Genomic DNA, 53,231 nt, shown 5'->3' on the forward strand with positions numbered 1-53,231 from the left:
GCACAGCCTGATCCGGTTGGTGCCCGCGACCGCGCTGATGGCGGCCGCGCTGTGGGGGATCGAGCCGTTCGTGACGCCGATGGCCAGCGCGGGGCTTTCGGGCCGTATCCTCGGTCTCGGCCTGCTGATCGGGGCCGGCGTGATAATCTATTTCACCCTCGGCGCGGCCTTCGGGGCTTTCCGCCTGAAGGAGCTGGCGCGGCAGGTCCGCCGCCGGGGCCGCGCGCCGGCCAATCCCACCGCCGAAATCGCGCCCGTCCCTCCATCCGCTTGACCTTCCGCGCCGGCCGCGACAGGACCACGCGCCATGACCAGCGCCGCCACCCCCCGCACCGTTTCCGGCATCCAGCCGACGGGCAATCTGCACCTCGGCAATTATCTGGGGGCCATCCGCAACTGGGTGCGGATGCAGGACGAGATGGCCTGCCTGTTCTTCCTGGCCGATCTCCACGCCATCACGGTCTATAACGATCCCGCCGAGCTGGCCGCCAACATCCGCGAGATGGCCGCGACCCTCGTCGCCAGCGGCATCGATCCGCAGAAGGCCGTGCTGTTCCGCCAGGCCGCCGTGCCGGCCCACGCCGAATTGTGCTGGCTGCTCAACGGCACGGCGCGGATCGGCTGGCTCAACCGCATGACCCAGTTCAAGGAAAAATCGGGCAAGAACCGCGAGGGCGCCTCGATCGGCCTGTTCACCTATCCGGTGCTGCAAGCCGCCGACGTGCTGCTCTATCGCGCGACGCATGTGCCCGTCGGCGAGGACCAGAAGCAGCATCTGGAGCTGGCGCGCGACATCGCGACCAAGTTCAACACCGATTACAATGTCGATCTGTTCGTGGAGCCCGATCCGATCATCGGCGGCCCGGCGGCGCGGGTGATGTCGCTGCGCGATGGCGGCGCCAAGATGTCCAAGTCCGATCCGTCGGACATGAGCCGCATCAACCTGATCGACGATGCCGACCTGATCGTCCAGAAGATCAAGAAGGCCAAGACCGATCCCGAGCCGCTGCCGAGCGAGGTCGAGGGACTGGAGGGCCGCGCCGAGGCCCGCAACCTCGTCGGCATCGCCGCCGCGCTGACCGATCGCACGCCGGCGCAGGTGCTGGCCGAGCATGGCGGCAAGGGCTTCGGCCAGTTCAAGCCGATCCTCGCCGAGCTGGTGGTGGAGACGGTGGCGCCGATCGCCCAGCGGCTGGTGCAGCTGCGCACCGACCCGGAAGAGCTGGACCATATTCTGGCGCAGGGCGCCGCCCGGGCGCGCGAGATGGCCGCGCCGACCTTGGCGGGCGCGTACAGGGCGCTGGGACTGTAATTCCTCCCGGCACAGGGCGGAATGGGCGAACCGTTTCGCCTGCGGAAAAAAGAGCAACCGGAAGCGCGTTCAATACGTTAAAACCCCATTCAGCCGTGATGATCCACGAAGGCGGGTCACTCGGTTCGTCGGCCCGGCGCATCCTGCCCGGTCCGTTGGGAAGGTTCGCGTACCATGAACACGTCCACCGCTTCGCGCCGCCGCCTCGCCCGGGCAGCGGCGATTCTCGCGCCTGCGCTGCTCCTCTCGCTCGGCGGTTGCGCCACCGGCTTCAGCGCCGATGTCGCGCGCTTCCAGCAGATGCCCCCCGCGCAGGGGCAGACCTTTTCCATCCAGTCGCGCGATCCGCGGATGCAGGGTGGGCTGGAATTCCGCCAATATGCCGATCTGGTCAGCGCGCGCCTCCGCTCGCTCGGCTATCAGCCCGCCGCCGGCGACGGCGGCGCGCAGCTCGTCGTCGATCTCGATTACGGGGTCGATAACGGGCAGGAGAAGGTCGTGAGCGAGCCGAGCTTCGGCTATGGCTACGGCCCGGGCTGGGGATACGGCCCCGGCTGGGGCTGGGGCGGGCGCGGCCGCTTCGCCGGCGCCTGGGGCTGGGGCTGGAACGATCCCTTCCTCTACGGCGGCTTCGGCGGCCCGCAGGTGCGCAGCTATCGCTATTACACCAGCTTCATCGACATGACGATCACGCGCGCCAGCGGCGAGCGCGTTTTCGAGGGCAAGGCCAAGGCCCGCTCGCTCGACGACAGCCTGCCGCGCCTCGTGCCGAACCTGATCGACGCGATGTTCACCGGCTTCCCCGGCCGATCGGGCGAGGAAATGCGCATCACCATCCCGCCGCCCAAGCGCGGCTGATACATTTCGTTACGCAACGGATGTGAACGCCGGTTGCATCGGGTGGCGGCATGGGCCAGCGAAGGCGCCATGCCGCCCCCCGCGACCGATCCGCCCGAACCCTTGCCCGATCGCGCCACGAGCTGGCGCACGGAAACCGCCACCCGCGCCACCGTGATCGTCGATGCCGACGAATATTTCGCCGCCGCGCGATCCGCCATGCTGAAGGCGAAGCATCGCATCCTGCTGATCGGCTGGGATTTCGATGCGCGGATCGATCTGGGCACCAGTGCGGAGGCGCCGCGCGCGCCGCGCCGGGTCGGCCGCTTCATCCTGTGGCTGGTGAAGCGCAACCCCGATCTCCAGGTCTATCTGCTGCGATGGGACATGGGCGCGCTGAAATCGCTGTTCCGCGGCACCACCTTCATCACCGTCGCGCGCTGGATGCTGCACAAGCGCATCCGCACCAAGCTGGACGGCGCGCATCCGACCGGCGCCTCGCACCATCAGAAGATCGTCATCATCGACGATTGCGTGGCCTTCTGCGGCGGCATCGACATGACCGGCGAGCGCTGGGACACGCGCTGCCACCGCGACGAGGAGCCGCGCCGCCGCACGCCGTGGAACCAGCCCTACAAGCCGTGGCACGACGCGACGACGGCGGTGGAGGGGCCCGTCGCCCGCGCGCTGGGCGATCTGTTCCGCGATCGCTGGAAGCGGGCGACCGGCGGCGAGGTGCTGGCCCCATCGCCGCCCTCCGGCGATTGCTGGCCGCACCAGCTCGACGCGGATTTCACCGGCCAGCCGATCGCCATCTCGCGCACCGTGCCGCACATGCCCGACCAGACCGAGCGGCGAGAGATCGAGGCGATGACGATCGAGCTGATCGGCCGCGCGCGCCGCCACATCTATGCCGAGAGCCAGTATTTCGCCTCGCGCAAGGTGGCCGAGGCGATCGCCCGGCGGATCGACGAGCCGGACGGGCCGGAAATCATCCTCATCAATCCTCTGGCGGCGCAGGGCTGGCTGGAGCCGATCGCGATGGATACCGCGCGCGCCCGGCTGATCGAGGCGCTGCGCCGCCGTCCGGGCGCGGCGGATCGCTTCCGCGTCTATCACCCCTACACGGCGGGCGGACATCCGATCTACGTCCACGCCAAGATATTGATCGTGGACGATCAGGTGATCCGGGTAGGATCGTCCAACTTCAACAACCGGTCGATGGCGCTCGATACCGAATGCGACCTGACGCTGGATGCGGGTCTCTCGGACGATCCGGCGCGGGCCCGCGCGCGCATCGTGGCGATCCGCGACGATCTGATCGCCGAGCATCTCGGCTGCGACGCCGACGAGATCGGCGCGGCGATCGACGCGGCGGGGTCGATCGGCGTGGCGATCGAGCGGCTGCGCGACCGGCCGGGACGGACGCTGCGGCCCTATGAGACGCCCGACCTCACCGAGATCGAGAAATGGCTGGCGGACAACGAACTGCTCGACCCGGAATCCCCCGACGAGATGTTCGAGAGCCTGGCCAAACGCGACCTGCTGAAGCATCTGCGCTGGCGGTGATCCCATCCCGATCCTCCCCCGCCGGGGGGAGGATTGATGGGAGGCCTCACGCCTCCAGTTCGACGTCCCAATAGAGCCAGTCGCGCCAGCTCTGGTGCAGATAGTTCGGCGGAAACGCCCGGCCGTTTTCCTGAAGCTGCCAGCTCGTCGGGCGGAACGGCTCCTCGCTCAGCGCCATATGCGCCTGGCGCGGGGTGCGGCCGCCTTTCTTGAGGTTGCAGGGCGCGCAGGCGGTGGACACATTCTCCCACGTCGTCCGCCCGCCTTGCGCGCGCGGCACGACATGATCGAAGGTCAGATCGTGCGGGCTACCGCAATATTGGCAGGCGAAGCGATCGCGCAGGAACAGGTTGAAGCGGGTGAAGGCGGGATGTTGCGAGGGCTTCACATATTGGCGCAGCGCGATGACCGAGGGCAGGCGGATCGTGTGCGTCGGGCTGCGCACCTCGCGATCGTACAGATCGACGACATCGACCCGTTCGAGGAACACCGCCTTCACCGCCGTCTGCCACGGCCACAGGCTCAGCGGATAATAGCTCAGCGGCGTGTAATCGGCGTTGAGGACCAGCGTGGGGCAGCTATCGGGGTGACGGATAACATCGGGATGGTACATCGAACGCGCCTAGCCTCCGTTGTCACGGAGACCCGTTCCCGCCCGTCCATCCGGCCCGTCGCACTCGGAAGCCCGGAAGCCCGTGTCGGCTCCGATCCCCGTCGTCCCGCCCCTAGGGTCGAAGCGTGACGGGGGCATGACAGCATGAGGCGGGACTCGCGGTCAAGCGCCGATTCGCTGCACGCGCGAAAGGGTGGGGGCGCATGACGATCACGACCCGCTTCGCGCCGAGCCCGACCGGCCCGCTGCACCTCGGCCATGCCGCCTCGGCGATGCTGGCGCATGATGCCGCGCGGGCGGCGGGCGGACGCTTCCTGCTGCGGATCGAGGATATCGATCCGGGCCGGGCGCGGCAGGGCTTCGTCACCGGGATCGAAGATGATCTGCGCTGGCTGGGGCTCGATTGGGATGGGCCGGTGGTGCGGCAATCGGCGCGGCTGCCGCTCTATGCCGACGCGCTCGATCGGCTGAAGGCAATGGGCCTCGTCTATCCCTGTTTCTGCACCCGCGCCGAGATCGCGGCGAGCGCGTCGGCGCCGCATGGGCCGGAGGGCGCGATCTATCCGGGCACCTGTCGCGCTTTGTCTGATGCGGTCCGCGCCGAGCGGATGATGCGTGAGCCGCATTGCTGGCGGCTCGACATGGCCCCAGCCGTCGCGCGCGCCGGGCCGCTCGACTGGCACGATCGGGTCGCGGGGCGGATCGCCGCGATCCCTGACGCACAGGGTGACGTCGTGCTGGCGCGCAAGGACGCGCCGGTCTCCTATCATCTCGCCGTCACGCTGGACGATGCGGCGCAAGGCGTAACCCTTGTGGTGCGCGGCGCGGATCTGTTCGCGGCGACCCACATCCACCGGCTGCTTCAGGCGCTGCTCGGCCTGCCGACGCCGGATTATTGGCACCACCCGCTGCTCACCGGGCCGGACGGGCGGCGGCTGGCCAAGCGCGACGGAGCGAAGAGTCTGGCGGAATTGCGGGCCGGGGGCGCCGACCCTAAAGCGCTGCTCGCGGGCCTGCGCGCGCAACTTGGCTTATCCCCTGCGCGGGCGTAGAAGGCGGCATGGCTACCACCCTCCTCGTCATCCTGATCGTCCTGCTCGCGATCGGCGCGCTCGTCTCGCTGGTTCGCGGCGTGATCCTGTTCATGCAGCAACAGCGCGAGGATGTGCTGAACGGCACCGAGGTGAACGTGTCCGGCCTGCGCCAGAACAGGATGATGTGGCGGCGCATCCAGTTCCAGGCGGCGGCCGTGCTCGCCGCCGCGCTGCTGCTGTTCATCAGCCGCAGCTGAGGCGGCCCGGCCCCGGCCGATGGTGAAGCTCACCAAAATCTACACCCGCACCGGCGACAAGGGGACGACGGGCCTCGTCGATGGCAGCCGCGTCGCCAAGAGCGAGCCGCGCATGGACGCGATCGGCACGGTCGACGAGGTCAACAGCCTGATCGGCGTGGCCCTGCAGCACATCGAGGATGGTGAGGCGCGGGCGATGCTCGGCCGCATCCAGAACGAATTGTTCGATCTCGGCGCCGATCTGGCGACCCCGGGCGAGGATTTCACGCCGTCCGAGATGGTGCTGCGTATCACGGCCGCGCAGGTGAAGCGGCTCGAAGCCGAGATCGACGCGATGAACGCCGGTCTGGCGCCGCTGCGCAGCTTCATCCTGCCCGGCGGCAGCGCCGGCGCCGCGCACATCCACGTCGCCCGCGCCACCGCCCGCCGGGCGGAACGGGCGATGGTCGCGGCGGGCGGCGCGGTGCCGCTCAACCCGCAGGCGCTGGCCTATGTGAACCGCCTGTCGGATCATCTGTTCGTGCTGGCCCGCCACCTGAACGCGGGCGCCGATCCGCTCTGGACCCCCGGCGCGACGCGGTAGACCGTTAACCGTCATCGCGAGCGAAGCGCGGCGATCCAGCGCCGCACTGGATTGCTTCGCTGCGCTCGCAATGACGAACGAGCCTTTTTGATTCGCCCCTGAAACCTCTCCCCATTCGCCTGCGTTGTTGGCCGGTGAGGGGTTTGCGATGCTGATGACGACCGCCGGGGCGCAGCGCCTCTCGACGACCTTGGCCGATGATTTTGCCGGGACGCGCGCCTTGTCCTGCGCCATCGCCGCGCAGTTGTCCGATGCCGACGCCACCGTCCAGCCGATGCCCGATGCCTCGCCCGCCAAATGGCATCTGGCGCACACCACCTGGTTCTTCGAGACGTTCGTGCTGCGCGATCATGTCGCCGGCCACGCGCCGTTCGACCCGCGCTTCGCCTTCCTTTTCAACAGCTATTACGAGGCCGAGGGCGCCCGCCACGCGCGCGACCGGCGCGGTATGCTGAGCCGGCCGAGCCTGTCCGACATTCTCGACTGGCGCGCCCATGTCGATGCCGCGATCGCCAGCGCCTTGCCCGATCTGTCGCCCGCCGCGCGCGACCTGATCGAACTCGGCATCCATCACGAGCAGCAGCATCAGGAATTGATGCTGACCGACATGCTGGCGACCTTCCACGCCAATCCCCTGCTGCCGGCGGTGTGGGATCATCCCCGCCCGACACCGGCGCCCGTGCCCGGCGCGATCGGCTGGATCGAAGGGATCGAGGGCATCGCCACCATCGGCCATGCCGGCCCCGGCTTCGCCTTCGATTGCGAGGGGCCGCGCCACACGGTGCTGCTCCACCCCCACGCGCTGGCCGACCGGCTGGTGACCAACGCCGAATGGCAGGCCTTCATCGCCGACGGCGGCTATCGCGACGCTGCCCTGTGGCTGTCCGACGGCTGGGCCTGGGTGAAGCGCGAGGCGGTGGAAGCGCCGCTCTACTGGCAGCGCGAGGGCGCGGCGGACTGGCGGGCGTTCGCGCTCGACGGGCTGCACCCGCTCCACCCCGCCGCCCCCGTTACCCACGTCTCCTTCTACGAGGCCGACGCCTACGCCCGCTGGGCCGGCGCGCGCCTGCCGACCGAGGCGGAATGGGAAGTGGCGGCGCAGGCGCACGATCCGGCTGGCGGCAACCAGCTCGACACGGCCGGCCCTGTCCGCCCGCGCGCGGCGGCGCGCTCCTCCTCGCCGCACCAGATGTTCGGCGACGTGTGGCAATGGACCGGCAGCGCCTATCTGCCCTACCCCGGCTTCACCCCCGCCGAGGGCGCGGTGGGCGAATATAACGGCAAGTTCATGTCCGGGCAGGCGGTGCTGAAGGGCGCCAGCTGCGCTACGCCGCGCGGCCATTCGCGCGCCTCCTACCGCAATTTCTTCTACCCCCACCAGCGCTGGCAATTCACCGGCGTGCGGCTCGCCAAGGATCTGTGACCATGCTGCTCGAGCTTGATCGCGACACGCTTTCCACGCCCGTCGATCCGGCGTTTCGCGCCGATGTGCTGGCCGGCCTCTCCGCCTGGCCGCGCGCCATCCCCGCGCGCTGGCTCTACGACCGCGCCGGATCGGAACTGTTCGAGGCGATCACCGATCTGCCCGAATATTATCCCACCCGCACCGAAACCGCGCTGCTGAAGAACCATGCAGCCGATTTCGCCGAGGCGATCGGCCCCGGCCGGGCGGTGATCGAATTCGGCTCGGGCTCGTCCGCCAAGACGCCGCTGCTGCTCGGCGGGATCGATCCGTCGGCCTATGTGCCGATCGATATTTCGGGCGAATTCCTGCGCGAAGCCGCGCGCGGGCTGGCGCAGCGCTTTCCGGGTCTCGACGTGCTGCCGGTCGAGGGGGACTTCACCAAGCGGGTGCGCCTGCCCGGCAAGGTGCTGAACAGCCCCAAGCTGGGCTTCTTCCCCGGCTCCACCATCGGCAACATGGGGCCTCGTGCCGCGACCGAATTGCTGCGCCGTATGGCCGAGACGCTGGGCGACGGCGCGCTGCTGCTGATCGGCATGGATCGGGTCAAGCCGGTCGAGGTGCTGGAGCCCGCCTATGACGACGCCGCCGGCGTCACCGCCGAGTTCAACCTCAACCTGCTGCGGCGGATCAACCGCGAGCTGGCGGGCACCATCCCGGTCGACGCCTTCGCCCACCGCGCCATCTGGAACGATGCCGAGGCGCGGATCGAAATGCATCTGGAGGCGCGCCGCCCGGTCGATTTCACCGTTGCCGGCCGCCGTTTCACGATGGGCGCGCGCGAGACGATCCACACCGAGAACAGCCACAAATACGACCCCCGCGCGGCCCGCCTGCTGCTGGCCACCGGCGGCTGGACGGTGCGGCGCGAATGGACCGACGACAAGGGCTGGTTCTCGCTGATCCTGGCCGAAGCGCGGGCCGAGCCGGCCGCGCCCTGACCAGCCCATCTCCCCGTTAGAAGTACCGGGGGTTCAATCCGGCACCATCACCGCCGCCTGCCGCGCCCCGCGCAGGCTGTCGATCGCATAGATCGCGCAGCCCGCCCAGATCAGCACGAAGGCGATCAGGTGGGACAGATGCAGCGCTTCGCCCAAAATCAGCGCCACGCCGAATTGCAGGGTGGGCGCGATATATTGGAGCAGGCCGAGCGCCGAATACGTCATCCGCCGCGCCGCGCCCGCGAACAGCAGCAGCGGCACGGTGGTGATCGGCCCGGCGAACAGCAGCAGGATACTGAGCGACATTTCGTGCCCGAAGGCGCCCGTGCCGCGCGATTCGCTGGCCAGCATCAAGAGCAAAGCGGGCGGCATCAGGATCAGCGTCTCGATCAGCAGGCCGCCCAGTGCGTCGATCGCCACCACCTTGCGGAGCAGACCATAAGCCCCGAAGCTCAGCGCCAGCACCAGCGACAGCCAGATCGCGCCGCCGCCCGAAATCGCCATCACCAGCACGCCGCCCGCCGCGATCGCCACGGCGGCCCATTGCAGCCGCCGCACCCGCTCGCCGAGCAGCACCACGCCCAGCGCCACGTTCACCATCGGGTTGATGAAATAGCCGAGGCTCGCCTCCAGCACATGGGCGTTCTGCACCGCCCAGATATAGGCCAGCCAGTTGGTCGCGATCGCCAGCGCGCTGCCGATCAGGAACAGCAAGGTGCGCCCGCGCGCCGCCTTCACGATCGGCACGAAGCGGCCCATCGCCATGGTGAGGCCGATCAGCAGCATCGCCGACCAGACGACCCGGTTGGCGACCACCTCCAGCGCCGGCACGCCGACCAGCATGTGCATGTAGAGCGGCAGCAGGCCCCAGATGCCATAGGCGCCCACGGCCAGCAGGATGCCGGTATTCGGCCGTTCGGCGGGGGCGAGGGGCGCGGTCATGCCCGCATCTCTCCCGCCTCATGCCCCGCGCCACAAGTCTGTTCGGCTTGTGGCGCGGATAGCTGGTGTTAGCGGCAGACCCGGACGCGCCCGTAGCGGCCCCATTCGGTCCAGCAGCGGCCGGGCGCGCGATAGGCGTAGCGGTTGCGATAGCCGGGGCGGTAGCCCCAGGCGCGATGGCCGCGATCCCAACGATGGTTGCGATCCCAGCGGTTGCCGTGCCAGCGTCCGTTATCGTGATGGCGGCCGTGCCAGCCGGCGCGCTGCGCCTCGGCGGGGGTGGCGGTGACGCCAAGGGTCGCGACGGCGAGGCCCGCGGCGGTCATGAAAGCGGTGATCTTCATGGTCGATCTCCTCGATCCTGTCCTTCGATGACTCGATCGATAGGCCTGCCCGCACAAATCGGCGCTGAACGCGTCCGTCAGCTTGCAGACAGGATTGCGCCACCCGGCAGCACGACCCGATCGAGCCCGAGCCAGCCCGCCATCGTCGCCAGTTCGGCCTCCAGGGCGGGCATCGCCTCGGCCGGCGCGTCGGGCTCCAGATGGAGCGATGGGACGAGCAGGCGGCGGCCCTGCCGATCCGCCTTGAGATCGACCCGCGCCACCAGCCGGTCGCCCAGCAGAAAGGGCAGGACATAATAGCCATGCGCGCGCTTGTCGGCCGGCACATAGATTTCGATGCGATAGCGGAAGCCGAACAGTCGCTCGGTGCGGTCGCGCTCCCAGATCAGCGGATCGAACGGGGCGAGCAACGCCCGCGCGTCGATCCGGCGCGGGCGGCGCGCCTCGCGGTGGAGATAATAAGGCCCGCGCAGGCCCTCGACCGATACGGGGCGCACCACGCCCTCTTCGGCCAGAGTGGCGACGGCGGCGCGCGCGTCGGCGGGCGACAGGCGGAAATAGTCGCGCAGCTCGGTTTCGGTCGCGACACCCAGCGCGCGGGCGGCGCGCTCGGTCAGCGCGCGATGCGCCTCGGTCTCGGGCGGGGTCGGCAGCGCCAGGATCGCGGGCGGGATCACCCGTTCGGGCAGATCGTAGACCCGCTCGAAACTGCCGCGCCGGGTCGCGGTGGTGACGTGGCCCGCCCAGAACAGCCATTCCAGCGCGCGCTTGGTCTCGCCCCATTCCCACCAGCCGCTGCGGCTGCGCCCCTCCTCGAAATCGGAGGCGGCGTGTGGACCGTCGGCGCGGATGCGGGCCAGCACGGCATCGGCGACGGCGCGATGCTCGGTGGCGAAGGGGCGCAGGCCCGTCCACCCTGTCTCGCCGCGATCCGCCCGCGCCATCCGCCAGCGCAGCAGGGGATGCAGGTCGAGCGGCAGCAGCGAGGCTTCGTGCGCCCAATATTCCCACAATCGCCGCGCGCGCTTCGGCCCCCAGGCGTCGGTGTCGAGCAGGGTCCGGTCGTAGGCGCCCAGCCGCGAGAAGGCCGGCAGATAATGGGCGCGCGCGACGACGTTGACGCTGTCGATCTGGTGCAGCCCCAGCCGCTCGACCGTGCGCCGCAGATCGCGGACGCCCGGCACCGCCGGCCGCGCGACGCCGAAGCCCTGCGCCGCCAGCGCGATCCGCCGCGCCGCCGCCCGCGACAGCGTCTCGATCAGTCGTCGTCCTCCAGCCGCGATGCGGTGCGCTCATATTCCTCGGCGGCGCGCAGCTGTTCGGGATCCTTGAACACCTTGGCGGCGGGCGGCGCCTCGTCGAGCGCGTACAGCAGCACCCACAAGGCGAATCGCCGGCCGGGGTCGCCCTCGATCGCCAGCGCCATCGTCACCCGCTCGATCCCCGCCTTGATCTCGGCATCGTCGAGAGTCTCGGGTTCGGGCGTGCCGAAATAGGTCTGGAGAAGAAGGTCGAGGTCCATCACGCCGCGATGCCCCGCCAGAGCGGGCGGCGCAAGCGGGTGTGGACGGATGGGAAGGGTGGCAGGATGAAAATGGTCGGGGAGAGAGGATTCGAACCTCCGGCCCCTGCCTCCCGAAGGCAGTGCTCTACCAGGCTGAGCTACTCCCCGACGGAGCCCGGATCGATCTGTCATGCGAGCCTCGGGGGCCGATCGATCCGCTCTAGGCGGGGGCCTGTAGCCGGGCGTTCGGGCGGGCGCAAGGGGGTTGTCGGTGGTGTCGCCATACCGTTACAAATCGGCGGACGGATGCGCCTTTCGCAATCGGGCGATTCCCCCGCACGCGATTTGCCTCTAGGCATGGGCATCGTGAGCCCGCTCGAAATCATCGCCGTGTGCCTCGGCCTGGCCAATATCGCGCTGCTGATCCGGCGCAGCATCTGGAACTATCCGTTCGGGCTGGCGATGGTGGCGCTGTATGGCGTGATCTTCTTCACCGCTCGTCTCTACAGCGATGCCCTGTTGCAAATCTTTTTCTTTGTGCTTCAACTCTATGGCTGGTGGGCGTGGGGCCAGGCCGAGGGGGACGAGGACGGCAACGTGCGGGTCGAGCGGCTCACGGCCGCGCAATGGGGTATGTATCTCGGCGGCGCGGCTTGTGCGGCGGCGGCGTGGGGCACCCTGATGCACCGCTTCACCGATGCCGCCGCCCCCTGGTGGGATGCCACGATCGCGATGCTCAGCATCACCGCGCAGATCATGCTGGCGCGCCGCTATCTCGAAAACTGGATGCTGTGGATCGCGGTCGATGTGATCGCCATCCCGCTCTACTGGAGCCGGGGGCTGCCGCTGACCGCCGGGCTCTACGGGCTGTTCCTCGTGATGTCGGCGATCGGCCTGCGCGCTTGGTGGCGGATGCGGCCGGGCACGGCGGCGGTGGCGGCATGAGGCGCGGGATCGTCGTCGGCCGCTTCCTGCCGCCGCACGCCGGCCATGTCCTGTTGTGCGAGACGGCGACACGGCTGATCGACCGGCTGACGATCCTGATCCACGGCCGGCCGGACGACACCATCCCGCTCGCCACCCGCGCCGCGTGGATGACCGAGTTGTTCCCCGCCGCCCGCGTGATCGCCCATCAGGAGGCCACGGCACGCCCCGACTGGCCCGCGATCGTCGCGCGCCACCATCCCGAGCCGGTCGACGCGGTTTTCGCCGCCGATGCGGGTGGCGAGCGGCTGGCAAAGGCGCTAGGGGCACGGCCCGTGACCATCGATCCCAAGCGGCAGGCGATCCCCGCCCGCTCCGCCGACATCCGTGCCGATCCGCTGGCCCACTGGCACCATCTGCCGGCGCCGGTGCGCGCGCATCATGCCCGCACCATCTGCCTCCACGGCCCCGAAAGCACCGGCAAGTCCACCGTCGCCCCCCGGCTGGCGGCGCGGTTCGACACGATCGTTGTGCCCGAATATGGCCGCACCTATTGCGAGCAGCACGGGCTCGATCTGTCGATGGACGATCTGGTCGCCATCGGCAAAGGCCATCAGGCGATGACCGAGGCGGCGCTGCGCCAGTGCGGCGGCCGGCTGATCCTGGATACCGATCCGCTGATGACGGCCGCCTGGGCCGACATGCTGTTCGGCCGCCGCGACCCCTGGTTCGACGCCTTCACCGCGACGGCCGATCTCTATCTGCTGTTCGACATCGACATGCCGTGGGTGGACGACGGCACCCGCTTCTTCGGCGAACCCTCCCAGCGCCAGCGCTTCTTCGACATTTCGCGCGCCGAACTCGACCGGCGCGGCCTGCCCTATGCCGTGATCGGCGGCCCGGCCGAGGGACGGTACGACAAGGCCGTCGCCGCGATCGAGGCGGCGGGGCTGGGCTGACTTGGCGTTGGTGTCGCCAATCGTCGCCGACTTTCTCGCCGGGCTCGACCCGACGACGCGAAACACGATCGACACGGTTCGCGGGCTGGTCCTCACGGCCGCCGACAATCTGGTCGAGGAGATCAAGTGGAACGCGCCCAGCTATCGCCATGGCGACGCCCACAGGGTGACGCTCGGGCTGGAGCGGAAAGGCGGAATACGGATTGTTCTCCATCGCGGCGCCAAAGTGAAGGATGCGCGCGGCTTCGCCTTCGCCGATCCGGTAGGGATAGCCCGCTGGCCAACGCCCGACCGGGGCGTGATCCTCGTCGCCGATGCCGAGGACGCGACCGCAAAAGGCGCCGCGATCCGCGATATCGTCGGCCGCTGGATCGCGGCGACGGCGTGATGCGCACCGGCCAGCACGATATGCCGGCCTCTTCGCATCCCCGCCGCCCCCTGCTAGGGCGCGCGGCATGACTCCACTCGACCGCATCCGCAATTTCTCGATCATCGCCCATATCGATCATGGCAAGTCGACGCTCGCCGATCGCCTGATCCAGCGCACCGGCGGCCTCACCGATCGCGAGATGTCGGCGCAGGTGCTCGACAATATGGATATCGAGAAGGAGCGTGGCATCACCATCAAGGCGCAGACCGTGCGCCTGAACTACAAGGCCAAGGACGGGCTCGATTACGAGCTGAGCCTGATGGACACGCCCGGCCACGTCGATTTCGCCTATGAGGTGTCGCGCAGCCTGGCCGCGTGCGAGGGCGCGCTGCTGGTGGTGGATGCCGCGCAGGGCGTCGAGGCGCAGACGCTCGCCAACGTCTACCAGTCGATCGAGCACGACCATGAGATCGTGCCCGTCATCAACAAGATCGACCTGCCCGCCGCCGAGCCCGAGAAGGTGAAGAAGGAGATCGAGGACATCATCGGCATCTCGGCCGAGGATGCGGTGCTGGCCTCGGCCAAATCGGGCATCGGCATCGACGAGGTGCTGGAGGCGATCGTCACCCGCATCCCGCCGCCCAGGGGCGACCGCGACGCGCCGCTGAAGGCGATGCTCGTCGACAGCTGGTACGACCCGTATCTCGGCGTCGTCATCCTCGTCCGCGTGGTCGAGGGGGTGCTGAAGAAGGGCCAGCAGATCAAGTTCATGCAGCATGGCACGCTGCACCTCGTCGATCGGGTCGGCTGCATGCGCCCCAAGATCGAGCAGCTGACCGAACTGGCGGCGGGCGAGATCGGCTTCATCACCGCGCAGATCAAGGAAGTCAGCCAGACGGCGGTCGGCGACACGATCACCGATGCGAAAAAGCCCACCGCCGAGCCGCTGCCGGGCTTCAAGGAAGTGCAGCCGGTGGTGTTCTGCGGCCTCTTCCCGGTCGACGCCGCCGATTTCGAGAAATTGCGCGATTCGCTCTACAAATTGCGCCTCAACGACGCGTCGTTCAGCTTCGAGGCGGAATCGTCGGCGGCCTTGGGCTTCGGCTTCCGCTGCGGCTTCCTGGGGTTGCTCCATCTGGAGATCATCCAGGAGCGGCTGACCCGCGAATATGACCTCGATCTCATCACCACCGCGCCGTCGGTGGTCTATAAGATCCAGCTCGCCCACGGGAAAGGCGAGCTGGAACTGCACAATCCGGCCGACATGCCCGATGTGATGCAGATCGACATGATCGAGGAGCCGTGGATCGAGGCGGTGATCTACGTGCCCGACGAATATCTCGGCTCGCTGCTGAAGCTCTGCCAGGATCGACGCGGCATCCAGAAGAACCTCACTTATGTGGGCGGCCGCGCGCAGATCACCTACGAGCTGCCGCTCAACGAGGTGGTGTTCGATTTCTACGATCGGCTGAAATCGATCAGCCGGGGCTATGCCAGCTTCGATTACCACCAGATCGGCTATCGCGAGGGCGACCTCGTCAAGATGTCGATCATGGTCAATGCCGAGCCGGTCGACGCGCTCAGCATGATCGTCCACCGCGCCAATGCCGAGACGCGCGGGCGCGGCATGTGCGAGCGGCTGAAGGATCTGATCCCGCGCCACCTGTTCAAAATCCCCGTGCAGGCGGCGATCGGCGGCAAGGTGATCGCCCGCGAGACGATCGCGGCGATGCGCAAGGACGTGACCGCCAAATGCTACGGCGGCGACGCCAGCCGCAAGCGCAAGCTCCTCGATAAGCAGAAGGAGGGCAAGAAGCGGATGCGCGAATATGGCAGCGTGCAGATCCCGCAGGAGGCATTCATCGCCGCGCTGAGAATGGGCGAGGAATAGACCCTTTATCCGTCATTGCGAGGTAGACTACCGCCGCCCCGCGAAGAAATCGCGCAGCTGCGTCGCCGCCTCAGCCTCGCCAATGCCGGTATAGACCTCCGGCCGATGGTGGCACGTCGGCTGGGTGAACAGGCGCGGGCCGTTCACCACCGCGCCGCCCTTCGGATCGTCCGCCGCGAAATACAGGCGGGCGATCCGCGACAAGGCGATCGCCCCGGCGCACATCGCGCAGGGCTCCAGCGTCACCCAAAGGTCCAGCCCGTCCAGCCGCGACGATCCGGTCGCTTCGGCCGCGCGGCGGATGGCGACGATCTCGGCGTGGGCGGTCGGATCGTTCGATCCGCGCATCATGTTGGCTGAGGTGGCGATCACGGCGCCGTCGCGGGTGACCACGGCACCCACCGGCACCTCGCCCGCCGCCGCCGCGTCGCGCGACAGATCGAGCGCCAGGCGCATCGCGGGGGGCAAGGGAAAGGCCATCGGCGGGCTGTACCGCGCCGATGGCCCTGAGGCTATGCCGAGGCGCGGCCCCGGAGGAGCGCGGGCGGCAGGATATCCGGCTTCAGGATCACCACCAGCGCGAAGATCATGCCCGGTATCCAGGCGATGATCGTGAGCAGCACGGTAACCCAGAAGGCCGGCCCCAGGCCGCGCGCCAGGAACGTGCCCAGCGGCGGCAGGAAGATCGCGGCGATGATCTGCAAGAGTGTCACGGGCGATCCTCCTGGGCTGTTACGCGCTTAGTTGGGCTTCTTCACGTCGACGGTCGGGACGTCGATCGTCTCCTTCCTGGTGCCCACGGTCGGCACGTCGACGGTGGTCGGCTTCGAGCCGACGTCGACATCGGCGGTCTTCACGTCGAAGGCCGGGGCCTGGCCACCCTGGACGGCGACCTCGGGCAGTTTCGCTTCCTTGGTCTGGCTCACGTCGAGGAAGCCGAAGGCGATCGCCGCGATGACCGCGACGATGGCGACGACGACGATCACGAGGCCGGTACGTGCGGCGCTGGACATTGGCATCTTCCCTATATTGTCTGTTACAGAGGGGCCAAACGCGCCTTTTCCGGTCTGGTTGCACCAGCGCAACGATAAGGCGCGTCGGGATCGGTTGACGAATCGAAGGGCGGCGGCTATCCGCACCGCCTTTCCGGGCAACCGAAATCAGGATTATCAAGCGATGTCGCGTATCTGCGAGCTGACCGGCAAGGGCCGTCAGGTGGGTCACAATGTGTCTCATGCCAACAACAAGACCAAGCGCACTTTTCTGCCGAACTTGCAGAATGTGACGCTGATCTCCGATTCGCTCGGCACCGGCGTGAAGCTGCGCGTTTCGACGCACGGTCTGCGTTCGGTCGAGCATGTCGGCGGTCTCGACAATTGGCTGGTCAAGACCAGCGACGACAAGCTCTCGCTGCGCGTGCGCCGCCTGAAGCGCGAGATCGTCAAGAAGATCGCAGCCTGAGCAACACGCGCTGTCGGCCCTTCGAGGCGGGCGGCTTGTCGGTTCGGTGTTGAAACCCTGATTCCGCATCGGCCGATGGTCGAAGGCGGATCGGGGTTTTCCGCGTTCGTCGCGCCTGTCGCGACTGGGAATGCCTGAACCTCGGATAACGAGGCCATTCAGGCTGGCCTCACGGGACTCGCGGTAGAAACCGGATCAATCGAGGCATCACGCCCCGAGGATCTGGAGTTAGCGCAATGTCCCGCAAGACCTTCACGCTCGCTGCCGCGGCTGTCTTGGCTGCGGTGACTGTCGCCCCCGCCGCCGCCGAGGCGCAATATTATGGTGGCCGGGGCGGCGGCTATTACGCCCAGGGCTATGATGCCCGCTACAATGGCTACGATCGCGGCGGCCGCTATTATGACGGCCGTGGCTATGATCGCGGCGACCGGCGCGATTATCGCCGTGACCGTGGCTATCGTGGCGGCGGCCGGTGCCGCGACAAGGGCACCGGCGGCACGATCATCGGCGCCATCGCCGGCGGCCTGCTCGGCGACGCCGCCGTGGGCCGTCGCGGCGACAGTACGGCCGCCACGATCGCCGGCGCTGGCGTTGGCGCGCTGATCGGGCGCGGCATCGATCGCGATTGCCGCTGAGGGCGATTTTCCCGCGTAGCGTAGCGGGAAGCGGCAAAGGCCGGGGCGGCAACGCTCCGGCCTTTGCTGTATCGGCAACCCCGAAACGTCACCCCGGCGCAGGCCGGGGCCTCAGGCGGCCTGCCACCACGTCGCCCCAAGCCTGCCGAGAGCCGGGATGACGACACATCAAGCGTCGTCGAACAGCGACGCCAGTTGCTCCACCATCGTGCCGCCCAGCTGCTCGGCATCCATGATCGTCACCGCGCGCTGATAATAACGGGTCACGTCATGGCCGATGCCGATCGCGACGAGCTGGACCGGCGACTTGGTCTCGATCCACGCGATCACCTGCCGCAGATGGCGCTCCAGATAGCTGCCCGAATTGACCGATAGCGTCGAATCATCGACCGGCGCACCGTCCGAGATCACCATCAGGATGCGCCGCTCCTCGGGGCGGCCGATCAGGCGGTTGTGCGCCCACAGCAGCGCCTCGCCGTCGATATTCTCCTTGAGCAGCCCCTCGCGCATCATCAGGCCGAGATTCTTGCGGGCGCGGCGCCACGGCTCGTCGGCGCGCTTGTAGACGATGTGGCGCAGATCGTTGAGGCGGCCGGGCGCCGGCGGGCGGCCCGCGCCGAGCCATGCCTCGCGCGAAAGCCCGCCCTTCCACGCGCGCGTCGTGAAGCCGAGGATTTCGGCTTTCACCCCGCACCGCTCCAGGGTGCGCGCCATGATGTCGGCCGAGATCGCCGCGATCGAGATCGGCCGGCCGCGCATCGACCCGGAATTGTCGATCAGCAGCGTCACCACCGTGTCGCGGAAATCGGTCTCGCGCTCGATCTTGTAGCTCAGCGAATGGGTCGGGTTGATGATGACCCGCGCCAGCCGCGCGGGATCGAGCATCCCCTCCTCCTGATCGAAATCCCAGCTGCGCGACTGCTGCGCCATCAGCCGGCGCTGGAGCCGGTTGGCGAGCTTGGTCACCGCGCCCTGCAAGTGGACAAGCTGGCTGTCGAGATAGGCGCGCAGACGGGTGAGTTCCTCCTCGTCGCACAGCTCGGTCGCCTCGATCACCTCGTCATATTGCTGGGTATAGGCCTTGTAATCGAACTGGCCGGACATGTCGGCCGGCGGGCGATTGGGGCGCACGGGCAACATCCCGTCGTCGCCGTCCTGGCCCAGCTCGCCCTCGCCGTCCTGAAGGTCGCCGGGCTCGCTCTGCTCGGATTCGGTTTCCTGATCGCCGGGCTCGCCTTCCTCGCCGCGCGCTTCGGCATCGCTGTCGCTGTCGCCGCCGGACTGGTCGTCCTGATCCTCGCCCTCGCCACCCTCCTGCGAATCGTCGCCATCCTCGTCGCTGGTATCCTCGTCCTGCTGCGGGTCGCTCTCCGCCTCGGCATCGACCAGATCCAGATCGCGCAAGAGGCGCGCGACCAGATCGGCGAAGGCGCCCTGATCGTCGAGCGACAGACCCAGCGAATCCAGCCCCGATCCACCCTTTTCCTCGATCCAGTCGCGCACCATCGCCACGCCGCTGGCGGCGGCGGCGGGCGGGGCCTCGCCGGTCAGCCGCTCGCGCGCGATCAGCTGGATGGCGGTGGAAAGAGGCACCTCCTCACGGGTGCGGGCGCGGGCGATCGGATCGGATCGCATCCGCATTTCCAGCGCATGGGTCAGGTTGGCCTTCACCCCCGCCATCGCGCGCGCGCCGATCGCCTCGACCCGGGCCTGCTCGACCGCGTCGAACACCGCGCGCGCCACCGCTTCGTGCGGCGCGCGGCGGGCGTGGAGGGCGGGATCGTGATGGCGGTTCTTGAGCGCGAAGCCATCGGCGAAGCCGCGCGCCTCGGCCACCTGCGCGGCGGGCAAGGTGCGCGACGGCATCGGCACGCGCAGCTGCTTGAACGACGACGACGGCGCGTCGGCGGTGAAGTTCAGCTCCAGCTCCGGCTCCTGCGCCATCGCGCGCGCCGTGCCGCCCAGCACCTGGCGGAAGGCTTCGAGGGGGGATTGTTCGGCCATTACCAGATCACCTTGCAGCCGAAGTCGATAAACGCCCGATCGCGTGTCACCACAACCATATCCTCAATCAGCGCCTGGGCCGCGATCAGCCGGTCGAACGGGTCGCGATGCTCACCCGGCAGCAGCCCGGCCCGCAACGCGTGGGCTTCGTTCACGCTCAGGCTGTCGAAACCGTTGCGGTCCATCAGCCGGCGGAAGTTCGCGGCCGGATCGCCGATATCGGGCAGCTTGCCGAGCCGGAATTTGTTGGCGATCTCGAGAGCCGAAACCGCGCTGACGGCGATCGGGCAATCCGCTTCGGCCAGCAGCTCCGAGGCTTTCGCGCCAAGGCGCGTCGGATCGCTCCACCACCAGAGGGCCGCGTGGGTATCGAGCAGCAGCCGATCGGTCCCGCTCACCACTCCTCGTGCTTGCCTTTGCCTTCCCACAGATCGAGTTCGTCATCCGGCAGGGGATCGAACCAGACCGAATCCGGGATGGCAGCCAGTTCAGGCCAGCCGCCGGGGGTGCGCTTCTTCTTGGGTTCGGCCGGCAAAGGCACCAGCCGGGCATAAGGCTTGCCCGCCTTGCAGATCACGATCTCCTCGCCGCCATGCGCCCGCTCCAGATATTTGGAGAAATGGGTCTTGGCGTCGTGGACGTTGATGATGTCGATCTTCGACGGTGCGTTCATCCGCGCCTCCTGTGAGTGGACCAACTTAGTCCACTCGGCGGTCGGTCTCAAGCCTTGCCCACCAGGCTTTCGGGCAGATCCTTGCCGAACACGCGCTGATAATATTCCGCCACCAGCGGCCGCTCCGCCTCGTCGCATTTGTTGAGGAAGGACAGGCGGAAGGCGAAGCCGATGTCGCCCAGGATCAACGTGTTCTGCGCCCAGCTGATCACGGTGCGCGGGCTCATCACGGTCGAGATGTCGCCCGCGATGAAGCCGGCGCGGGTGAAATCGGCCACCTTCACCATATTCTCGACGGTCTTCTTGCCCTCGGGCTTGTCATATTCGCCCGACTTGGCGAGCACGATCCGCGCCTCGACCGCCGCCGGCAGATAGTTCAGCGTGACGACGATGTTCCAGCGATCCATCTGCCCCTGATTGATCTGCTGGGTGCCATGATAGAGGCCCGTCGTGTCGCCCAGGCCGACCGTATTGGCGGTGGCGAACAGGCGGAAATAGGGATTGGGGCGGATCACGCGATTCTGATCGAGCAGGGTCAGCTTGCCCTCGGTCTCCAGCACGCGCTGGATCACGAACATCACGTCGGGGCGGCCCGCGTCATATTCGTCGAACACGATCGCGGTCGGCGTCTGGAGCGCCCAGGGCAGCAGCCCTTCGCGGAATTCGGTCACCTGCTGGCCGTCGCGCAGCACGATCGCGTCACGGCCGACCAGATCGACGCGGCTGATGTGCGCGTCGAGGTTGATCCGCACGCACGGCCATTTGAGGCGGGCGGCGACCTGCTCGATATGGGTCGACTTGCCGGTGCCGTGATAACCCTGCACCATCACGCGGCGGTTGAAGGCGAAGCCCGCGCAGATCGCCAAGGTCGTGTCCGGATCGAACACATAGGCCCCGTCCAGATCGGGCACCCGTTCGTCGGCTTCGGAGAAGGCGGGCACCTCCATGTCCGAATCGATGCCGAACAGCTCGCGCACCTTCACCATCCGATCCGGCGCTTCGAGCACCGTCGCGGCGCGGCTGTCGGGCTGGATATTGGGCAGGTCGGTCATCGTCGGTCTGGTCCTGAAGCCACGGAAATGATGCGTCGCAAAAAAGCGGTAATGCCTTGAGCCCGCGCCCGCAACGCCCCGAAGGTGTAATCATCGACACGATTTCGGAAGGCGGGACGGGAGGGCGCGATCAATCGACCGCCTTGCACCGCCGTGCCAGTTGCAGCCCGCGCAGGAAGCCGCGCCGGGCGAGGCCGGCATCCACCGCCGCCTCCAGCCGCCGCTGGGCGGGCGCGGCGCCCGTCGCCTCGCGGACGAGCCCCCGGAAGGGGATGATCGAGTTGATGACGCTCTTGCCGCCGGCCTGGGCGAACTTGCCCGCGCGGTTTTCCTTCTCGGCGATGTTCTGCGGGCGATAATCGGGGCCGAGCGCGCCGTTCAGCTCTTTCAGCCCGGCGGCGATCTGCGCGCAGCTGGCGGTGCCCTTGGGCCCATAAGGCGCGGCGCTGGCGGCGGCGAGGACCGGCGGGATCTGGCGCTTGGCGGCGCCCACGTCATAGGCCGGCTGGGAAGCGATGCGGCCGGCCTGTCCGGCGGCGGTCTGCTTCTGGCCCTGCGCGATGGCGCCACCGGCCGACAGCGCCAGCGCGCCGCCCATCACCAAAGCTCTCGCGATCGATACCGGCACGCCCTGTTCCTCCCTGAATGAGAGGGGCAGAACGCGCCGGTGCCGTCCGGGTTCAGCGGCGACGTTCAGCCGGCCGCGAGGCGCTTGGCGACCTCTTCCAGCTGGCCGGCCACCGTACCCCAGCCGGTCTCGAAACCCATCGCCTCATGCTGCGCCCGGGCCTCTTCGGTCCAGTGGCGCGCGGTGGCGCGATAGGCGGTCTTGTCGCCCTGGGGGATGAACTCCGTGATCGCCGTCATGAAGGCGGTCTGCGGCACCCAGCCGGTCCGGAACGCATCGGTCGTGACGATCAGGCTTTCCGGGACGATTTCGAGAAACACGCCCTCCATCGGCATCACCTCGCCATCGGGACCGTGCATCACCAGCGCGCTGCGGCCGCCGGGGCGCAGATCCCATTCGACGATCTCCACCCGCCACGGCTTCGGGCAGAACCATTCCTCGGTATGTTCGGTATAGGCGCGCCACACCGCCGCGACGGGGGCGTCGATGATCCGGCTTATGCTCAGGTCGAATGTCTCGTCGCTCATCACCGTCCCTCCGCTGCACGTTCCAGAGCGGCGATATCGAGCCGCTTCATCTCCATCATGGCGAGACTCGCCCGCCGTGCCCGATCGGGATCGGGGTCGCTCAGCAGGCGCATCAGGGTGCGCGGCACGATCTGCCACGACAGGCCGAACCTGTCCTTGATCCAGCCGCATTGCTCGGCCTCGGGCACGGCCGACAGCGCATCGTAATAACGATCCACCTCGGCCTGCCCGTCGCAGTCGATCTGGAAGGAGACGGCCTCGGTGAAGCGGAATTGCGGGCCGCCGTTGAGGCCGACGAACTTCTGGCCGGCAATCGTGAACTCGACGACCAGCACCGCGCCCTCGGCCATGCTGGGATTGTCGGAGGGGGCGCGGACGATGTTGTCGATCGTCATGTCGGCGAACACCGTCTGGTAGAATTTGGCCGCGTCCTCGGCATTGCCGTCGAACCACAGGCAGGGGGTGATGGCGGGCATCGATCCTCTCCTTATGGCTTCTTGGGGGCGACGAGGCCGAAGGTGGCGCCTTCGGGATCGAGCGCGATCAGCGTCCAGTCGCCGCCCGGCACCTCGGAGGGGCCGTGCAGGATGCGCCCGCCGCCGGCGACGATCCGCGCCGCGCCCGCGTCGATATCGTCGGCGAGGCGGGTGTAGAACACCCAGCGCGGCGGAATCGGGTTGTTCATCAGGCCGCCGCCGGCCAGATCGTTGATCTCGATGATCTGATATTGGCCCATCGGCCCCATGTCGAACGTGTCGAGCTTCTTCCAGCCGAACAGGCCCGAATAGAAATCGAAGGCGTCTTCCCAGTCGCTGGTGTGCAGCTCGCGCCAGCCGATATGGCCCGGCGTCATCGGCGGCGGCAGGCCGCAATTCTCGCCCGGATCCTGAAGGCTCTTGAAGATCGAGAAGGAGGCGCCCTGCCGATCGACCGCCACCGCGAAGCGGCCGACGGTGGGGATGTCGATCGGCCCGTGAACGATGCGCCCGCCGGCGGCGGTCACCTCGGCGGCCTTGGCGTCCACGTCATCGACCGCGACATGGCCCATCCAGCTGGGCTGCGCGCCGCCGGCCTTCATCTCGGGCGTGAGGCCCATGATCCCGCCCAGGCCGCCGCCCTGGCCTTCCAATATGGTGTAGGGCGGCTCGGAGCCGGGGAAGGGGCTGGTCGTCCAGCCCATCACGCTCGTGTAAAAGGCCTTCGCCGCCTCGGCGTCGTCGGCCATGATCTCGTACCAGACCCACGGATTGCTCGGCATATCCTGTCTCCTGTGTCGGTTGGTTGGCGTTCAGGCGCTCTGGTCGACCATCACGGCGAAGCCGCCATAGACCATGCGCTTGCCGTCGAACGGCATGCCCCCTTCGGGCGGCTTCATGCGCGGATCGGCCATTACCTTGTCATGCGCGGCATCGCGCGCCTCTTTCGAGGGATATTCGATCCACGAGAAGACGATCACCTCGCCCTCCTCGGCCTTTACCCCGCCGTAGAAGTCGGTGGTGTGACCCTTCTTCACATCGTCGCCCCACGTCTCGACGACGCGGGTGGCGCCATGTTCGATGAAGATCGGCGCGGCCATCTCGGCCATGGCGCGATACGCTTCCTTCTTGCCCTCGGGCACGGGGATCACGAAACCTTCGACATAGGACATCGTCTCTCTCCTTCTTATTGATCGGCCTTCTTATCGATTGGAGACCAGCGCCCGCAGGCGCGGATCGCGCAGCCACAGCGCGCCCCACAGCAGCAGCGCGACATAGATGCCGAAAAAGCAGTGGGTGGCCAGCGGGCTGCCGATGCGGACATGGGTGGCGATCGCGCCGCCCAGATAGGCGGTCAGCAGAATCGCCCCGATCAGCGAGGTGCGGCGCCAGGCATAAAGCAGCGTCGCGCCGATCTGGATCACGCCCAGCGTTCGCAGCAGCCCGCTGCCGGTGGGCCACCCCAGCGCCTGCATCGTATCGATCACCGGCTGGAGCGGGGCCAGCTTCATCGCTCCGTCGAGCAGCAGGAAGGCGATGCCGACACCGCCGAGGATGCGCCCGGCCAGCAGGCGGCGGTCCCGCGCCGGCGCGAGGGCTGGATCGAAAGCCAGGGTCGCCATGTCAGGCCTCCACCGTTTCGGGCTGGCCCTGCATCGCGGCGGTGGCGGCCATGTCGATCCAGTTCACCCCCCACAGATGGCCGTCGGGATCCTCGAAGCTGCGGCCGTACATGAAATCATATTCGTCGGGCTCGTTGACGTCGATCCGTCCGCCGGCGGCGCCCGCCCGCGCGACCCGATCGTCCACGTCGGCGCGGCTCGCGGCGGTGATGCACAGCATCACCTCGCTCGAGACCTTGGCGTCGACGATGGCCTTCTTCGGGTTGAAGCCGAGGAAGCGTTCGTGGGTCAGCAGCATCACGGCGATCGTATCGGAAAAGCGCATCATCGCGGCGGTCGGGTCGCTGTATTGCGCGTTCTGGGTGGCGCCCACCGCCGTGTAGAAGGCGATCGCGCGGTCGAGATCGGCCACCGGCAGGTTCACGAAGATCATCATGCTGCTTCTCCTTGCTCGGGCGGAGCGGCCTTGCCGGGCCTGCTTCGCGAATCGGGACTTGCATTGGGTATCGCTGTTGGTTAGATAAAACAACCATGAAGTCACAAAAAGTAACCGAGTCGATTTCTTCAGCCCGGCGATCCTATCAGGATGCGTGCGGGGCCGCGCACGGCCTCGATCTGCTGGGGGAACGCTGGTCGATGCTGGTGGTTCGCGAACTGATGCTGGGGCCGCGCCGTTTCAGCGAATTGCGCGCCGGCCTGCCCGGCATCAGCGCCAACGTGCTGACCCAGCGGCTGGAGGGACTGGAGGAAAGCGGCATCCTCGTCCGCCGTCGCCTGCCGCCGCCCGCCTCGGTGCAGGTCTATGAACTGACGCCGTGGGGCTATGAGGCCGAGCCCTTGTTGCAGGTGATCGGCCGCTGGGCGGCGCGCTCGCCCACGCACGATCCGACGCTGGCGTTCAGCGCGGTTTCGCTGATGCTGTCGATGCGCACGATGCTCGATCCCGCGCGGGCCGGGGGGCTTGTGGCGCGCGTCGGCTTCCGCATCGGCGAAGAGGGGTTCGTCGCCAGGCTGGGCGAGGGCCAGCTGCCGATCGAGCGGGGCGATCCGGCGGGCTGCGACGTGATCTTCGTCGGCCAGCCGCCGCTCATCGCCGCGGCGATCTACGGCGGCGTGCCGCTGGCCGCGCTGGAACAGGCCGGGCAGATCGCGGTGGAAGGCGATCGGCAGTTGGCCGAACGCTATGTCACCCTCTTCCCGATGCCCGCCAAGGTCGGGGCTTTAGTTTGATCCGCCCCTGATCCGGCGAAGCCGGATCAGGCTCCAGGAATCGCCTGTTCGAACTTCTCGATCACCCAATCCTCTTCCTGCGCGCCGGCCAGCCAATCCTGCATGAAGCGGTGGTTGAGCACCGCCTCGGCATAGGCCTCGGCGAAGCGCGGCAGGGGCACCGAATAGGTCACGAAGCGGGTGACGACCGGCGCGAACATGATGTCCGCCGCGCCGAACGCCCCGAACAGGAAGGGCTCGCTCGACCCGCCATAGCGCGAGCGCGCCTCGGCCCAGAGGGTGACGATGCGGGTCACGTCCGCCGTCACCTCGGGCGAAAGCGCGCGTGGCGGATAGATGTGGCGCAGGTTCATCGTGCATTCGCGGCGCAGCGCCTGAAACGACGAGTGCATCTCCGCCGCCATCGATCGCGCCATGGCGCGGGCCGCCTCGTCCTGCGGCCAGAAGATATCGCGCCCGACCTTGTCGGCGAGATATTCGACGATGGCCAGGCTGTCCCACACCACCGCCTCGCCATCCCACAGGATCGGCACCTTGCCGGAGGAGGGCGCGAATTCGTCGCCCTCGCGGCGCTTGTCCCACTCGGCGTCGTAGAGCGGGACGACGATCTCCTCGAACGGCAGCCCCGATTGCTTGAGCGCCAGCCAGCCGCGCAGCGACCAGGAGGAATAGGCCTTGTTGCCGATGAACAGTTTCATGGGAGGTGGGATAGCGGCGGGTGGCGAGAGGGGCAACGGGGCGCCGCCGTGATCGAACGGGCGGATATCAGCGGATGAAGATGTTCAGCGCGCCGATATGGTTCATCCGCCGCCGGCCGCCGGGATCGTTGATGAGCTGGTTCATATAGCCGATCTCGATCGTCGAGCGGCCTTTGACGGCGATCTCGACCCCGCCGAAGCTGCGCAGCTGATCGAAGCCGGAGCGGACGCCCCAATCGGTGTCGTTGAGCGCGATGAAGGCCTCGGCCGAGCCGACCAGCGCCAGCCCCTTGTGGCCCGTCGCGACCTCGTAGCGGACCATTTCGCGCAGCCGCAGCCCCATGTCGTCACCATCGTTGCGCCAGCGCTGCTCGAGGCGGGTGCGGGAGGACAGATCGTGGCGGGCGCTGGTGGCGATCGTCCAGCTGATCTGCTGGAAGCTGCGATTCTCCTTGCGGTCCCGCCCGCCCTCGATCGGTGAGATCACGCGGCCATAGCCCTGATAGAGCGAGACGCTCTGGCTCGCCTTCCAGCCGATCGCCGGGCGCAGCAGCAGCATCTCCAGCCGAGACACGCCGCTGCCGAAGCGCGGCTGGGCCTCGGCGAAATAGATCAGCCGATCCTTGATGCCGCCGAAGATCGTGGCGTTGACCCAGATCTGCTCGTCGTGTTGCGTTTCGGCGAGCGCCGGGGTGAGCCCGAGGGCGGAGACGGCGAGCGCAAGGGCAAGGCGGAGGCTGTGCATCGCCAGCCTATGGGATGTCGCTGCGGCCAGGGCCAAGCGACAAACTATGTCTGACAGGGCGGAGCGGCTGGCGCTGCCCTGTCAGGATCGGCTCAGGCCGCCACGTCGTAGGGCTGGATCTCGCCCGACAGATACAGGTTGCGCGCCTTGGCGCGGCTGAGCTTGCCCGAGCTGGTGCGCGGCAGGGTCTTGGGCGGCACGAGTTCGACCACGCAGTGCATGCCGGTGATCGCGCGGACCTTCTCGCGGATGGCATCCCGGAGCCGGCTGCGCTCTTCCGGGTCGCTGGTGCGGCACTGGACGAGGACGGCGGGGGTTTCCTCGCCGCCCGGCGTGGTGATGGCGAAGGCGGCGATGTCGCCCGCCTTGAAGCCCGGCAATTGCTCCACGGCCCATTCGATATCCTGGGGCCAGTGGTTCTTGCCGTTGATGATGATCATGTCCTTCGCCCGGCCGACGATGTAGACATAGCCGTTCGAGAGATAGCCCATGTCGCCGGTGTCGAGCCAGCCGCCGACCATGCAGGCCTCGGTCGCCGCCTCGTCGCGGAAATAGCCGACCATCACCGAGGAGCCGCGACACCAGACCTTGCCGATCGCGCGCTCGGGCAGGCGCTTGCCGTCCTCCTCGCGGATCTCGACTTCCATGCCGAGGCACGGCTTGCCGCAATTGACGATGGCGCGATAGCGCTGCGGGCGACCGGCCGGGCCGGCATCGCCGCCCGACAATTCGGTTTCCTCGACCAGCTCGACGACGATGCCCTCGCCCGGCGGCATGATCGACACGGCGAGCGTGGCTTCGGCCAGCCCGTAGCTCGGCAGGAAGGCTTCCGCCTTGAAGCCGGCCTCGGCGAAGGCGTCGACGAACGCCTGCATCACGTCGGGGCGGATCATGTCCGCGCCATTGCCCGCCACCCGCCAGCGCGACAGATCGAAGCGATCGGAAGCCCGCGTCTGGCTCGACATGCGCCGCGCGCAGATGTCGTAGCCGAAGGTGGGCGAGTAAGAGAGCGTCGTGCCCTGATTGCGGCTGATGAGATCGAGCCACGCCAGCGGGCGCCGCGCGAAATCCTCGGTCTTGAGGTAATCGGCGGTCACCTGATTGGCGACCGGCGAGAGGAAGCAGCCGACCAGCCCCATGTCGTGATACCAGGGCAGCCACGAGACGCAGCGGTCGCTGTCGACCACCTCCATGCCGATCGAATGGGCGCGCAGGTTGGACAGCAATTGGCGGTGGGTGATGGCCACGCCATGCGGGAAGCGGGTCGAGCCGCTCGAATATTGCAGATAGGCCACATCGTCGGCCTCGGCGCGGGGCAGCACGGCCTCCGGCGCGGCGGACGCGATCAGGTCTTCCCACACCACGCCCTCGACGCCCTTCGCGGCGGCGGCGGCGCCCGCCATCGCCGCGATCTCGCGCGGGAAGAGAAGGAGCTTGGGGTCGCTGCTGGCGAGCTGCACGGCGAGCTGGTCGATATAGGCGTCGCGCCCGCCGAAGCTGGTCGGCAGCGGCAGCGGCACCGGCCAGGCGCCGGCATAGACCGCGCCGAAGAACAGAGCGGCGAAATCCGGGCTGGTTTCGGCGACCAGCGCGACGCGGTCCCGCGGCTTCACGCCCAGCGCGATCAGGCGGCGGGCATGGCCCAGCGCGTCCTGCCGCAATTCGGCATAGCCATAGGCCCGCGCGAGATTGCCCCGTGCGTCATGGAAATTCAGCCCCCGCGCGCCGCTCGCGGCATAATCGAGGGCGTCGCCCAGCGTGGCGAAATCGGCAAATCGGCGGGGCAGGGTGTCCAGCGTCGGCATTCCTGCCGAAACATTCATCTGGCCTGCGGCGTCGGGCGTCACTGGCGAGCGTCTCCAAATCGTCACTGGGTCGTCAACTGGTCGTCACTGGGCGGTCATCTACACATTCACCGCCAAGTCTGCGATGAACGATCTCGGCGTTCAAAATCCGGCGCTACTATGGCACAAAGATGGCGCGTGACACGCTTGCCCCATAACCGCAAGCCCACGGAGGGGCGTCCGCCGCTCGACGCGGCCCGGCTGGAGGCGCTGGCGCTCTCTTATTGCGCCCGCTTCGCGACGACGCGGGCCAAGCTCGCCACCTATCTGCGCCGCAAGGTGCAGGAGCGCGGCTTCGGCGCGGCTGGCGCGGCGGAGGAGGATGCGCGCCCGCCGATCGAGGCCATCGTCGAGAAGATGACCGGCTTCGGCTATATCGACGATGCCGCCTTCGCCGAGGCCAAGGGCCGCTCGCTCACCCGGCGCGGCTATGGCGCGCGGCGGATCGGCGAGGCGCTGAAGGCCGCCGGGGTCGCGCCCGAGGATGCGGCCGAGGCCAATGGCGCGGCGGAGGACGGCAAGTGGGACAGCGCGCTCGCCTTCGCCCGCAAACGCCGATTCGGCCCCTATGCCGCCGAACCGCTCGATCCCGACGCCAAAAGGCGCGCTTTCGCGGCAATGATGCGGGCGGGACATGGGCCGGAGGTGGCGCGGCGCATCCTTCAGGCCACACCCGGCGAGGAAATCGCTGAATAGAGGCTGTACGACTCGCGAAAATCCTCTTTTCCCAAGAAGAAACCATGTTAGCGTCGTCTTCTATGGCAGGGGGGCCAGCACTGTACGACCGGGGGGTTGCACGGAATGAAGCGGAAGCGGTCGCGCCGGATGGCGCGAACGAGCCGGCGCTTCGTGTCCAGGGCAGCGTCAAATGGTTCGACGCGACACGGGGCTTCGGCTTCGGCTTCGTCGTCGGCGATGGGGGCGAGGGGGATATCCTCGTTCACTTCTCGGTCCTGCGCGACCATGGCCGCCGCACCCTGCCCGAAGGCACCAGCGTGGTATGCGAGGCGGTCAAGCGCGATCGCGGCATGCAGGCCCGCGCCATCCTGTCCTTCGATCTGTCCACCGCGACCGGCCCAGACGCCGATCTCGCCAGCCGCCGCGCCGCCGACCATGTCGATCCGGGCGCGCTGATCGCCGATGCCGGCCCGGTCGAGCCGGTCACGGTGAAATGGTTCAACCAGCTCAAGGGCTATGGCTTCGTCGTGCGCGACCATGACGAGCGCGACGTGTTCGTCCACATGGAGACGGTGCGCCGCGCCGGTTTCCTCAAGATCGATCCCGAACAGCGGCTGATGGCCCGCATCGCCGAGGGGCGGAAGGGGCCGCTGGTGGTGTTCCTGTCGGGCGACGGGGACACGGCCGGGGGCTGAGAGATTTCCGCCGTCGTGCCGGCTACCGGCGCGTCAGGAAATCAATCCACCTCGTCCGGGCCGCCCAGCGCCACCTTGGCGTTGGCGGCGGCGACGCGGGTCTTTACCGCGCTGACGTAATCGGCCGACTGGAGATAGGGCAGCGGGTTGACCGCGCGGCCGTCGATGCGGACTTCGTAATGCAGGTGGCTGCCCGTCGAGCGGCCGGTCGAGCCCATCAGCGCGATCAGTTCGCCGCGCTTCACGAAGGTGTTGGGCTTCACGAGGATGCGCGAAAGGTGGCCGAAGCGGGTCTGCACGCCCTTGCCATGATCGATCTCGACGAGATTGCCGTAGCCGCCGGCCCATTCGGCGCGATCGATCACGCCATCGGCGGTGGCGTAGACCGGCGTGCCGACCGGCCCGGCGAGATCGATGCCGGCGTGCATCGCCGCCACCCGGCGGAAAGGATCGGCGCGCACGCCGAAATCGCTGGTGAAGGTGGCGCTTTCGACCGGCTTGGTCGAGGGGATCGAGATGGCGCCCTGCGAGAGCGCGTCGAGCTTCTTCCAGGATTGGAACAGCGCGTTGAATTCGGGGTCGCCCGCCTTGCTGGCCGAGGCGGCGACGACCTTGCCGGTCTCGCCCTCGTCGAGGCTGTCGAGCGCGGCGGCGTGCTGCGCCTCGCGGACGGTGAGGCTTTCCTTGGCGAGGCTGCTCGCCGCGATCGCGGGGGCCGCCATCACCGCCAGCGCGGTTACCGGGTAGAGGATGGCCTTGGAGCCCTCACGAGCGATCGACGTTAGCAGGCGCACAAAAAGCGTCATTCCATCCCCGACAGGCTGGAGCCGGGCAGGTAAGCCGCCCGGGTCGATTACTGGTAACGCCGTCGAGAAATTGCCCCACCCGCAGACGCCAAACCCTTCTGTTAGGCTTGTTCCCCCGCGGCAAGCGCGGCGTAGTATTCTTTCGTCAGACCGGCACTGGCCCGCGCCGAGTCGTTGAACGGCGGTTTCAGGCTCCCGCCAAAATGTTCCCTGACCATCTTATGCCAGGTTACGGCGGGCTCGAATCGTTGCGCCGCACAAACGAAACCGAACCAGCGGACGCCCGTGCCGACATGGCGGATCTCGTCGTTCAGGATGCGCGTGAGGATGCGGGCGGAAGTGCCGTCGCCGCCCCGCGCGAACCGCTCGACCATGGCCGGCGTCACGTCCAGCCCGCGCGCCTCCAGCACCATCGGCACGACCGCCAGCCGGGCGAGCGCGTCATGCCGCGTGGCCCCGGCCGCCTGCCACAGCCCGTCATGCGCCGGCAGCGCGCCATAATGGCTGCCGAGCGCGCGCAACCGTCGATCGAGCAAGGCGAAATGCATCGCCTCGTCCGCGCCGACCCGCATCCAGTCATCGACGAAGGCGCGCGGAAACTGGCCGCCGAAGCGCCCGGCGACGTCGAACGCCAGATCGATCGCGGAAAATTCGATGTGCGCCACCGCGTGCAGCATCGCGATCCGCCCGGCCTCGCTCCCGGCGCGACCACGTCTGGCCATGCGGGCGGGGGGCAGGAATTCGGGGCGGGCGGGCCGCGCCGGGCTCTCCGGCATCGGCGCGGCGAAGTCTAACACGAGCCGGCCCGCCCGCCATTCCCGCGCGGTGCGGCGGGCGGCGCGGACCTTCGCGCGCGGATCGGCGGTCGAGAGGACGGCAGCGCAGGCTTCGGCGATGGTGGTCATGTCGTTCTTACAAAATCCGTTCGTCCCGAGCGCAGTCGAGGGACGTGGAGAGCCACGCGCTTGGGGCACGTCCCTCGACTGCGCTCGGGACGAACGGCGAAGGAAAAGCGCTCAGCCTTTTGCGCCCAACCCCCGCGCCGCCTCCAGCACCGCCTCGGCATGGCCCGCCACCTTCACCTTGCGCCACGCCTTGGCGATCCGCCCGTCCGCGTCGATCAGGAAGGTCGATCGCTCCATCCCCATATAGGTGCGGCCGTACATCTGCTTCTCGACCCAGCTGCCGAACGCCGTGCTCACGCTCTCGTCATCCGTCGCCAGCGGCACGCGAAGATCATACTTGGCCGTGAACTTCGCGTGGCTCTTCGGGCTGTCGCGCGACACGCCCAGCAGCGACACGCCCGCGCCCGCGAAATCGTCCGCCAGATTGGAAAAGGCCTGCGCCTCCTTCGTGCAGCCGGTCGTGTCGTCCTTGGGGTAGAAATAGAGGACGAGCGGCTTTGCCACCCCCGCGAGCGGCATCGGGCTGCCATCGGCGGCGATCAGCGTCACGTTTGGGGCGGCATCGCCTTCCTGAATCATATCATTCCTCCTGGGGTTGCGGCGTCATATCGAGCCGCGCGACCCGGCGCCACTCGCCCGCCACCAGAGCCCGCGCATCGGCATAAGCCGCCATCAGCGCCGCCCAGTCGGGCAGGCCGCACGCCCGCGCCACGATCGGGCGGGAGGCATCGGCCGGCGCCTCCGATCCGGGCGAGACGAGCCGCAGGGTCACCAGCAGCCGGGTCATCAACTCATGCGCGGCGGCGAAGCCGGGATCGAGCAGCCCGGCCTCGGCCAGCGCCGCCGCCGCCCGGCGCAGGCGCGGATCGAACGCGGTGCGATGGCGCAGCTGGAGCAGGTGGACGGTGAATTCGGCATCGATCAGCCCGCCCGCGATCAGCTTCACGTCGAGCGGCCCGGCCGGCGGCTTGTGGCGCGCGACATCGCCGCGCATCTTCACCACATCGGCGGTGAGCGCGGTATCCTCGCGCGGGCGATCCAGCGTGGCGGCGATGATCGCCGCCACCTCGGCCCGCGCCGCGTCCGATCCGAACACGGCCCGCGCGCGGGTGAGCGCCATATGCTCCCATGTCCAGGCGCTCTCCGCCTGATAGCGCGCGAAACTGTCGAGCGAGACGGCGAGCAGCCCCTGCGTGCCGGACGGGCGCAGCCGCGTGTCCACCTCGTACAGCGGCCCGGCGGCGGTCGGCACCGAGAGCGCCGCCGAGACGCGGCTGGCGAGCCGCTGGAAATATTGGGTGGCGCCCAGCGGCCGGCGGCCATCCGATTCCGCCGCATGATCGCCGGTGAACAGGTAGATCAGGTCGAGATCGGAGGCATGAGTCAGCGATCCGCCGCCGAAGCGGCCGAGCGCCAAGATCACCAGCTCGCCGCCCGGCACCCGGCCATGCGCCGCCTCGAACTCCGCGACGGCGGCCGCGCCCAGCGCCGCCAGCGCCGCCTCCGCCACGCGGGCATGGCCGCGCGCGACCTCGATCGCGTCGGACGCCGCCTCGATCAGCTGCACCCCCAGCGCGAAGCGGCGTTCGCTCACCTGCCGGCGGACGCTGTCGAGCAGGCGCTCATAATCGTCGCCCCGCTCGCGCGCCGAAAACTGCGCCGTCAGGGTCGCCACGTCGGGCGGCGGGGTCAGGCTGGTGGCGTCGATCAGCCCGTCGAGCAGATCGGCACGGCGGCCGAGCTGCGCCGCCAGCGCGGGCGCGTGGCTGAGGATATCGGCCAGCAGCGCCAGCAACGCCGGCCGCGCCTCCAGCAGGCGGAACAGGTTGATCGCGCTCGGCAACGCACGGACCAGATCGTCGAAGCGGTTGATCGCATGCGCCGGATCGGGTGCCGCGCCCAGCACGGCGGCGAGGCCAGGCAGCACCTCCTCCAGCGCGGCCTGCGCCTGCGGGCTGCGCAGCGCGCGAATGTCGCCCGCGCGCCAGCCCGCCACCCGCGCCCGCGCGCCGCCCGCGTCGGTAAAGCCCAGCGCCGCCAGCGCGCCTTCCAGCGCGTCGCCGTCCTGCGGCAGGCCGGGCGCGGCCTCATCCTCCAGCGCGTCGTAGATATGGCCCACGGCGGTGATCGTCGGCGCGAGCAGCGCGAGCAGCGCCGCGCCGTGTGCCAGCCCGTGCAGCCGCGCCACGCCATCGAGCGCGGCCGGATCGCGGGGCAGGCGGTGGGTCTGCTGGTCGTCGATCATCTGGAGGCGATGTTCGATCGTGCGGAGCAGGCGATAGGCGTCGCCCAGCACCACCGCCTCGTCGCGCCCGATCCGCCCCGCTCCGGCCAGCGCCGCCAGCGCGTCGAGCGTGGCCGGCGCGCGCAGGCCGGGTTCGCGCCCGCCATGGATGAGCTGATGGATCTGCGCGAAGAATTCCACCTCGCGGATGCCGCCGCGCCCGCGCTTCACGTCGTACCCCGGCCCCAGCGCCTGCCCCTGCGCATAATGGCCGCGAATGCGCCGGCTGAGCGCGCGGATCTCGCCGATCGCCCCGAAATCGAGTGAGCGGCGCCACACGAACGGGCGGATCTGATCGAGGAAGCGCGCGCCCAGCGCCACATCCCCCGCCGCCGCGCGGGCGCGGATGAAGGCGGCGCGCTCCCACGGCAGCGCGCTCGATTCATAATGGAGCAGGGCCTGCGCGTAGGGCACGGCGAGCGGGCTCGCCTCGGGCGTCGGCCGCAGCCGCAGATCGACCCGCAGCACATAGCCGTCCGCCTCGCGCGCCTGAAGCAGCTCCACCACGCGCCGCGCGATCCGCACGGCCGCCTCGCCGGGGTCTTCGTTGGGGCGCAGCGGCAGGGTCGCGGGATCGAAGATCAGGATCGGATCGATGTCCGACGAATAATTGAGTTCGCGGCTGCCATGCTTGCCCAATGCCAGCGCCGCCATGCCGACCGGCTCGGCATCGGGCGTGCGTTCGAGAATGGCGGCGCGGATCGCCCGATCGAGCGCGCGATCGGCGAAATCGGAGAGCGCCCGCGTCACCTGTTCCATCGTAAGCAGGCCGGCGAGATCGCCCACCGCCACCGCCAGCGCCACCGCCTGCCGCTCGCGCCGGAGCGCGCGGGGGGTGGGGTCTTCTGCCGCCTCCGCCCCCGCCGCCGCGATCGCCGCCGCCACGCCGTCCGCCTCGATCCGCGCCACCACCTCCGGTCGCCGCTGGGCGAGCAGCCGCAGGAAGGGGGCATCGCGCTCGATGCGCGAGAGGGCGTCGGCAAGGGCGAGGGGATTCTGGGTCACATCACCTAACCTGAATCAGCATTCCGCCTGCGAAACGGCGGAAAAGAGCAACTTACCGGCACATGCCTCGTTATCGCATCATGGAGATGGCAACACATACCCAGACAGGCCGGAAAATCGGCGGCGGGTCGAACCCCGAGGCGGTCACGCCCCCTTCCCCCCTGGAAGGCGTGGGTGGAGCATTGCGCGCCGTCTTCGGCCGACAGGCGGAGGACATGCCCTCCGAATTCCGCGCCCTGCTGGACAAGCTGCGCTGAAATAATCACTCGGTGCTCCTGCGAAAGCAGGAGCCCAAAGCCCCAACTGCCGCGCTCCGATAACCCTGGGCTCCTGCCTCCGCAGGAGCACGGGGTTCGCGGCTCAATGGCCGCGGCTGAGGTCGTCCACTTCGTCCATGATCGTCTGCAACGCGGTGTTCACATTCTCGGGCGCTTCGCGGCGCGACGGCAGCTTGCCGTCGCTCAGCAGCGCTTCGAGCGCGACCCGGCCGCGCGCGACCCGGCTCTTGATCGTGCCGACGGCGCAACCGCAGATCTCGGCCGCTTCCTCATAAGCGAAGCCCCCCGCGCCGACCAGGATCAGCGCCTCGCGCTGCGGCTGCGGCAGGTGGAGGAGCGCCCGCTGGAGATCGCCCAACTCGACATGGCGATCCTGGCTCGCCGGCGCGGCGAGGATCTTGGCGGCGGTCACATCGTCCCACTCGCCCTTGAAGCGGGCGCGGCGCATCTGGCTGAGGAACAGGTTGCGCAGGATGATGAAGGTCCAGGCGCGCATGTTGGTGCCGGCCTGGAATCGCTTGCGCGCGGCCCACGCCTTCAGCAGCGTTTCCTGCACCAGATCGTCGGTGAGATCGCGATTGCCCGAAAGCGAGCGCCCGAAGGCGCGCAGATGGGGAATGACGCGGGCGAGTTCATCGCGAAACGCATCGTCGGACAGAGCGACATGCTCGGGCGGCGCTGCGGGCTCGCCCTCGGTCGTGTCCAAATCCGTCATGCGTCAGGAATTCCCCTCCGGCGGCCGGGGCCGCCCACTTCGTCATATATAGGCGACGCGAGTCGCCATTGCGAGCCCCGGCGGTGCGGGGCTCCCGGGCTTATCGATACAGGAACAGCAGCACGGCGAAGATGATGACGATCAGTGTCAGCGAAATGCCGAGGACATAGCGCGTCACTTTCGTCTTGGAGCCGGCGCGGGCTTCGGTGCCCGTCAGATGCGTGTCGCCCTCATGTACCATGATCGTCTCCTGAAGCCCGACCGGCGTTTCCGCCGGTCGTTGCACGCCTCAAACAACCGCGTGCCGGCGTTCAGGTTCCATCGCCGCCGTTTCGGTCAGGCCGGAACGGTGGCCGAATCGAAGAACAGCGCCTGGCTGATCGCGGCCTTCACGGTCGATCGCTGGAACGGCTTGGTGATGAGGAAGGTCGGCTCGGGCCGCTCGCCGGTCAGCAGGCGTTCCGGGAAGGCGGTGATGAAGATCACCGGCACCGCGAATTCGGCGAGGATGTCCTTCACCGCGTCGATGCCGGAGCTGTCGTCGGCCAGCTGGATGTCCGCCAGCACCAGGCCGGGGCGCTGCGCGATCGCCTGCGCCACCGCCTCGTCGCGGGTGACCGCCACGCCGGTGACGTTGTGGCCCAGATCGCGGACGATCGTTTCCAGGTCCATCGCGATGATCGGCTCGTCCTCGATGATGAGCACGTCGGCATGGGTCTGGCGCTCGATCTCCGACAGCGCCTCGCTGACGAGGTCGTCGACCTCGGCGGCGTCGGTCTCCATCAGATAGCCGGCGTCCTCGGAGGTGAAGCCCTCCATCGCCGTCAGCAGCAGCGCCTGGCGCGAGCGCGGGGTGATGCGGGCGAGGCGGGCGCTGGCGATGTCGCCGCCGCCGACGCCGTCATTCTCGTCCTGATCGAGATTGGTAGAGGCCCAGATGCCCTGGAACATGCGGTAGAGGCCGACGCGGGCATCCACCTCGCGGGGGAAATCGTCCGGCGCGGCGACGATCGCCTGAAGAGTCGCCCGGACATAATTGTCGCCATGCTGCTGGCTGCCGGTGAGTGCGCGGGCATAGCGGCGCAGGAAGGGAAGGTGGGGCGCGAGATCCTGGCCGAGCGACATGGTCGTGAATTCTCCTTCGATGTGCACATGGAGTCCGGGCCGTGACGCGCCATCCCCCGGGATGGTCCTTCGGGGCCCTTTCGCCCCTGAAACCACCCCCTTGCCCGTCCGCCGGCCCTGTCGGGATCGGTGTGCGGGTTTTGCTGGAACCATCCTGCGCGTGTTTTGTTTCAGCCGCGGGCAGCCAATTCGTAACGGACGTTTCAGGCCCGTGACGACATAGGTTGCATGTTTAGGGGTTTGGGCGCTAGCCACGACACGGGATGTCCGGGGTGTCTGGCGCGGGACCGATGTGATGATCGCTCTTCACGGGGCGAAAGGGGACGGGCGATTTGGCTTCCAGGAATGATGACGACGAGGCCAAGCGCCCAGCACTCGACAGCAAGGATGGCAGCGGCGCGGCGCGTAAAGCCACCCGCAAACGTAGCGAGAATCATGTCGGCAACGCCCTGCGCTCTGCCTATGACGAGGCAGTCCGCGAGGATGTTCCCGACGAATTCCTGGATCTGCTGCGCAAACTTTCCTGATGATACCGGGCTGATGGCGCACGCCGGCGCTACGCAGCCCCGCGCTACGCAGCATCGTGCGGCGGCAGACTGATGGCGTCCGAGGCTCCCGCCCGGGCGCGCGCCGCCGCCCGCCTGACCGGCGTTTCCTCCGGCACGCGGATGCTGGTGATCCTCACCCTCTGCCTGCTGCCGCTCGGCCTGATCGCGCTCTTCGCCTCGATACGTTCGGCCCAGAACAACCGCGCCCAGCATGAACTCGACGCCGGCATCATCGTCCGCCAGGCCGCCAGCCAGATCGATATCCTGATCGAGCGCGATGCCCAGCGGATGCGTGCCGCGATCGGCAGCGGCGATCCCGGCTATGTCGCCTGCCGCGCGCAACTGGCGGGCCTGGCCACGGCGCTCGCCGATCAGGGTGCCCGCACCGCGCTCTACACCCGCACCGGCCTGCGCCGCTGCGCCAGCGATCCCGCCCCCGGCCGTGCAGCCCCGCCGCGCACCCCCGACACGATCGACGTGCTGGCGCTGGGCGATCCGCGCGGGATCCGCCTGACGGTGCCGTCCGCCAGCGGCTATGCCGCCGCCGACATTCCGCTCGCCGCCTTCGACAGCGCCGTCTCGCCGATCACCCAGTCGCATGGCGCGACCCTGATCCAGGGCGCCGCCCGGCTGCGCCTCGGCCCGCCCCGCCCCGGCGGCGCGCTCGACCAAAGGGTCACCGTCACCGCGCCCGTCGCCGGCGGGCAGATGGCTCTGGCCATGACGATCAACGTCGCCACGGTCAGCGCGATCGAGGTGCTGCTGGTGCTGCTGCCGATCCTGATGTGGCTGGCCGGCGCCATCATCGGCTGGCTGGTGGTGGAACGGCTCCTGCTGCGCCCGCTGGCCGATCTGGAGCGCGCCGTCACGCGTTTCAGCCCCGAGGATCCCGAATTCGTCGTGCCGCGCCTCGCCACCCCCAGCCACGAGATCCGCAATCTCGCCGAGGCCTTCCGCGCGTCCGCCGCCGAGATCGCCACGCACGAGGCCGAGCTGGAGCAGGGGCTGATGCGCCAGACCAAGCTCACCCGCGAGGTGCACCACCGGGTCAAGAACAACCTCCAGGTCGTCGCCTCGCTCATCAACCTGCACGCGCGCGGCACGCAGGGCGACGTGCAGCGCGCCTATGCCTCGATCCAGCGGCGGGTGGATGCGCTGTCCGTCGTCCACCGCAATCATTATGCAGAGATGGAGGAAAATCGCGGCATCAACCTGCGCACCCTGCTGAGCGAGTTGGCCGCCAACCTGCGCGGCTCCGCCCCGCCCGAGGCCACGCATTTCTCGATCACCGTCAACATGGCGCCCGCCGCCGTGACGCAGGATACCGCCGTCCCCATCGCCTTCCTGTTCACCGAGGTGATCGAACTGGTGATGGATTGCGACCCCAAGGGTGGCGCCGCGCTGGCGGTGACGTCCGGATCGGTCGCCAACCGCATGCTGCTGACGATCGTGGCGCCCGGCCTGCGCGGCGAGGCCTGTACCGAGCATCCCGCCTACGAACGCTTCCGCCGCATCATCGAGGGCCTCGCCCGCCAGCTGCGCTCGCCGCTGATCTACGATGCCGAGCACGGCAGCTACGCGATCGAGATTCCCAGCCTCGCCGACCCGCTCAACTGAGCCGCGCCATAATCGAACCTTTTTCGAATCTTTTTTGTCGCGGGTGAGGAACCCTTGGCCGCGAGGGCGGTTCTACACTTCGGATAGCGACCTTTTGCCCCCCCCGCTCTCGCTATCCACTCTTAGGGCCCGGACACGTCGTTTCCCCCCCACGACGTCTCCGGGCCCACTCATGTCCGGGGCATTTCGTCCAGATATATCAATGCGCTGGCCCGATGGACGGTGGCGGAACAAACCCCCGCATCGGCGATTGGTCCCGCGATCCGCCGGTCATCGACGGAGCGATCTCAAGGAGTTTCAACATGCGTAAGGTTCTCGCGCTCGCGCTGGTCGCCGGCACCCTGATGGTTTCGGCGTGCAACACCGTCGAAGGCGCCGGCAAGGACGTTTCCTCGGCGGGCGACGCCGTGTCGAAGACGGCCAACAAGTCGAAGTAATTCGCTGGCCTTCGGGCTCACGTGAGAAGGCGTCGCTTCCGAGAGGGGCGGCGCCTTTTTCGTTCGAGCGGCGCCAATGACCCTTCGCCCCGAGCGAAGTCGAGGGGCGTGCACCCAAGCGGTGCGTCCGATCGCACGCCCTTCGACTACGCTCAGGACGAACGGGTAAAAGGACGGCTAGGCCGCGTCCGCGCTCGTATCGCTGGCGATCTTGGCGCGCTTGCGTTCGGTCAGGCGGATGCCGATCAGGGCGAATTCGTAGAGGATGACCAGCGGGACCGCCATCAGCATCATCGATCCCACGTCGGGCGGGCTCAGCACGGCGGCGATCGCGAAGTTGAGGACGATGGCGTAGCGGCGGAAGCCGCGCAGCTGATCGCCGGTGATGATCCCGCCGCGCTCCAGCAGCATCAGCAGCACCGGCAGCAGGAAGGCCGCGCCGAAGCCGAACAGGAATTGCATCACGAAGCTGAGATAGCTGCCCACCGCCGGCAGCGCCTCCTGCTGCAAGCCGCCGAGATTGCCCGAGAAGCTAAGCAGATAGTGCAGCGCCAGCGGGATCGCGACGAAATAGGCGAGGCTGGCGCCCATCAGGAACAGGATCGGCGTGGCGCAGATGAAGGGCAGCAGCGCGCGCTTCTCCTGCTTGTAGAGGCCGGGCGCCACGAACTTCCAGATCTGGTTGGCGATCACCGGAAAGGCGATCATCAGCGCCGAGAAGAAGGCGACCTTCAGCTCGACGACGAACGCCTCGAAAATCTGGGTGTAGACCACCTTGCCCTGCCCCGCGACGACCAGCGGGTGGACGAGAAAGCCCAGGATATCGCGCGAGAAATAGAGGCAGACCGCGAAGGCCACGCCCACCGCGCCCATCGACCAGAGCAGGCGGCGGCGCAGCTCGATCAGATGCTCGAGCAGCGGCGCGCGCGACGAATCCATTTCGTCGGGTTCGCTCACGGCTTCGACTCGCTGGATGGGGCGGGCGGTTCCTCGGCCTTCAAGGGCTCGGGCGCCGCTGTCGGTGCGGGATGCGGGATATGCGGGGTCGGCAGCACCTCGCCGGGGATCGGCTCGGGCACATGCGCGCCATCCTCGGGCGTGGCCGTGGCGGGGTGCGGCGGATAGTCGGTGGCGGCGGGCAGCATCGGCTGCGGTGCGGGTTCGCCCGTCTCGCCCTCGATCACCTGGCCATCGACGACCTGGCCCTCGATGGCGGGCGTCGGCGGATGCTCGCGCATGATGCGCTCATTTTCGGCGCGCCACTTCTTCTCCATCTCCTCCAGCTCGGACTGGCGGACGATCTCGTCCAGCCCCTCGCGGAAATGGCGGGCGACGCCGCGCGCGCGGCCGACCCAGCGGCCGACCACGCCCATCACGCGCGGCAGATCCTTGGGGCCGATCACGACGAGCGCGATGATGGCGATGACCAGCAGTTCGGTCGGTGCGACGTCGAACATCGTGCGATCAGCCCGCCAGACCGGCGGAATCGCAACGCATCAGATCGGGACGCGCGAAACGCTCCATCGAAAACAGCCCCCGAAAACGATCAGTGCGCCGGACGATCGTCCTTGGCGGGCTGAAGGTCACGGTCGGGGTTCGGCTCCAGCGGCGGCTGCGCCTGAAGGCGCACGGGCGGGTTGGCCTTGGCCTCGTCCTCTTCGGACATGCCCTTCTTGAACTGCTTAACGCCCTTGGCGACGTCGCCCATCATCGCGGAGAAGCGACCGCCGCCGAGCAGCAGCACGGCCACGACCGCGAGGATCAAAATATGCGGAAGCGACAAGCCCATCACGAATCTCCCGGGGAGTGTGACGCCTATCTAGGCGTCCCCGCGCCGCTTTTCCACCGTAAGCTGACGGATCGGTGACGATCCGGTTACATGTCGGCGTCATCGTCCTCTTTGGGGGCCGCACCCAGCGCCTCCTCCAGCGCCAGATCGACCGGATCGAGCAGCCCGGCGGCGCGCAGATCCTCGATCCCCGGCAGGTCGCGGCGGGAGGCGAGGCCGAAATGGGTGAGGAAACCCGGCGTCGTCGCGAACAGCAGGGGCCGCCCCGGCCCCTCGCGCCGCCCGGCCGGCCGCACCCAGCCCGCCTCCAGCAGCGTATCGACCGTGCCCTTGGCGACGGTGACGCCGCGGATCGCCTCGATCTCGGCGCGGCTGACCGGCTCGTGATAGGCGATGATGGCGAGCGTCTCGATCGCGGCGCGGCCCAGCTTGCGCGGCTCGCTCTTTTCGCGGCGGAGGAGATAGGCCAGATCGGGCGCGGTCTGGAAATGCCAGCGCCCGCCACGCTCGACCAGTTCGATGCCATGGCCCTGATAGCGCGCGGCGAGGCCGTGCAGCGCCTCGCGCACCGGCCCACCGATTACCTCGACGATCTCGGCCTCGCTCATCGGCCCCTCGGCGGCGAACAATGCCGCCTCGACCTGCCGTTCGCTCTCGGTCATGCCCGGCGCACCATCAGCGGGGCGAAGGCGGCCTCCTGCTGGAGCGCGACCTTGCCCTGCCGCGCCAGTTCCAGCGAGGCGACGAAGCTGGAGGCCAGCGCCGAGCGGCGCAGCTGCGGGGTGAGGCCATCGGGCAGGAAACTTTCCAGGCTGGACCAGTCGAGCCGGATACCCACCATCTTCTCGACCAGCGCCAGCGCGGCCTCCAGCGTCATCACGTCGCGGTGGGCGACGATGTGGACGACCGGGCGGTTGCGCGCCTGCACCGCGCCATAGCCGGCGAGCAGATCGTAGATGCTGGCCTCCCACGCCGGCTTCCTCACCACCGCCAGCCCCTCCGGCGCGCCGCGCACGAACACGTCGCGGCCGAGCCGGTCGCGCGCCATCAGCCGGGCGCCCGCCTCGCGCATCGCATCGAGCCGCTGGAGGCGCAGTTGCAGGCGCAGCGCCAGTTCCTCGGGGCTGGGCTCCACCTCGGGATCGCGCGGCAGGAGCAGACCCGATTTGAGATAGGCCAGCCACGCCGCCATCACGAGATAATCGGCCGCCAGCTCCAGCTTCACCGCCCGCGCGCCCTCGACGAAGGCGAGATATTGCTCGACCAGCTGGAGGATCGAGATTTCGCGCAGATCCACCTTCTGGTTGCGCGCGAGGGTGAGCAGCAGGTCGAGTGGTCCCTCCCACCCGTCGAGGGCGAGGGTCAGCACATCCTCGTCGGGCGCCCGCCGCACGGGTGCCTCGAAATCCTCGAAGAGATCGGGTGCGGTCATAATTCGATACGCGGAAACGCTGCACTGCCGTGCTCCTGCGCAGGCAGGAGCCCAGGGGCGGCAAGCGGTGTCCTCAGTAACCCTGGGCTCCTGCCTGCGCAGGAGCACAAGGAGAGCGCGGAAATTAGCGCACCCGCAGTCAGGGCGCGACCGGGAAGCAGCCGTTGCCCACCGCGACCACCGCGCGGCAGATGCGCTGCGCCTCGGCCTTGCTGGCGACGCCGGCGGCCTGGAGGCGGGTCACCGACCCGGCGGCTTGCGGCGCATAGCGCAGGCCCTGCAACATGCCGACCCGGCCCGAGAGCTTGAGCCACGCCTCCTTGGCGCCGCCGGGCGTGGCGAAGGCGCCGAGCTGGATCTTCCACGGGCCGGTGCCGGCCGGGCGCGGCGCGGGCTTCGGCGGGGCCGGCCTGGGCGCGGGCGCCTCGGCCACCTGCACCGGGGCCGGCGGGGGCGGGGTGTAGGCGGGCGGCACATAGGCCGGCGGCGCGGCGCGCGGCGGGGCGACCGGCGCGGGGGCGGCCGTCGATCCCGGCACCGGCACCTGCTGGATCGTACCCGGCACGCTGCTGGCGCGCACGTTCACTTCCGGCCCCGGCACGGCGACGCTGGCGCCGTCCATGTTCACCGTCGGGCCATCGGCGGCGGGCGGCGGGGGCGGGGCCATCGGCGGCGCCTGATAGGGCGGCTGGTAGGCGGGCGCGGCGGCGGCCACCTGCGCGGGTGCCGGAGCGGGCGCGGCTGCCGGGTTGACCGGTGTATAGCCCGTGCCCTGCGGCACGCGCGGCGAGGCGGGCGGCTGGCTGTTCTGCGCGAGGCGCGTATCGGCCGTCACGCCCGCCGCCGCCTTGTCCTGCGGCGTCAGATAGCGTTCCATCTGGTCGAGGCTCTGCTTGGCCTGCGGGATGCCGGCGGCCGACGCCTTGGTCATCAGCGCATAGGCGCCCGGCCAGTCCTTGGCGGCGAAATCGCCGTTGAATTTGGCGGTGCCCAGCACATACATCGCGCGCGGTTCGCCCCGGGCGGCCGATTTCTCGATCCACATCATGGCTTCCTTGCGGTCGCCCTGGCGGAACAGCATCAGGCCCAGCAGGTCCTGCGCGTCGGCGAAGCCGAGCTGCGCGGACTTGCGATACCATTTCTCGGCTTCGGCCAGGTTCATCGTCACGCCGCGACCCAGCTTATAGGCCTGGCCCAGGTTGAACTGCGCCTCGGGCACGCCCGCGTCGGCGTCGGGGCGCCATTCGATCACCGCCTTGTTGAAATCGCCGGCCATCCACGCGGCATTGCCCTCGGCAACACCCGCGAGCGCCGGGGCCGACGCGAACGCCAGCAGGAGCGCCGTCACACCGATCGCCTTGAACTTCACAGCCCCGAAACTCCCCACGCCGGCCTCCAATCGCTTGCTATCGCATGGGCAGGTCCGCGCAAACACGTTTTGCGGCGAAGCAGCACGACCATTGCATTCCGCCGGCCGATCGTGGACCCCGTGCCGCATGGAGGGGCGCCAGCCACGACGCATCGCATGGGTGCCGGCCGGCTATGCCGCCGGGCTCGGCCTGTGCGTGGTCGCGCTGGTGGCGGTGGCCATCGCGAGCCTGGGGCAGGCCGAGGGCCTGCTCCGCCGCAGCGTGCGATCGCAGGAGCAGATGATGCTGGCCGATCGCATCCTCGACGCCGCCCGCACCGGCGGCGACATCGCGCCCCTCGCCGCCGCCTATCGTCATTCCACCGCCGCCGAGCGCGCGCTGACTGGCGGCGACGCGCGCGAGGCCGACGAGGCGGCGCATCTGGCGCGCCTCGCCGCCGCCCGGCCGATCGACAGCCCCGCCGTCCGCCGCCTCGCCCGCGCCATCGTCGATCGCGAGCGCGGCGAGATGGGCGAGACGGCCGAGGCGATGGCGCGGCTGCGCGCGCGCACGCCGCTGCTGATGGCGGGGCTGGCGGCGCTGCTGGCGGGCGCGGTGTTGCTGGCGGCACGGCTGCTGCTCGCCGCCAATCGCCGGCTGGAGGTCGAGGTGGCCGCCCGCACCGAGGCGCTGACCGCGCGTTCGGCCGAACTGGCCAGGATCGACAGCGACCGGCGGCTGTTCCTCGCCACCGTCGGCCACGAATTGCGTACCCCCGCCACGGTGCTGCGCGGCGAGGCGGAGGTGGCGTTGCGCGGCCGTCCCGATCCGGCGGCACAGCACGCGGCGCTGGAGACGATCCTCACCCACGCCGGCCTGCTCCACCGCCGGCTCGACGATCTGCTGGCCCTGTCGCGCGCCGAGGATGGCCGCCTCGCCCTGACCCACGCCCCGATCGACCTGCGCGCCGTGGTCGAGCGCGCTGCCGCGCTGGCCCGGCCGTTGCTGGTCGACACCGATCTGGCCGTCACCTTGCCCGATGCGCCGGTGGCGGCGACCGGCGACGGCGAATGGCTCGCCCACGCCATCCTCGCCGCGCTCGACAATGCCGGCAAATGCTCGCCCGAGGGGGGACGGGTCCACCTCGCGCTCGATCGCGACGGCGGGGTGGCGCGCATCACCGTCACCGACGAGGGCGTCGGCGTGGACGAGGCCGATCGCCCCCATCTGTTCGACGCTTTCTATCAGGGGCGCGGCGCGCCGGAGCGCGGTGGCAGCGGGCTCGGCCTCACGCTCGCCCGCTGGGTGATAGAGCAGCACCAAGGCACGATCGCCGCCGGGGACCGGCCGGGCGGGGGGCTGCGCCTCGTAATGCGGCTACCGCTCGCGTGACCGCGATCCTGCTCGTTGAGGATGATGCCGCGATCGGCGGCTTCGTCGGCCGGGGGCTGCGTGCCGAGGGCTATCGCGTCGAATGGCTGCGCTCGGGCCGCCGCGTCCGCGCCGCGCTGGAGACGGGCGCCTTCGCCGCGATGATCCTCGATCTCGGCCTGCCCGATGCCGACGGCAATGCGCTGTGCCGCGCGCTGCGCGCCGAGGGCCTGACCACGCCGATCCTGATGCTGACGGCCCGCGCCGCGCTGGAGGATCGGCTGGAGGGCTTCCGCGCCGGCACCGACGATTATCTCTCCAAGCCCTTCGCCTTCGAGGAACTGGTGCTGCGGCTGGCCGCCCTCGTCCGCCGCTCGGCCGGCGCCAGCGTGCCGGGCTATGCCAACCTCCGCCTCGATCCGCAGGCGCCGGGCGCGGTGGTGGATGGGGTTCCGCTGTCGCTCAGCCGTCGCGAATACGACCTCCTCGCCGCGCTCGTCCGGGCCGGCGGCGAACCCGTCTCGCGCGAGCGGCTGATCGCCGACGTGTGGGGCGATGGCGAGGCGAGCGACAATGTCGTCGACGTCTATGTCGGCTATCTCCGCCGCCGCCTCGCGACGCTGCCCACTGCGCCGCGGATCGCCACCGTGCGGGGCCACGGCTACCGAATCACACCAAAGGACGAGACCGCCTGAGAGCCGTCTCAGGACGCCCGTCGCCCGCCTCGCCTACCAGACCCGTCATAACAGAACGGGGAGTGAGCGATGCGTTTGGGGACACGGATTCTGGCGGGCACGTCGATCCTGGCGATGGCCGCGCCGGCCCTCGCAGCTGGAGCGCCGGCCGACATCATCGTCACCGCGCCCACCCCGCTCGCGAAGGAGGCCGGCGTGCAGGCCGCGACCGCCGCGAGGATCGAGGCCACCCGCGCGCTCGACCTGACCAACTTCCTCGTCCGCACCGCGCCGAGCGTCACCGTCACCGAGACGCAGGGCAATCCGCTCCAGCCCGACGTGAATTATCGCGGCTTCACCGCCTCGCCGCTGCTGGGCACACCGCAGGGCTTGTCGGTCTATCTGGATGGCGTGCGGGTCAACCAGCCGTTCGGCGACGTGGTGAGCTGGGATCTGATCCCGCGCGCCGCGATCCGCACGGTCGAGGTGGTGCCGGGCTCCAACCCGCTGTTCGGCCGCAACACGCTGGGCGGCGCGATCGCCATCCGCACCAGGGACGGGCGCGGCGAGCCCAAGCTCGCGATCGAGGGCCGCGCCGGATCGTTCGGGCGACGGCTGGCGCAGATCGAGGTGGCGACGGGCGGCGACAGCGGCTTTTACGGCTACGCCACCGCCAACCGCTACGGCGACGACGGCTGGCGCGACTCCTCGCCCACCCGCTCCTTCCAGAGCTTCGCCAAGGGCGGCTGGGCGGATGCCACGACCGACGTGTCGCTGTCGGGCGGCTATGTCGTCAACCATCTGACCGGCAACGGCCTTCAGGAGATGCGGCTGCTGAACGCCGATCGATCGAGCGTCTATACCAAGCCCGACGAGACCCATAACCGCGCCGGCTTCCTCACCGCCACGCTCGACCATCGTTTCTCGGACAGCATCCGCTTCGTCGGCAACGCTTATTGGCGCAGGATCGCGACGCGCACCTACAATGGCGACATCAACGAAGGCGCGCTGGGCGAGAATGTCTATCAGCCCTCCGCCGCCGAGCGCACCGCGCTGACCGCCGCCGGCTTCACCGGCTTCCCCACCGCCGGCGAGACCCAGGCCAACACGCCCTTTCCGAAATGGCGCTGCATCGCCAACGCGCTCCTCAACAGCGAGCCCAACGAGAAGTGCAACGCGCTCATCAACCGCACCCGCGCCAAAGAATATCAGCTCGGCGGATCGGGCGAATTCCGCTTCACCTCCGCCAACAATGTGCTGGCGGTGGGCGGCGTCTATGAAGCCAGCCGCGCCCATTTCACGCAAAGCTCGCAATTCGGCTATCTGACCCCTGATCGCGGCGTGATCGGCGTCACCGGGCGGGGCGCCTTCGCGGACGGCTCGCAGGATTCGGAGAATGCCTTCGATGCCCGCGTCAATCTGATCGGCCGCACCTATGCGCTGAGCGGCTATGCCACCGACACCTTCATGCTCACGCCCGGCCTCGGCGTCACCGCATCGGTGCGCTACGATCGCACGATCGTGCGCAACAGCGACCGGATCACGCCGGGCGGCGGATCGGGCTCGCTCGACGGGCATCACCGTTTCGACCGGGTCAATCCCGCGGTCGCCCTCACCTATCAGGATCGCCGGGTCGGTTTTCATGCGACCCTCAGTCAGTCCAGCCGCGCCCCCTCCGCGATCGAGCTGGGCTGCGCCGACCCGGCGAACCCGTGCCGCCTGCCCAACGCACTGGCGGGCGATCCGCCGCTCAAGCAGGTGGTGGCACGGACCGGCGAGATCGGCGGGAGCCTGCGCACCGGCGCGGTCGAGTGGAACGCCAACATCTTCCGCATCGTCAACCGCGACGACATCCTGTTCGTCGCCAGCGACGCCACCGGATTCGGCTATTTCCGCAACTTTGGAAAGACGCGGCGGCAGGGGATAGAGGCAGGCGCGACCGCCCGCTTCGGCAAGCTCGGCCTGACGGCGCATTACACCTATCTGGATGCCACCTATCGCAGCGAGGAAGCGGTCAACGGCGAGGCCAACAGCAGCCGCGACGGCCCCGCCCCCGGCTTCGAGGGGGAGATCGAGATCGGGAAGGGCGACCGCATCCCGCTGGTGCCGCGCCACATCTTCAAGGCGGGCGCGACGCTCGACGCGACCGACCGGCTGACCCTTTCGGCCGACATGGTCGCCATCTCGGGCTCGTTCGCGCGCGGCAACGAGAATGGCGAGCACAAGGCCGACGGCGTCTATTATCTCGGGAGCGGGCGCACCAAGGGCTATGCGGTCGTCAACGGCGGGGCCGAATGGCGCCCGGTCGAGGGGCTGAAGCTGTTCGTCGAGGTCGAGAATCTGTTCGACAAGGGCTATGCGACCGCCGCGCAACTGGGCGTCACCGCCTTCGACGCCGCCGGCCGCTTCGTCGCCCGCCCGTTCGCGGCACCCGTGATCGGCGGCGAACGCCCGCTGGTCAGCTCGACCTTCTATGCACCCGGCGCGCCGCGATCGGTGTGGGTGGGGGCGAAGGTGAGCTTCGGGAAATAGCCTATCGCTTGCGGATCAGTCCGCGCATCGCCCGCTCCAGTCCATCGAGCGTCAGCGGATACATGCGGTCGTCCATCAGCTCGCGGATGATGCGGATCGACTGGCTGCGCGGCCAGTAACTTTCCTCGACCGGGTTGAGCCAGGCGGCCGAGGGATAGGTGTCGGTCAGCCGCTTCAGCCACAGGGCGCCCGGCTCCGGGTTCATATGTTCGACCGATCCGCCCGGATGGGTGATCTCATAGGGGCTCATCGAGGCGTCGCCGACGAACAGCAATTTGTAATCGTGGCCGAATTTGTGAAGCACATCCATCACCGGGGTGCGATCGGTGAAGCGGCGTTTATTCTCCTTCCACACGCCTTCGTAGACGCAATTGTGGAAGTAGAAGAATTCGAGATGCTTGAACTCGGCGGTCGCGGCCGAGAACAATTCCTCGCAGGTGCGGACGTGATCGTCCATCGATCCGCCGATATCGAGGAACAGCAGCAGCTTCACCGCATTGCGCCGCTCCGGCCGCATCGCGATGTCGAGGAAGCCGCGCCGCGCGGTGCCGTCGATCGTGGCGCCCAGATCGAGCTGGTCGGCCGCGCCTTCCCGCGCGAAGCGGCGCAGGCGGCGCAGCGCGATCTTGATGTTGCGCGTACCGAGATCCTGATTGGCGTCGAGATCGCGGAATTCGCGCTTGTCCCACACCTTGATCGCGCGGCGGTTCCGGCTCTGTCCGCCGATCCGCACGCCTTCGGGATTGTAGCCGCTGTGGCCGAACGGGCTGGTGCCGCCGGTGCCGATCCACTTGCTGCCGCCTTCGTGGCGCTTTTCCTGCTCCTCGAGCCGCTTCCTCAGCGTCTCCATGATCTCCTCCCAGGAGCCGAGCGATTCGATCGCTTTCTCCTCCTCCTCGGTCAGCATCTTCTCGGTCACGGCGCGCAGCCAGTCGGCGGGGATTTCGGCCTGCTCGCCCTGGGCGGCGATCACGCCCTGAAAGACCTGGGCGAAGACGCGATCGAATTTGTCGATCATCGTCTCGTTCTTCACATAGGTCGCGCGCGCCAGATAATAGAAATCGTCCAACGTGCGATCGATCACCTGTCTGTCGAGCGCCTCGAGCAGCACGAGATGCTCCTTGAGCGACGCCGGAATGCCCGCCGCGCGGAGCTGATCGAGGAAATTGAGGAACATGGGGACGAGGCTACACCCCGCCCGTCGCCACGCAAAGAAAAAGCCCCTCCCGTTTCCGGGAGAGGCTTCATCCTCAAAAGCGATCGCCGATCAGTTGAGCGCGGCGAAGCTGTTGGCCTGCTGGCCGACCAACGTCACTTCGACGCGGCGGTTCTGCTGGCGGCCGGCGCTGTTGCTATTGTCGGCGACGGGCTGGGCCTCGCCATGGCCGACCGATTCCACGCGAGACGGATCGACGCCCATCGTGGCGAGCGCACCCTTCACCGCCGAGGCGCGGGCATCGGACAGCAACTGGTTCGACGCATCCGACCCCTGCGAATCGGTATGCCCATCGACCCGCACCTTCACCTCCGGGTTGGTCTGGAGATAGGCCGCGAGCGGCTGGAGGCGGGCAGCGGCGCCCGGCTTCAGCTCGGCCTTGCCGGTCTGGAACACGACATCCTGCAACACGAGGGTCGCGCCGAGCGCGGTCTGGCGCATGTGGAGATCGGCCAGCGCCGCGCGGGCCTTGGCGGCCTCGGCCTGCGACCGGGCGGCATCCGCCTGCGAACGGGCGGCGGCGGCACGGGCGCGATCGGCCTCGGCCTGGGCGCTCGCGACCTGATCGGACTTAATTTGCGCGGTGGCGACGGCGCGATCCTTGGCGCTCGCCACGTCGGCGCGGGCACGGGCCGAGGCGATCAGCGCGTCGATCTCCGACATGGAGGATTCGACCTGCTTGGAATCACGATCGTCGAGGCGCTTTTCGAGCAGCGGCAGCGCCGCTTCGGCCTTGTCGAGTTCGGCCGAGCCGAATTGCGCGACACCGGGCTCGCCGCGCGCGGCGGCGATCTTGTCGCGATACTGGTTGACGACGACGCGGTCGGTCTTGCCGGCCAACGCGGGGCCGGCACCGGCGCCGGCGAGGAGGGTGGCGGCCATCAGGCCGACGAGGATCTTCTTCATGGAGTCTCTCCCTGGAATGGCTGGATCAGTTCGGGCGGACGGTGGCTGCGGTCAGCGCCGTCTGGCCGTCGATCGTCTGCTTCTGCTGGGTGGTGGCGGCGAGTTCGGCGAGCGCGCTCGCCTCGCGGGCGGCGGCCTGCGCGCCATCCTCGTCGCTCTTCTTGAATTCATGCTGCGCCTTGTCGAGCGCCATGCGACCGCGCGACTGGATGTCGGCCGCCTCACCGGTCACGCCGGTCTTCTCGTTCATGTCGAGCTTGGCCTTGGCCTCGGCGATCGCGACGCGGGCATTGTCCCGGTCGCCCGCCAGCGCCATCGTCGGCGCGCAGACGACCATGGCCGCGGCAAGCGCCGCAGCGGCGAAATGACTACGCATGATGATACTCCGATAATCTGTAACCGGGGCGAAGAATGCGATCGAACCCCTGTTGGTTCCCCGCATGGATCCTGCGAATACGCCCCGATCGCCCCGGTTTTTCTCATGTTCATCGGGGGTTTATCGTTCCGCGTCTGTGACGAGGCCGGGTTTATTGCGGCTTATCAGCGGCCTGCGCCGCATCCGGCGCCCCGTGCACCAGGGTGACCAGCACGAACGAAATAATCATCAGCAGATACCACGCACCGAGCTTGGCGAGCGACACCGGCGCCCAGCCGTGCGCCTGCGACGGATAGGTCCAGGCGCGGGCAAAGGTGCCGATATTCTCGGCGAACCAGATGAACAGCGCCACCAGCAGCCAGCCGAGCAGCAGCGGCATCCGCCGATCCACCGCCGCCGGGCGGAACACCACCCAGGTCCGCGCGAACAGCAGGATCGTTACCGCGAACAGGCCGATCCTTATGTCGGGCAGCCAGTGGTGCGCGAAGAAATTGAGGTAGATCGCCACCGCCAGCACGATCGTCGCGCCGCGCGGCGGATAGCCCGGAAAGCGGAAATCGAAGATCCGCCAGACCCGCGCGATATAACTGCCGACGGCGGCATACATGAAGCCGGAGAAGAGCGGGACAGCGCCGATCCGCAGCAGCCCCGGCTCGGGATAGACCCACGATCCCACGCTCGTCTTGAACAGCTCCATCACCGTGCCGACGATGTGGAAGGCGAGGATCACTTTGGCCTCGGCCAGCGTCTCCAGCCGGAACGCCAGCATGCCGATCTGGATCGCCAGCGCCGCGACGGTGAGGAAATCGTAGCGCGCGATCGGCGCCTCGGCCGGCCACGACATATGCGTGACGAGCAACAGCCCCAGCATCAGCCCGCCGAACAGGCAGGCCCAGCCCTGCTTGAACCCGAACAGCAGAAACTCCCACACCCCCGCCCGCCAGCCCGTGCGCGGCGTGCGCGCCTCGAGCGCAGCGCGGATGCGGGCGAAGCGGGTGGCGCCGACAGAGGCCGGCGCGTCGCGCGGCTCGGTCAGGCGCCCTGCCGCCGCGCCAGGAACGCCAGCCGCTCGAACAGCATCACGTCCTGCTCGTTCTTCAGCAGGGCGCCGTGGAGCGGGGGGATGGCCTTTTTCGGGTCGCGGTTCTGGAGGATTTCCAGCGGCATGTCCTCGTGCATCAGCAGCTTCAGCCAGTCGATGAGTTCGCTGGTCGAGGGCTTCTTCTTCAGGCCCGGCACCTCGCGGATTTCGTAAAATATCTCCAGCGCGCGCGAGACGAGCAGTTTCTGGATGCCGGGGAAATGCACGTCGACGATCGCCTGCATCGTCTCGCGATCGGGGAACTTGATATAATG

65 protein-coding genes and 1 tRNA gene (2 of these 66 running past the window's edge) are annotated in these 53,231 nt (G+C 68.6%); 25 read left to right on the forward strand and 41 right to left on the reverse strand.

The features are described 5' to 3' along the window. From murJ to PQ455_RS17260, 4 genes are all read left to right on the forward strand, one after another. Positions 1-274, forward strand: partial view of a murein biosynthesis integral membrane protein MurJ gene (murJ, locus tag PQ455_RS17245; protein ID WP_273687480.1) — the 3' portion only. It extends 1,334 nt beyond the left edge of the window; the window shows 274 of its 1,608 coding nt (coding positions 1,335-1,608); its start codon lies beyond the left edge, outside the window; its stop codon occupies positions 272-274. A 33-nt stretch (positions 275-307) separates the two neighbouring features. Beyond that, the gene (gene trpS, locus PQ455_RS17250) at positions 308-1,312 is read left to right on the forward strand and encodes a tryptophan--tRNA ligase (RefSeq protein WP_273687481.1); all 1,005 of its coding nucleotides are present in this window, start codon (positions 308-310) and stop codon (positions 1,310-1,312) included. Positions 1,313-1,486: 174 nt separating this feature from the next. Continuing rightward, on the forward strand, positions 1,487-2,170 hold the full coding sequence (locus tag PQ455_RS17255) for a DUF4136 domain-containing protein (RefSeq protein WP_273687482.1): 684 nt from the start codon (positions 1,487-1,489) through the stop codon (positions 2,168-2,170). 69 nt (positions 2,171-2,239) lie between these two features. Then, positions 2,240-3,718 (forward strand): phospholipase D-like domain-containing protein, encoded by a 1,479-nt coding sequence (locus PQ455_RS17260; protein ID WP_273687483.1) that lies wholly within the window; start codon positions 2,240-2,242, stop codon positions 3,716-3,718. Between the two features lie 46 nt (positions 3,719-3,764). Here PQ455_RS17260 and PQ455_RS17265 read toward each other — a convergent pair whose 3' ends face one another. Next, positions 3,765-4,331 (reverse strand): HNH endonuclease, encoded by a 567-nt coding sequence (locus PQ455_RS17265; protein WP_273687484.1) that lies wholly within the window; start codon positions 4,329-4,331, stop codon positions 3,765-3,767. A 203-nt stretch (positions 4,332-4,534) separates the two neighbouring features. Between PQ455_RS17265 and gluQRS the strand changes: the two genes are divergently transcribed. The 5 genes from gluQRS to egtD all read left to right on the forward strand — a co-directional run bounded on the left by gluQRS (position 4,535) and on the right by egtD (position 8,608). Next, positions 4,535-5,383: a tRNA glutamyl-Q(34) synthetase GluQRS gene (gluQRS, locus tag PQ455_RS17270; protein WP_273687486.1), complete on the forward strand. Its 849-nt coding sequence runs from the start codon at positions 4,535-4,537 to the stop codon at positions 5,381-5,383. 8 nt (positions 5,384-5,391) lie between these two features. Beyond that, the gene (locus PQ455_RS17275; RefSeq protein WP_273687488.1) at positions 5,392-5,622 is read left to right on the forward strand and encodes an HIG1 domain-containing protein; all 231 of its coding nucleotides are present in this window, start codon (positions 5,392-5,394) and stop codon (positions 5,620-5,622) included. Between the two features lie 19 nt (positions 5,623-5,641). Then, on the forward strand, positions 5,642-6,205 hold the full coding sequence (locus PQ455_RS17280) for a cob(I)yrinic acid a,c-diamide adenosyltransferase (RefSeq protein ID WP_273687489.1): 564 nt from the start codon (positions 5,642-5,644) through the stop codon (positions 6,203-6,205). Between the two features lie 154 nt (positions 6,206-6,359). After that, on the forward strand, positions 6,360-7,628 hold the full coding sequence (gene egtB, locus PQ455_RS17285) for an ergothioneine biosynthesis protein EgtB (RefSeq protein ID WP_273691429.1): 1,269 nt from the start codon (positions 6,360-6,362) through the stop codon (positions 7,626-7,628). 2 nt (positions 7,629-7,630) lie between these two features. Then, positions 7,631-8,608 (forward strand): L-histidine N(alpha)-methyltransferase, encoded by a 978-nt coding sequence (gene egtD, locus PQ455_RS17290; protein WP_273687490.1) that lies wholly within the window; start codon positions 7,631-7,633, stop codon positions 8,606-8,608. A 33-nt stretch (positions 8,609-8,641) separates the two neighbouring features. Here egtD and rarD read toward each other — a convergent pair whose 3' ends face one another. The 5 genes from rarD to PQ455_RS17315 all read right to left on the reverse strand — a co-directional run bounded on the left by rarD (position 8,642) and on the right by PQ455_RS17315 (position 11,566). Next, entirely contained in the window at positions 8,642-9,550 is a 909-nt protein-coding gene (rarD, locus tag PQ455_RS17295) for an EamA family transporter RarD (protein WP_273687491.1), read from the reverse strand. 68 nt (positions 9,551-9,618) lie between these two features. Further along, entirely contained in the window at positions 9,619-9,894 is a 276-nt protein-coding gene (locus tag PQ455_RS17300; protein WP_273687492.1) for a hypothetical protein, read from the reverse strand. Between the two features lie 77 nt (positions 9,895-9,971). Further along, the gene (locus tag PQ455_RS17305) at positions 9,972-11,078 is read right to left on the reverse strand and encodes a winged helix-turn-helix domain-containing protein (protein WP_273687493.1); all 1,107 of its coding nucleotides are present in this window, start codon (positions 11,076-11,078) and stop codon (positions 9,972-9,974) included. A 74-nt stretch (positions 11,079-11,152) separates the two neighbouring features. After that, complete coding sequence (locus PQ455_RS17310) at positions 11,153-11,416, reverse strand: hypothetical protein (protein ID WP_273687494.1); 264 nt, start codon at positions 11,414-11,416, stop codon at positions 11,153-11,155. A 73-nt stretch (positions 11,417-11,489) separates the two neighbouring features. Further along, positions 11,490-11,566 (reverse strand) — tRNA-Pro (locus PQ455_RS17315). 198 nt (positions 11,567-11,764) lie between these two features. Between PQ455_RS17315 and pnuC the strand changes: the two genes are divergently transcribed. The 4 genes from pnuC to lepA all read left to right on the forward strand — a co-directional run bounded on the left by pnuC (position 11,765) and on the right by lepA (position 15,542). After that, a complete protein-coding gene (gene pnuC / locus PQ455_RS17320) occupies positions 11,765-12,343 on the forward strand; it encodes a nicotinamide riboside transporter PnuC (protein WP_273687496.1) in 579 nt (192 codons plus the stop codon). Beyond that, positions 12,340-13,281 carry an AAA family ATPase gene (locus PQ455_RS17325; RefSeq protein WP_273687499.1) on the forward strand — a complete coding sequence of 314 codons (942 nt, stop codon included), beginning with the start codon at positions 12,340-12,342 and terminating at the stop codon, positions 13,279-13,281. The genes pnuC and PQ455_RS17325 overlap by 4 nt, the downstream gene beginning before the upstream one ends. A 10-nt stretch (positions 13,282-13,291) precedes the next feature. Then, entirely contained in the window at positions 13,292-13,669 is a 378-nt protein-coding gene (locus tag PQ455_RS17330) for a DUF1801 domain-containing protein (protein ID WP_273691431.1), read from the forward strand. A 67-nt stretch (positions 13,670-13,736) separates the two neighbouring features. After that, positions 13,737-15,542 (forward strand): translation elongation factor 4, encoded by a 1,806-nt coding sequence (gene lepA / locus PQ455_RS17335; protein ID WP_273687501.1) that lies wholly within the window; start codon positions 13,737-13,739, stop codon positions 15,540-15,542. 27 nt (positions 15,543-15,569) lie between these two features. On the opposite strand, the gene PQ455_RS17340 is transcribed toward lepA, so the two are convergent. From PQ455_RS17340 to PQ455_RS17350, 3 genes are read right to left on the reverse strand one after another with little or no spacing between them, the layout of a single operon-like run. Beyond that, the gene (locus tag PQ455_RS17340; protein ID WP_273687503.1) at positions 15,570-16,022 is read right to left on the reverse strand and encodes a nucleoside deaminase; all 453 of its coding nucleotides are present in this window, start codon (positions 16,020-16,022) and stop codon (positions 15,570-15,572) included. A gap of 32 nt (positions 16,023-16,054) precedes the next feature. Further along, on the reverse strand, positions 16,055-16,255 hold the full coding sequence (locus PQ455_RS17345; protein ID WP_273687505.1) for a YqaE/Pmp3 family membrane protein: 201 nt from the start codon (positions 16,253-16,255) through the stop codon (positions 16,055-16,057). Positions 16,256-16,282: 27 nt separating this feature from the next. After that, a complete protein-coding gene (locus tag PQ455_RS17350; RefSeq protein WP_273687507.1) occupies positions 16,283-16,555 on the reverse strand; it encodes a hypothetical protein in 273 nt (90 codons plus the stop codon). A 163-nt stretch (positions 16,556-16,718) separates the two neighbouring features. Here PQ455_RS17350 and rpmB point away from each other — a divergent pair, with 163 nt between their 5' ends. Both rpmB and PQ455_RS17360 read left to right on the forward strand, forming a co-directional pair. Next, entirely contained in the window at positions 16,719-17,003 is a 285-nt protein-coding gene (gene rpmB, locus PQ455_RS17355) for a 50S ribosomal protein L28 (RefSeq protein ID WP_273687508.1), read from the forward strand. Positions 17,004-17,239: 236 nt separating this feature from the next. Beyond that, complete coding sequence (locus tag PQ455_RS17360) at positions 17,240-17,638, forward strand: glycine zipper 2TM domain-containing protein (RefSeq protein WP_273687509.1); 399 nt, start codon at positions 17,240-17,242, stop codon at positions 17,636-17,638. 168 nt (positions 17,639-17,806) lie between these two features. Here the strand turns inward: PQ455_RS17360 and cobT are convergent, their stop codons facing one another. The 11 genes from cobT to PQ455_RS17415 all read right to left on the reverse strand — a co-directional run bounded on the left by cobT (position 17,807) and on the right by PQ455_RS17415 (position 25,056). Beyond that, positions 17,807-19,642: a cobaltochelatase subunit CobT gene (cobT, locus tag PQ455_RS17365; RefSeq protein WP_273687510.1), complete on the reverse strand. Its 1,836-nt coding sequence runs from the start codon at positions 19,640-19,642 to the stop codon at positions 17,807-17,809. Beyond that, complete coding sequence (locus PQ455_RS17370; protein WP_273687511.1) at positions 19,642-20,040, reverse strand: type II toxin-antitoxin system VapC family toxin; 399 nt, start codon at positions 20,038-20,040, stop codon at positions 19,642-19,644. Before PQ455_RS17370 ends, cobT begins: the two co-directional genes overlap by 1 nt. Continuing rightward, the gene (locus PQ455_RS17375; protein WP_273687513.1) at positions 20,037-20,315 is read right to left on the reverse strand and encodes a type II toxin-antitoxin system Phd/YefM family antitoxin; all 279 of its coding nucleotides are present in this window, start codon (positions 20,313-20,315) and stop codon (positions 20,037-20,039) included. The genes PQ455_RS17370 and PQ455_RS17375 overlap by 4 nt, the downstream gene beginning before the upstream one ends. Before the next feature lie 47 nt (positions 20,316-20,362). Beyond that, the gene (gene cobS / locus PQ455_RS17380; RefSeq protein WP_273687515.1) at positions 20,363-21,367 is read right to left on the reverse strand and encodes a cobaltochelatase subunit CobS; all 1,005 of its coding nucleotides are present in this window, start codon (positions 21,365-21,367) and stop codon (positions 20,363-20,365) included. 130 nt (positions 21,368-21,497) lie between these two features. Continuing rightward, on the reverse strand, positions 21,498-21,995 hold the full coding sequence (locus PQ455_RS17385; protein WP_273687518.1) for a hypothetical protein: 498 nt from the start codon (positions 21,993-21,995) through the stop codon (positions 21,498-21,500). A gap of 65 nt (positions 21,996-22,060) precedes the next feature. After that, a complete protein-coding gene (locus PQ455_RS17390) occupies positions 22,061-22,522 on the reverse strand; it encodes an SRPBCC family protein (protein ID WP_273687520.1) in 462 nt (153 codons plus the stop codon). Beyond that, on the reverse strand, positions 22,522-22,998 hold the full coding sequence (locus PQ455_RS17395; RefSeq protein ID WP_273687522.1) for a VOC family protein: 477 nt from the start codon (positions 22,996-22,998) through the stop codon (positions 22,522-22,524). Before PQ455_RS17395 ends, PQ455_RS17390 begins: the two co-directional genes overlap by 1 nt. 11 nt (positions 22,999-23,009) lie before the next feature. Continuing rightward, positions 23,010-23,780 carry a VOC family protein gene (locus PQ455_RS17400; RefSeq protein WP_273687524.1) on the reverse strand — a complete coding sequence of 257 codons (771 nt, stop codon included), beginning with the start codon at positions 23,778-23,780 and terminating at the stop codon, positions 23,010-23,012. Positions 23,781-23,810: 30 nt separating this feature from the next. Continuing rightward, positions 23,811-24,170 carry a DUF1428 domain-containing protein gene (locus tag PQ455_RS17405; protein WP_273687526.1) on the reverse strand — a complete coding sequence of 120 codons (360 nt, stop codon included), beginning with the start codon at positions 24,168-24,170 and terminating at the stop codon, positions 23,811-23,813. A 30-nt stretch (positions 24,171-24,200) separates the two neighbouring features. Then, positions 24,201-24,620 carry a DoxX family protein gene (locus PQ455_RS17410; RefSeq protein ID WP_273687528.1) on the reverse strand — a complete coding sequence of 140 codons (420 nt, stop codon included), beginning with the start codon at positions 24,618-24,620 and terminating at the stop codon, positions 24,201-24,203. A gap of 1 nt (position 24,621) precedes the next feature. Next, positions 24,622-25,056 (reverse strand): VOC family protein, encoded by a 435-nt coding sequence (locus PQ455_RS17415; protein ID WP_273687530.1) that lies wholly within the window; start codon positions 25,054-25,056, stop codon positions 24,622-24,624. Positions 25,057-25,151: 95 nt separating this feature from the next. Here PQ455_RS17415 and PQ455_RS17420 point away from each other — a divergent pair, with 95 nt between their 5' ends. Continuing rightward, complete coding sequence (locus PQ455_RS17420; RefSeq protein WP_273687532.1) at positions 25,152-25,850, forward strand: winged helix-turn-helix transcriptional regulator; 699 nt, start codon at positions 25,152-25,154, stop codon at positions 25,848-25,850. A gap of 26 nt (positions 25,851-25,876) precedes the next feature. Here PQ455_RS17420 and PQ455_RS17425 read toward each other — a convergent pair whose 3' ends face one another. From PQ455_RS17425 to PQ455_RS17435, 3 genes are all read right to left on the reverse strand, one after another. Then, complete coding sequence (locus PQ455_RS17425; RefSeq protein ID WP_273687534.1) at positions 25,877-26,548, reverse strand: glutathione S-transferase family protein; 672 nt, start codon at positions 26,546-26,548, stop codon at positions 25,877-25,879. A gap of 67 nt (positions 26,549-26,615) precedes the next feature. Further along, on the reverse strand, positions 26,616-27,293 hold the full coding sequence (locus tag PQ455_RS17430; RefSeq protein WP_273687536.1) for a DUF2490 domain-containing protein: 678 nt from the start codon (positions 27,291-27,293) through the stop codon (positions 26,616-26,618). Positions 27,294-27,385: 92 nt separating this feature from the next. Beyond that, positions 27,386-29,098 (reverse strand): fatty acyl-AMP ligase, encoded by a 1,713-nt coding sequence (locus tag PQ455_RS17435; protein WP_273687537.1) that lies wholly within the window; start codon positions 29,096-29,098, stop codon positions 27,386-27,388. Positions 29,099-29,275: 177 nt separating this feature from the next. Here PQ455_RS17435 and PQ455_RS17440 point away from each other — a divergent pair, with 177 nt between their 5' ends. Both PQ455_RS17440 and PQ455_RS17445 read left to right on the forward strand, forming a co-directional pair. Continuing rightward, the gene (locus PQ455_RS17440; protein WP_273687539.1) at positions 29,276-29,833 is read left to right on the forward strand and encodes a regulatory protein RecX; all 558 of its coding nucleotides are present in this window, start codon (positions 29,276-29,278) and stop codon (positions 29,831-29,833) included. Between the two features lie 62 nt (positions 29,834-29,895). Next, positions 29,896-30,510 carry a cold-shock protein gene (locus PQ455_RS17445; protein ID WP_273687541.1) on the forward strand — a complete coding sequence of 205 codons (615 nt, stop codon included), beginning with the start codon at positions 29,896-29,898 and terminating at the stop codon, positions 30,508-30,510. A gap of 41 nt (positions 30,511-30,551) precedes the next feature. Here PQ455_RS17445 and PQ455_RS17450 read toward each other — a convergent pair whose 3' ends face one another. The 4 genes from PQ455_RS17450 to PQ455_RS17465 all read right to left on the reverse strand — a co-directional run bounded on the left by PQ455_RS17450 (position 30,552) and on the right by PQ455_RS17465 (position 35,510). Further along, on the reverse strand, positions 30,552-31,316 hold the full coding sequence (locus PQ455_RS17450) for a M23 family metallopeptidase (protein WP_273687543.1): 765 nt from the start codon (positions 31,314-31,316) through the stop codon (positions 30,552-30,554). A gap of 101 nt (positions 31,317-31,417) precedes the next feature. Next, complete coding sequence (locus tag PQ455_RS17455; RefSeq protein WP_273687545.1) at positions 31,418-32,221, reverse strand: ferritin-like domain-containing protein; 804 nt, start codon at positions 32,219-32,221, stop codon at positions 31,418-31,420. Between the two features lie 111 nt (positions 32,222-32,332). Next, positions 32,333-32,800, reverse strand: a complete 468-nt coding sequence (locus tag PQ455_RS17460) for a peroxiredoxin (protein ID WP_273687547.1) — start codon at positions 32,798-32,800, stop codon at positions 32,333-32,335. 1 nt (position 32,801) lies between these two features. Further along, on the reverse strand, positions 32,802-35,510 hold the full coding sequence (locus tag PQ455_RS17465) for a bifunctional [glutamine synthetase] adenylyltransferase/[glutamine synthetase]-adenylyl-L-tyrosine phosphorylase (RefSeq protein WP_273687548.1): 2,709 nt from the start codon (positions 35,508-35,510) through the stop codon (positions 32,802-32,804). An 86-nt stretch (positions 35,511-35,596) separates the two neighbouring features. Here PQ455_RS17465 and PQ455_RS17470 point away from each other — a divergent pair, with 86 nt between their 5' ends. Beyond that, positions 35,597-35,767 (forward strand): hypothetical protein, encoded by a 171-nt coding sequence (locus tag PQ455_RS17470; RefSeq protein WP_273687549.1) that lies wholly within the window; start codon positions 35,597-35,599, stop codon positions 35,765-35,767. 103 nt (positions 35,768-35,870) lie between these two features. Here PQ455_RS17470 and PQ455_RS17475 read toward each other — a convergent pair whose 3' ends face one another. The 3 genes from PQ455_RS17475 to PQ455_RS17485 all read right to left on the reverse strand — a co-directional run bounded on the left by PQ455_RS17475 (position 35,871) and on the right by PQ455_RS17485 (position 37,628). Continuing rightward, positions 35,871-36,503: a sigma-70 family RNA polymerase sigma factor gene (locus PQ455_RS17475; RefSeq protein WP_273687550.1), complete on the reverse strand. Its 633-nt coding sequence runs from the start codon at positions 36,501-36,503 to the stop codon at positions 35,871-35,873. 100 nt (positions 36,504-36,603) lie between these two features. Then, positions 36,604-36,744 (reverse strand): hypothetical protein, encoded by a 141-nt coding sequence (locus PQ455_RS17480; protein WP_273687551.1) that lies wholly within the window; start codon positions 36,742-36,744, stop codon positions 36,604-36,606. Between the two features lie 95 nt (positions 36,745-36,839). Continuing rightward, entirely contained in the window at positions 36,840-37,628 is a 789-nt protein-coding gene (locus PQ455_RS17485) for a response regulator (protein ID WP_273687552.1), read from the reverse strand. Positions 37,629-37,960: 332 nt separating this feature from the next. On the opposite strand from PQ455_RS17485, the gene PQ455_RS17490 reads away from it, so the two are divergent. The 3 genes from PQ455_RS17490 (at position 37,961) to PQ455_RS17500 (ending at position 40,230) form a co-directional block, all read left to right on the forward strand. After that, positions 37,961-38,155 (forward strand): NepR family anti-sigma factor, encoded by a 195-nt coding sequence (locus PQ455_RS17490; RefSeq protein WP_273687554.1) that lies wholly within the window; start codon positions 37,961-37,963, stop codon positions 38,153-38,155. A gap of 72 nt (positions 38,156-38,227) precedes the next feature. Continuing rightward, positions 38,228-39,793 carry a sensor histidine kinase gene (locus tag PQ455_RS17495; protein ID WP_273687556.1) on the forward strand — a complete coding sequence of 522 codons (1,566 nt, stop codon included), beginning with the start codon at positions 38,228-38,230 and terminating at the stop codon, positions 39,791-39,793. 302 nt (positions 39,794-40,095) lie between these two features. After that, positions 40,096-40,230: an entericidin A/B family lipoprotein gene (locus PQ455_RS17500; protein WP_273687557.1), complete on the forward strand. Its 135-nt coding sequence runs from the start codon at positions 40,096-40,098 to the stop codon at positions 40,228-40,230. A gap of 177 nt (positions 40,231-40,407) precedes the next feature. Here the strand turns inward: PQ455_RS17500 and tatC are convergent, their stop codons facing one another. The 6 genes from tatC to PQ455_RS17530 all read right to left on the reverse strand — a co-directional run bounded on the left by tatC (position 40,408) and on the right by PQ455_RS17530 (position 44,838). Beyond that, positions 40,408-41,169, reverse strand: a complete 762-nt coding sequence (gene tatC / locus PQ455_RS17505) for a twin-arginine translocase subunit TatC (protein ID WP_273691432.1) — start codon at positions 41,167-41,169, stop codon at positions 40,408-40,410. Positions 41,170-41,183: 14 nt separating this feature from the next. After that, a complete protein-coding gene (gene tatB, locus PQ455_RS17510) occupies positions 41,184-41,687 on the reverse strand; it encodes a Sec-independent protein translocase protein TatB (protein WP_273687559.1) in 504 nt (167 codons plus the stop codon). An 89-nt stretch (positions 41,688-41,776) separates the two neighbouring features. Then, positions 41,777-42,019 (reverse strand): twin-arginine translocase TatA/TatE family subunit, encoded by a 243-nt coding sequence (locus tag PQ455_RS17515; RefSeq protein ID WP_273687562.1) that lies wholly within the window; start codon positions 42,017-42,019, stop codon positions 41,777-41,779. 86 nt (positions 42,020-42,105) lie between these two features. Next, positions 42,106-42,681, reverse strand: a complete 576-nt coding sequence (scpB, locus tag PQ455_RS17520) for an SMC-Scp complex subunit ScpB (RefSeq protein ID WP_273687564.1) — start codon at positions 42,679-42,681, stop codon at positions 42,106-42,108. Beyond that, positions 42,678-43,451, reverse strand: coding sequence for a segregation and condensation protein A (locus PQ455_RS17525; RefSeq protein ID WP_273687566.1), 774 nt, complete (start codon positions 43,449-43,451; stop codon positions 42,678-42,680). Before PQ455_RS17525 ends, scpB begins: the two co-directional genes overlap by 4 nt. Positions 43,452-43,590: 139 nt before the next feature. Next, positions 43,591-44,838 (reverse strand): SPOR domain-containing protein, encoded by a 1,248-nt coding sequence (locus PQ455_RS17530; protein WP_273687568.1) that lies wholly within the window; start codon positions 44,836-44,838, stop codon positions 43,591-43,593. A gap of 109 nt (positions 44,839-44,947) precedes the next feature. Here PQ455_RS17530 and PQ455_RS17535 point away from each other — a divergent pair, with 109 nt between their 5' ends. The 3 genes from PQ455_RS17535 to PQ455_RS17545 all read left to right on the forward strand — a co-directional run bounded on the left by PQ455_RS17535 (position 44,948) and on the right by PQ455_RS17545 (position 49,377). Then, positions 44,948-46,192 carry a sensor histidine kinase gene (locus PQ455_RS17535; RefSeq protein WP_273687570.1) on the forward strand — a complete coding sequence of 415 codons (1,245 nt, stop codon included), beginning with the start codon at positions 44,948-44,950 and terminating at the stop codon, positions 46,190-46,192. Then, complete coding sequence (locus PQ455_RS17540; RefSeq protein ID WP_273687571.1) at positions 46,189-46,866, forward strand: response regulator transcription factor; 678 nt, start codon at positions 46,189-46,191, stop codon at positions 46,864-46,866. Before PQ455_RS17535 ends, PQ455_RS17540 begins: the two co-directional genes overlap by 4 nt. A gap of 69 nt (positions 46,867-46,935) precedes the next feature. Beyond that, positions 46,936-49,377, forward strand: coding sequence for a TonB-dependent receptor (locus PQ455_RS17545; protein ID WP_273687572.1), 2,442 nt, complete (start codon positions 46,936-46,938; stop codon positions 49,375-49,377). A gap of 1 nt (position 49,378) precedes the next feature. Here PQ455_RS17545 and PQ455_RS17550 read toward each other — a convergent pair whose 3' ends face one another. The 5 genes from PQ455_RS17550 to PQ455_RS17570 form a co-directional block, all read right to left on the reverse strand. After that, complete coding sequence (locus PQ455_RS17550) at positions 49,379-50,554, reverse strand: vWA domain-containing protein (protein WP_273687573.1); 1,176 nt, start codon at positions 50,552-50,554, stop codon at positions 49,379-49,381. 90 nt (positions 50,555-50,644) lie between these two features. Continuing rightward, positions 50,645-51,499 (reverse strand): OmpA family protein, encoded by an 855-nt coding sequence (locus PQ455_RS17555; protein WP_273687575.1) that lies wholly within the window; start codon positions 51,497-51,499, stop codon positions 50,645-50,647. A gap of 25 nt (positions 51,500-51,524) precedes the next feature. Continuing rightward, on the reverse strand, positions 51,525-51,875 hold the full coding sequence (locus PQ455_RS17560) for a hypothetical protein (protein WP_273687577.1): 351 nt from the start codon (positions 51,873-51,875) through the stop codon (positions 51,525-51,527). A 151-nt stretch (positions 51,876-52,026) separates the two neighbouring features. Beyond that, a complete protein-coding gene (locus PQ455_RS17565) occupies positions 52,027-52,911 on the reverse strand; it encodes a DUF817 domain-containing protein (RefSeq protein ID WP_273691436.1) in 885 nt (294 codons plus the stop codon). Further along, positions 52,908-53,231, reverse strand: the 3' end of a protein-coding gene (locus tag PQ455_RS17570; RefSeq protein ID WP_273687578.1) for an AAA family ATPase. The gene runs 522 nt beyond the window's last position; only the last 324 of its 846 coding nucleotides appear in the window; its start codon lies beyond the right edge, outside the window; the stop codon is at positions 52,908-52,910. The genes PQ455_RS17565 and PQ455_RS17570 overlap by 4 nt, the downstream gene beginning before the upstream one ends.

Origin of the sequence: Sphingomonas naphthae (genome assembly GCF_028607085.1) — a bacterium.
Taxonomy (GTDB): domain Bacteria; phylum Pseudomonadota; class Alphaproteobacteria; order Sphingomonadales; family Sphingomonadaceae; genus Sphingomonas_Q; species Sphingomonas_Q naphthae.

Excerpts from the sequence above, each read along its gene's own strand:
- trpS (WP_273687481.1), top strand. The coding sequence starts at position 308 with ATGACCAGCGCCGCCACCCCCCGCACCGTTTCCGGCATCCAGCCGACG.
- PQ455_RS17255 (WP_273687482.1), top strand. The coding sequence starts at position 1,487 with ATGAACACGTCCACCGCTTCGCGCCGCCGCCTCGCCCGGGCAGCGGCG.
- PQ455_RS17260 (WP_273687483.1), top strand. The coding sequence starts at position 2,240 with ATGCCGCCCCCCGCGACCGATCCGCCCGAACCCTTGCCCGATCGCGCC.
- PQ455_RS17265 (WP_273687484.1), bottom strand. The coding sequence starts at position 4,331 with ATGTACCATCCCGATGTTATCCGTCACCCCGATAGCTGCCCCACGCTG.
- gluQRS (WP_273687486.1), top strand. The coding sequence starts at position 4,535 with ATGACGATCACGACCCGCTTCGCGCCGAGCCCGACCGGCCCGCTGCAC.
- PQ455_RS17275 (WP_273687488.1), top strand. The coding sequence starts at position 5,392 with ATGGCTACCACCCTCCTCGTCATCCTGATCGTCCTGCTCGCGATCGGC.
- PQ455_RS17280 (WP_273687489.1), top strand. The coding sequence starts at position 5,642 with ATGGTGAAGCTCACCAAAATCTACACCCGCACCGGCGACAAGGGGACG.
- egtB (WP_273691429.1), top strand. The coding sequence starts at position 6,360 with ATGACGACCGCCGGGGCGCAGCGCCTCTCGACGACCTTGGCCGATGAT.
- egtD (WP_273687490.1), top strand. The coding sequence starts at position 7,631 with ATGCTGCTCGAGCTTGATCGCGACACGCTTTCCACGCCCGTCGATCCG.
- rarD (WP_273687491.1), bottom strand. The coding sequence starts at position 9,550 with ATGACCGCGCCCCTCGCCCCCGCCGAACGGCCGAATACCGGCATCCTG.
- PQ455_RS17300 (WP_273687492.1), bottom strand. The coding sequence starts at position 9,894 with ATGAAGATCACCGCTTTCATGACCGCCGCGGGCCTCGCCGTCGCGACC.
- PQ455_RS17310 (WP_273687494.1), bottom strand. The coding sequence starts at position 11,416 with ATGGACCTCGACCTTCTTCTCCAGACCTATTTCGGCACGCCCGAACCC.
- PQ455_RS17325 (WP_273687499.1), top strand. The coding sequence starts at position 12,340 with ATGAGGCGCGGGATCGTCGTCGGCCGCTTCCTGCCGCCGCACGCCGGC.
- lepA (WP_273687501.1), top strand. The coding sequence starts at position 13,737 with ATGACTCCACTCGACCGCATCCGCAATTTCTCGATCATCGCCCATATC.
- PQ455_RS17340 (WP_273687503.1), bottom strand. The coding sequence starts at position 16,022 with ATGGCCTTTCCCTTGCCCCCCGCGATGCGCCTGGCGCTCGATCTGTCG.
- PQ455_RS17350 (WP_273687507.1), bottom strand. The coding sequence starts at position 16,555 with ATGTCCAGCGCCGCACGTACCGGCCTCGTGATCGTCGTCGTCGCCATC.
- rpmB (WP_273687508.1), top strand. The coding sequence starts at position 16,719 with ATGTCGCGTATCTGCGAGCTGACCGGCAAGGGCCGTCAGGTGGGTCAC.
- PQ455_RS17360 (WP_273687509.1), top strand. The coding sequence starts at position 17,240 with ATGTCCCGCAAGACCTTCACGCTCGCTGCCGCGGCTGTCTTGGCTGCG.
- cobT (WP_273687510.1), bottom strand. The coding sequence starts at position 19,642 with ATGGCCGAACAATCCCCCCTCGAAGCCTTCCGCCAGGTGCTGGGCGGC.
- PQ455_RS17375 (WP_273687513.1), bottom strand. The coding sequence starts at position 20,315 with ATGAACGCACCGTCGAAGATCGACATCATCAACGTCCACGACGCCAAG.
- cobS (WP_273687515.1), bottom strand. The coding sequence starts at position 21,367 with ATGACCGACCTGCCCAATATCCAGCCCGACAGCCGCGCCGCGACGGTG.
- PQ455_RS17390 (WP_273687520.1), bottom strand. The coding sequence starts at position 22,522 with ATGAGCGACGAGACATTCGACCTGAGCATAAGCCGGATCATCGACGCC.
- PQ455_RS17395 (WP_273687522.1), bottom strand. The coding sequence starts at position 22,998 with ATGCCCGCCATCACCCCCTGCCTGTGGTTCGACGGCAATGCCGAGGAC.
- PQ455_RS17400 (WP_273687524.1), bottom strand. The coding sequence starts at position 23,780 with ATGCCGAGCAATCCGTGGGTCTGGTACGAGATCATGGCCGACGACGCC.
- PQ455_RS17405 (WP_273687526.1), bottom strand. The coding sequence starts at position 24,170 with ATGTCCTATGTCGAAGGTTTCGTGATCCCCGTGCCCGAGGGCAAGAAG.
- PQ455_RS17410 (WP_273687528.1), bottom strand. The coding sequence starts at position 24,620 with ATGGCGACCCTGGCTTTCGATCCAGCCCTCGCGCCGGCGCGGGACCGC.
- PQ455_RS17415 (WP_273687530.1), bottom strand. The coding sequence starts at position 25,056 with ATGATGATCTTCGTGAACCTGCCGGTGGCCGATCTCGACCGCGCGATC.
- PQ455_RS17420 (WP_273687532.1), top strand. The coding sequence starts at position 25,152 with ATGAAGTCACAAAAAGTAACCGAGTCGATTTCTTCAGCCCGGCGATCC.
- PQ455_RS17425 (WP_273687534.1), bottom strand. The coding sequence starts at position 26,548 with ATGAAACTGTTCATCGGCAACAAGGCCTATTCCTCCTGGTCGCTGCGC.
- PQ455_RS17430 (WP_273687536.1), bottom strand. The coding sequence starts at position 27,293 with ATGCACAGCCTCCGCCTTGCCCTTGCGCTCGCCGTCTCCGCCCTCGGG.
- PQ455_RS17435 (WP_273687537.1), bottom strand. The coding sequence starts at position 29,098 with ATGCCGACGCTGGACACCCTGCCCCGCCGATTTGCCGATTTCGCCACG.
- PQ455_RS17445 (WP_273687541.1), top strand. The coding sequence starts at position 29,896 with ATGGCAGGGGGGCCAGCACTGTACGACCGGGGGGTTGCACGGAATGAA.
- PQ455_RS17450 (WP_273687543.1), bottom strand. The coding sequence starts at position 31,316 with ATGACGCTTTTTGTGCGCCTGCTAACGTCGATCGCTCGTGAGGGCTCC.
- PQ455_RS17455 (WP_273687545.1), bottom strand. The coding sequence starts at position 32,221 with ATGACCACCATCGCCGAAGCCTGCGCTGCCGTCCTCTCGACCGCCGAT.
- PQ455_RS17460 (WP_273687547.1), bottom strand. The coding sequence starts at position 32,800 with ATGATTCAGGAAGGCGATGCCGCCCCAAACGTGACGCTGATCGCCGCC.
- PQ455_RS17470 (WP_273687549.1), top strand. The coding sequence starts at position 35,597 with ATGGCAACACATACCCAGACAGGCCGGAAAATCGGCGGCGGGTCGAAC.
- PQ455_RS17475 (WP_273687550.1), bottom strand. The coding sequence starts at position 36,503 with ATGACGGATTTGGACACGACCGAGGGCGAGCCCGCAGCGCCGCCCGAG.
- PQ455_RS17480 (WP_273687551.1), bottom strand. The coding sequence starts at position 36,744 with ATGGTACATGAGGGCGACACGCATCTGACGGGCACCGAAGCCCGCGCC.
- PQ455_RS17485 (WP_273687552.1), bottom strand. The coding sequence starts at position 37,628 with ATGTCGCTCGGCCAGGATCTCGCGCCCCACCTTCCCTTCCTGCGCCGC.
- PQ455_RS17495 (WP_273687556.1), top strand. The coding sequence starts at position 38,228 with ATGGCGTCCGAGGCTCCCGCCCGGGCGCGCGCCGCCGCCCGCCTGACC.
- PQ455_RS17500 (WP_273687557.1), top strand. The coding sequence starts at position 40,096 with ATGCGTAAGGTTCTCGCGCTCGCGCTGGTCGCCGGCACCCTGATGGTT.
- tatC (WP_273691432.1), bottom strand. The coding sequence starts at position 41,169 with ATGGATTCGTCGCGCGCGCCGCTGCTCGAGCATCTGATCGAGCTGCGC.
- tatB (WP_273687559.1), bottom strand. The coding sequence starts at position 41,687 with ATGTTCGACGTCGCACCGACCGAACTGCTGGTCATCGCCATCATCGCG.
- PQ455_RS17515 (WP_273687562.1), bottom strand. The coding sequence starts at position 42,019 with ATGGGCTTGTCGCTTCCGCATATTTTGATCCTCGCGGTCGTGGCCGTG.
- scpB (WP_273687564.1), bottom strand. The coding sequence starts at position 42,681 with ATGACCGAGAGCGAACGGCAGGTCGAGGCGGCATTGTTCGCCGCCGAG.
- PQ455_RS17525 (WP_273687566.1), bottom strand. The coding sequence starts at position 43,451 with ATGACCGCACCCGATCTCTTCGAGGATTTCGAGGCACCCGTGCGGCGG.
- PQ455_RS17535 (WP_273687570.1), top strand. The coding sequence starts at position 44,948 with ATGGAGGGGCGCCAGCCACGACGCATCGCATGGGTGCCGGCCGGCTAT.
- PQ455_RS17545 (WP_273687572.1), top strand. The coding sequence starts at position 46,936 with ATGCGTTTGGGGACACGGATTCTGGCGGGCACGTCGATCCTGGCGATG.
- PQ455_RS17550 (WP_273687573.1), bottom strand. The coding sequence starts at position 50,554 with ATGTTCCTCAATTTCCTCGATCAGCTCCGCGCGGCGGGCATTCCGGCG.
- PQ455_RS17555 (WP_273687575.1), bottom strand. The coding sequence starts at position 51,499 with ATGAAGAAGATCCTCGTCGGCCTGATGGCCGCCACCCTCCTCGCCGGC.
- PQ455_RS17560 (WP_273687577.1), bottom strand. The coding sequence starts at position 51,875 with ATGCGTAGTCATTTCGCCGCTGCGGCGCTTGCCGCGGCCATGGTCGTC.